This window comes from Micromonospora sp. LOL_023, from assembly GCF_048060115.1.
Classification (GTDB): Bacteria; Actinomycetota; Actinomycetes; order Mycobacteriales; family Micromonosporaceae; genus Micromonospora_E.
Genome location: NZ_JBHMIM010000035.1, coordinates 1 through 57,671, shown reverse-complemented (window position 1 = coordinate 57,671; position 57,671 = coordinate 1). Strand labels below are relative to the sequence as shown.

The following is a 57,671-nucleotide window of genomic DNA, read 5'->3' as shown; positions in this document are numbered from 1 at the left end:
GGCCGAACGGCTCGGGCTGCGCTGGCGCACCGACGTGGACAAGCGCAACGCCTCGCCGGAGCACGCCAGCAAGTGGGGCGCGTTCACCCTGGGCGTGTCCGACGTGACACCGCTGGAAATGGCGAACGCGTACGCCACCATCGCCGCCGACGGCAGCCACTGCGAGGACTCCCCGGTGGTGTCGGTGGAGAACCCGGACGGCACCCCGGTCACCTACCAGACGTTGACCGGGGTCGAGGTCGACGTGGCGACGCCGCGCTGCCACGCGGCGTTCTCGCCGGACGTGGCCCGGGCCGCCACTGACGCGGCCCGCTGCCCGGTCGGCGACCGCCCAGCCGCCGGAAGCTGCGGCGGCTGGTCCACCGCCGACAGCGTGGCCAAGGCGGTCGGGCGCCCGGTGGCCGGCAAGACCGGTACCACCGACAGCACCCGATCCGCCTGGTTCGCCGGCTACACCCCGGACCTCGCGGTGGCCAGCTTCATCGCCGATCCGGACAATCCGTTCAACGCCGTCGGCGACTGGCAGGCACAGAAGCCCGTCGACTCGGCGGCCGGCACGTTGAAGAACGCGCTCAAGGACCGGCCGGTACGCCAGTTCGCCCCGCCATCAGCCGAGATCGTCGGCTGAGTGCACCAGGAGCTGATCGGTGTCCTCCTCGGCCAACGGGGTAGCTCTGGGCATCGGCGGGTGCAGGGCGGGGTCGCCGGGGCCGGCACCGCCCCGCCCGTCCGGCACGGGACCACGGCCGTCCCCCGCCGGACCACGGCCGTCCCCGGCGGCCATCCGGCTGTCGACGCCAGCGGCGGCGGCCACCAACCGCCGGGCGATCTCCGGCGCCCCGGCCCAGTGCAGCGACAACTGGGAGGCGTGCACCCGACGCCAGACGAAGCCTTCCGGCACGCCGTTACCCCAGGTCCAGGCAGGGGTGTGACCGGCGCGCGGCGCGACGACCACCTGGTGCTGCTTGTACCCCATCACCCGGGCACCGAGCGGGGCGACCGGGGTGGCGGCCCGCGACGTCGCCTCCCGGTAGCCGACGATCATCCGGTCGGTGGTCATCGCGGCGGCGTCGAACACCTCGGCCATCGGCCGACCGTCACACTCACGAACCAACCAGAGCAGTCCGGCGCCCTCGGCCAGCACCGGCAGCCCGGCCCGGGCCAGGTCGGCCACCGCCATGGTCAGCACCCGGTTGGCCGACAGCTCCGGCAGGTAGGTCTCCGGCAGGCCACCGGGCAGCACCAGCGCGGCGGTCGCCTCCGGCAGCGACTCGTCGCGCAGCGGATCCACCGGCACCACCGCACCACCGGCAGCAGTGATCAACTCGACGGTCTCCGTGTAGCCGTAGACCAACTCGGCGGTGCCGGCCACCGCGATCACCGGACGCCGGGGCGGCGGAGGCGGCAACGGCGTACCGGCCGCTTCCGCCTCGGCCGCGAGGGCGTCTCCGGGCGACCATGCCGGCCCCGGCAGCGGTGGGGCCGACCGGGCCAGGGCCAGCACCCGGTCCAGATCCACCACCGCGTCCACCGCCTCGCCCAGCCGGCGGATCAGCCGAACCGTGTCGATGGTGTGCTGGGCCACCGGCACCACCCCGGCCGGGCGCGGAATCCCCGGGGACAGCTCACCCCGGTGCAGCGCACCGAACACCGGCACGCCGATCTCGTCGAGCGCGTCCCGCAGTACCTGCTCGTGCCGGGACGATCCGACCCGGTTGAGGATCACCCCACCGAGCCAGAGCATGTCGTCGTACGCCCGGAACCCGTGCACCAGGGCACCCACCGACTGGCCCATCGACTCGGCGTCGACGACCATCAGCACCGGCGCGCGCAGCACGGTGGCGACGGTCGCCGTCGACGCGCTGTCCGCCCGGGTGCCGAGGCTGTCGAACAACCCCATCGCCCCGGCCAGCACGGCGACGTCCGCCCCGGCCGCCCCGTGCGCCAGCAACGGACCGATCCGGCCGGTGCCCACCAGCATCGGATCCAGGTTGCGGCCCGGGCGCCCGGCCGCCGCCCCGAGGTACGCGGCGTCGGTGTGGTCCGGGCCGATCTTCAGCCCTGCGGTGCTCAGGCCGAGCCCACGCAGCGCGGCGGTCAGCCCGATCGCCACTGAGGTCTTGCCGTGTCCGGAGGCGGGGGCGCTCACCACCAGGCGGGGCACGGACGGCATCTGCGACTCCTCTGTCGTGAGGTGCGCCCGGCGGAGCCGGGCTGGAGCGGACCGTACCGCGCCGCCACGACCGACGGAGCGGTGGAACAACCGTTAGACGCTACCCGGTAGCCTCCGTGATGTGTACCGGTTCCTGCTGACCCCACGCTGGCTGGGCTACCTGGCGCTGACGCTCGTCGCCGCCGCGGTGATGGTCCAGCTCGGCAACTGGCAGCTGGACCGCTATCACCAGCGCAGCGCCGTCAACGACCGGATCGACGCTGCCGCGACGCAGACCCCGGTGGAGTTGTCGCAGCTGACCGAGGCGTTCGCGGCCGCCCCCGGTACCGCCGGCGAGCCGCCACCCGAGGCGACGACCTGGACCCGGGTCACCGCGACCGGCCGCTACGACACTGGCAACGACGTGCTGGTACGCGGCCGGACGGTGAACAGCCGGGTCGGCTTCGAGATCCTCACCCCGCTGGTGCTGGCCGACGGCTCGGCCGTACTGGTCGACCGGGGCTGGGTGCCGCCGGGCGACGGCGGGGCCGACGCCCAGCCGCAGGTGCCGGCCGCACCGACGGGTGCGGTGACCGTCACCGGGCTGCTGCGTCAGCCGGAGCGGAAGTCCGGCTCGGTCACCCGCCGCGACGGCAAGCTGGAGACCCGCCGGATCGCCCCCGCCGCCCTCGCCGCCGAGCTGCCATACCCGGTGCACGGCGGCTACCTGCTACTACAGGAGCAGGAGCCCGCCGCCGACACCGCGTTCGTCGCGATCCCGGTCCGGCACGAGAACAGCTGGCAGAACGGCGGGTACGTCGTCCAGTGGTGGATCTTCGCGGCTATGGCCCTGTTCGGCTTCGGTTGGGTGGCCCGCCGAGAGGCACATGGCCGTCGACCGGTGACCGCGGCGGACACCGCCGACCGCGTCGAGGCAGCCGACTCAGCCGACCGCGTCGAGGCAGCCGAGGGCGGCCGGGGCAACTCGACGTGAGCCACCCCGCCGAGTTGGCCCGGCGGCTCGGCACCGGCGACGCGGTGGTCGTCGGGCTCGGCGCGATGATCGGCGCCGGCGTGTTCGCCGCATTGGCACCCGCCTCGGCGGCGGCCGGTCAGTGGCTGCTCCCCGCTCTCGGGATCGCCGCCGTCGTCGCGTACTGCAACGCGATGTCGTCGGCCCGGCTGGCCGCACGCTATCCGGAGTCCGGCGGCACCTACGTGTACGGCCGGCGCCGGCTCGGCGACCTCTGGGGCCACCTGGCCGGCTGGGGCTTCGTGGTCGGCAAGACGGCCTCCTGCGCGGCGATGGCGCTCACCGTCGGCACCTACCTGGCGCCGGGGTACGCCCGACCGGTCGCGATCGCCGCGGTGCTGGCGCTCACCGCGCTGAACCTGTCCGGCGTGCACCGTTCGGTGGCGGCGACCCGGATCATCGTCGCGGTCGTGCTGGTGGTGCTGGCGGCGGTGGTCGTGACCGGCTTGCTGAGTGGCACCGCGACCGCCGGTGGCGCGACGGCGACCGGCGCGTCGGTCGACGGCTGGGGGGTGCTCCAGGGTGCCGGCCTGCTCTTCTTCGCCTTCGCCGGCTACGCCCGGATCGCCACCCTCGGCGAGGAGGTACGCGACGCGCGACGCACCATCCCCCGGGCCATTCCGGTCGCGCTTGGCATCACGCTGGCCGTCTACGCCCTGGTCGCCGGCGCGGCGCTGAACGTACTGGGATCCGCCGGGCTGGCCGACGCGACCGCACCGCTGGTCGCCGTGGTGACCGACGCCGGTGCCGGCTGGTTGGCGCCGGTGGTACGGGTCGGCGCGGCCGCCGCGGCCCTCGGTGCGCTGCTGGCGTTGATCCTCGGGGTGTCCCGGACCGTCTTCGCCATGTCCCGGGGCCGGCACCTGCCGGCCGGTCTGGACGCGGTGCATCCGCGCCGCCAGGTCCCGCACCGGGCGGAGATAGCCGTCGGGATCGCCGTCGTCGCCCTGGTCGCGGTGGCCGATCTACGGGACGCGATCGGCTTCTCCTCGTTCGGGGTGCTGATCTACTACGCGATCGCCAACGCCGCCGCCCTCACGCTGAGCCCGTCGGAAGGTGCGTTGCCGAAGGCCGTGCCGGTCGTCGGGATCGCCGGCTGTCTGCTGCTGGCCGCCACCCTGCCCGGCACGGCGGTGCTGACCGGGCTGGTGGTGTTCGCCGTCGGGGTCGTCGTCTGGTGGGCCGGTCGTGGCGTACGCGCCCGCCGACGAGCCATGTCCTAGGTCAAGGACAGATGCTGGGAGTCCTGGCTTGCCGCAGGACAACATCGAGTGGAGGGCTGGGGCACGTTATTTCCGCGAAATAGCGTGCCCCAGCCCTCCACTCGCGAGTTCGCAACGCTCGGCAGCGCGTCAGAAGCCCCTGGCCAACCGGTGGTACGCCTGGTTCCAGCGCAACTCGGCGGCGAACCGCCGGACCGTCGTATCGGCGTCGATGACCGCCAGCTCGGTGCCGGTCATTTCGGCCAGGTCAAACAACTCGTCGACCCCGACCGCCTGGGACAGCACGGTGTGGTGCGGGCCGCCGGCGGTCAGCCAGGCCTCCGCCGATGTCGGCAGGTCCGGCTCGGGGCGCCACACCGCCCGGGCCACCGGCAGCTTCGGCAACGGCTGTGCCGGCGGCACCACGTCTATCTCGTTGGCGACCAGGCGGAACCGCTCCCCCAGGTCGACCATGCCGAGCACCACCGCCCGACCCGGCTCGGCGTCGAAGACCAGCCGGACCGGATCCTCGCGGCCACCGATGCCCAGCGGGTGGATCTCGCACGACGGGGTGGCGGCGGCGATGCTCGGGCAGACCTCCAACATGTGCGCGCCGAGAATCAGCTCCTGGCCCGGGGTCAGGTCGTAGGTGTAGTCCTCCATGAACGACGTACCGCCGGTGGTGCCGGCCGACATCGCCTTCAGGGTGCGGACCAGCACCGAGGTCTTCCAGTCGCCTTCGCCGCCGAAGCCGTAGCCGTCGGCCATCAGCCGCTGCACCGCCAGACCGGGCAGTTGCCGCAGCCCGCCGAGGTCCTCGAAGTTGGTGGTGAACGCGTTGAAGCCGCCCTCGGTCAAAAAGCCGCGCAGGCCCAACTCGATACGGGCGGCGTAGCGCAGCGAGTCGTGCCGATCGCCACCGGCCCGCAGCGCGGCGTCGACCCGGTACCGCTGCTCGTACTCGTTGACCAGCACCTTGACGTCGGTGTCCGGCACCGCGTCGACCACCTCGACGAGTTCGTTCACCCCGTACGTGTTGACCGAGACGCCGAAGCGCAACTGCGCCTCCACCTTGTCACCTTCAGTGACAGCGACGTTGCGCATGTTGTCGCCGAACCGGGCGAGTTTCAGCGACCGCAGCTCGGTGTGACCGATCGCGGCCCGCGCCCAGCTGGCGATTCGACCGACGACGCGGGGGTCGCTGACGTGACCGGCGACGGTCTTGCGGGCCACCCCCAGCCGGGTCTGCACGTAGCCGAACTCGCGGTCGCCGTGCGCGGCCTGGTTGAGGTTCATGAAGTCCATGTCGATCTCGGCCCAGGGCAACGCGACGTTGGACTGGGTGTGCAGGTGCAGCAGCGGCTTGCGCAACGCGTCCAGGCCGGAGATCCACATCTTCGCCGGGGAGAAGGTGTGCATCCAGGCGACTACGCCGACCACGCCGGGCTCGGCGTTGGCCGCCAGGCAGACCCGCAGAATCTCCTCGGGGCTGGTCAGCACCGGCTGCCAGACGACCTGGACCGGCAACCCGTCGGCGGCGCCCAGCCGCCCGGCGATCTCCTGGGACTGTCCGGCCACCTGCTGCAACGTGTCCTCGCCGTACAGCCCCTGGCTGCCGGTGAGGAACCACACCTGTGCGGACCGCATCCCTGTCTCCATCACCACAGATCCCCCTTCAGTACAACAATCCGCCGGCCGCAGCTCACCGTTGGCCGTACACGTTCTGATAGCGCTCGTACAACGCGTCGACTGCGGCCTGTGGCAGCGGCTCGACCGGACCGAGCTGGCGGGCCAGGTGCATCGTGCGGGCGACGTCCTCACACATCACCGCCGCCTTGACGGCCGCCTTGGCGGTGGCGCCGATGGTGAACGGGCCGTGCTGACGCATCAGCACCGCCGGTGACCGGTGACCGGACAGCGTCTCGACGATGCCCCGGCCGATCGCGTCCGAGCCGATCAACGCGAACGGGCCGACCGGGATCTCGCCGCCGAACTCGTCGGCCATCGCGGTCACCGCGCACGGGATCGGCTCGCACCGGGCCGCCCAGGCGGTGGCGTACGGGCTGTGGGTGTGCACCACGCCGCCGACCTGCGGCATGTGCCGGTAGACGTAGGCGTGTGCCTCGGTGTCGCTCGACGGGGCGTAGTCGCCCTCGACCAGGTTGGCGGCCAGGTCGGTGACGACCATGTGCGCCGGGGTGAGCTCGTCGTAGCTGACCCCGGACGGCTTGATCACCAGCAGGTCGGCGCCGGGCACCCGGGCCGAGACGTTGCCGCTGGTCCAGGTGACCAGTCCCCATCGGGTCAGCTGCTCGTGCAGCCGGCACACCTCGTCGCGCAGCCGGCTGATCTCGGCGGTGATCTCAGCGGAGTAGGCGGTCGTGGTTGTCGTCATGACGCGCGAACCTCCCGGTCGGGTCGGTCGAGTGCGGCGTTGCGGATGTCCCGCAGCCGGTGCATCGCCCTGTCGGCGCCGGTGCCGAAGTGGTCGTGCAGCAACTGGTACTCGGCGTACAGCCGGTCGTAGCCGGCGGCCCGGTCGGCATCCGGCTGGTACACGGCGGTCTCCACCGCGCCCATCGACTCGGCGGCGGTGACCACGTCCGGGTACGCACCGGCGGCGACCGCCGCGTGGATCGCCGAGCCGAGCGCCGGAGCCTGCTCGGAGCTGGCCACGCTCACCGGCCGGCGCAGCACGTCGGCGTAGATCTGCATGATCAGCTTGTTGCGCTTGAGCCCGCCGGCGACGACGAACTCGGTGACCGGCAGGCCGGCGCGTTCGAACGTCTCCACGATGGTGCGGGTGCCGAACGCGGTGGCCTCGATCAGTGCCCGGTAGATCTCGTCCGGCCGGGTGGCCAGGGTCAGCCCGACGATCACCCCGGACAGGTGGTGGTCGACCAGGACGGACCGGTTGCCGCTGTGCCAGTCCAGGGCCACCAGGCCGTGCCCACCGACCGGCTGGTCGGCGGCCTGCCGGGTGAGCAGCTCGTGCACGTTCAGACCGAGGCGGGCCGCCTCGTCGTGCACCGCTGGCGGCACTCCGTTGTCGACCAGCCAGGCGAATATGTCACCGACGCCGGACTGGCCGGCCTCGTAGCCGTACGACCCGGCGGTGATGCCACCATCGACGACGCCGCAGATGCCGGGGACCTCGACCAGCTCGGTGCCGTTCATCACATGGCAGGTCGAGGTGCCCATCACGGCGAGCAGCTGGCCCGGGGCGACCGCCCGCGCGGCCGGTGGGGTGACGTGTGCGTCGACGTTGCCGGCGGCGACCGCGATGCCGACCGGCAGCCCGGTCCAGCCGGCGGCCTCGGCGGTGAGCCCGCCGGCCCGCGCGCCCAGCGGCAGGATCGGATGCGCCAGCCGGGTCTGCGCGAAGTCGGCGAAGTCCGGATGCAGCGCCGCGAGGTACGCCGGGTCGGGGTAGCCGCCGTCCTGGAAGATGCCCTTGTAGCCGGCGGTGCAGGCATTGCGGGTCTCGACGCCGCACAGCTGCCAGACGATCCAGTCGGCGGCCTCGATCCACCGCTCGGTGCGGGCGTAGACCTCCGGATCCTCCTCCAGCAACTGCAGCGCCTTGGCGAACTGCCACTCGGCGGAGATCCGGCCGCCGTAGCGGCCGATCCACGGCTCACCGCGCTCGTGTGCCAACGCGTTGATCCGGTCGGCCTGCGGCTGTGCCGAGTGGTGCTTCCACAGTTTCGGCCAGGCGTGCGGCCGGTCGGTCAGGTCCGGCAGTTGGCACAGCGGGGTGCCGTCGGCGCGGACCGGCAGCACCGTGCAGGCGGTGAAGTCGGTGGCGATCCCGATCACCCGCGCCGGGTCGACGCCGGCCTCGGCGAGCGCGGCCGGTACGGCGTACCGCAGCACGTCGCGGTAGTCCTGCGGATCCTGCAGCGCCCAGTCCGGCGGCAGCGGTCTGCCGCTCGACGGCAGCGTCCGGTCGATGACGGCGTTGCGGTACTCGTGGACCGCCGAGCCGAGTTCGGCGCCGTCGGCGACCCGGACCACGACGGCCCGCCCGGACAGCGTGCCGTAGTCGACGCCGATGGTGTACTGGTCGGTGTTCACCCGTTCTCCCTGCGGTGGAATCCTGTCAGACCACTGTGCCTGGTCATCCGCGCCGCCGGGTTACCAGACGTTGCAGGATGATGAAGGCGAACAGCAGCGCCCCGATGACGATCTTCGTCCACCAGGAACTCAACGTCCCCTGGAAGGCGATGATCGTCTGGATCAGACCGAGCACCCCGACACCGAGGACGGTGCCGAACAGGTACCCCGAACCGCCGGTCAGCAGCGTGCCGCCGATCACCACCGCGGCGATCGCGTCCAACTCCATGCCCTGGGCGTGCAGGCTGTAGCCGGAGAGCATGTAGAAGCTGAGCAGCACCCCGCCGAGCGCCGCGCAGAACCCGCTGATGGTGTAGACGGCGATCCGGGTACGCCCGACCGGCAGGCCCATCAGCAACGCCGACTGGCGGTTGCCGCCGATCGCGTACACCTTGCGCCCGAAGGGCGTGTAGGCCAGCACGTACGCCGCGATCAGCACCACGACGAGCGCGATGACCACGCTGACCGAGATGAAGTAGCCGTCGCCGAAGCGGATCCGGTGTTGCGCCGCCGTGGTCCAGAACGCGTCGGTGATCGGGATCGAGTCACTGGTGATCAGGTGGCAGAGCCCTCGGGCGAAGAACATCCCGGCCAGGGTCGCGATGAACGGCTGGATGTCGAAGAAGTGGATGATCAGGCCCATCAGCAGGCCGATCGTGGTGCCGATCAGCAGCACCAACGGCAGGACCACCTCGGCCGGCCAGCCCGCACGCAGTAGCACGGCGGCGCAGACCGTGGTCAACGCGACCACGGCACCGACCGACAGGTCGATCCCGCCGGTGAGGATGACGAAGGTCATACCGACGGCGACGACCAGCAGGAAGGCGTTGTCGACGAAGACGTTCAGCACGATCTGCGGCTGGGAGAACCCGGAGTAGTTCAGTGCGCCGAGCCCGTACATGGTGGCCAGCAGGGTGAGGGTGGCCGCGACCGGCAGGTGCCGTTGCTGCGGCCAGTAGCGCCGGAACCGGGCGGTGGCCATCGGCGCAGCCGCGGTCTGCTGCCGGGGGTCGCTGACGTCGATCATGCCTGTGCCTCCGCCGCTTTCCGTGCCGCCGGTTCGACCTGCTGTGGTTGACCGTCACCGGTCGAGTCGTCGGTGGATTCGCCACCGCGCTGCCCGGGTGGGGACCCGGGTGGCCGGGGCGGCCCGCCCCGGCCGGCACCGCCTCGACCGAGGCCGGAGATCCGGGCGCGGAAGGCCGGCGACTGGGCCAGGCAGAGCACGATCACCACGAGCGCCTTGAACAGCAGCGTCGCCTCGCTGGGGATGCCGATGGTGTAGATGGTGATGTCCAGCGACTTGATGATCACCGCTCCGAGGACGCTGCCGGCGAGGGAGAACCGGCCGCCGGTCAGCGCGGTGCCGCCGATGACGACGGCGAGGATCGCGTCGAGTTCGATCAGGTTGCCGGCGTTGTTGCCGTCGGCGCTGGAGACGTTGGAGCTGAAGATCAGGCCGGCGATGCCGGCGCAGAGCCCGGTGAAGACGTACGCCAGGATCACCAGCTGCCGGGCGCGGATGCCAGCCAGCCGGCTGGCGGTCGGATTCCCACCGACCGACTCGACCAGCATGCCCAACGCACTGCGCCGGATCAGCAACGCGGCGGCGGTGACGACCCCGGCCACGATGAGCACCGAGACCGGCAGGGTGAGCGCGTAGCCGGCCCCGATCACCTTGTACGGCGCGGAGTTGACGTTGATGATCTGCCCGTCGGTGATCAGCTGCGCCAGGCCACGGCCGGCGACCATCAGGATCAGCGTGGCGATGATCGGCTGGATGCCGATCAGCGAGACGAGTGCGCCGTTCCAGAGTCCGAGCAGCAGCGACAGCCCGAGCGCCATGGCAACCGCCAGCAGCATCCCGGCGACGCTGTTCTGGTCGGTCAGGCCGCTGATGTGCAGGCAGGCGATCGCACCGGAGATGGCCATGACCGAGCCGACCGACAGGTCGATCCCGCCGGTGGCAATGACCACGGTCATCCCGACCGCGACCAGGATCAGCGGGGTGCTGGCCCGCAGGATGTCGATCAACGAGCCGTACAGATGCCCGTTGCGCATTTCGATGGAGAAGAAGCCCGGGGTGAAGAACAGGTTGCTGAGCAGCAGCGCCGTCAGGATCAGCACCGGCCAGAACAGCCGCTGCCTGGTGAGCGCGGTCAGTTGTCGGCGGGCGTCACTCATGCTGCCACCTCCCCGGCGATGGTCCGCAGGATCCGGTCGGCGTCGACGTCCTCGCCGTTGGCGAGTTGGTCGATCATCCGCCGGTCCCGTAGCACAGCGATCTTGTGGCTGAGTCGCATGACCTCCTCCAACTCGGCGCTGATGAACAGCACGGCCATCCCGCCCCCGGCCAGCTCGACCACCAGGCGCTGGATCTCTGCCTTGGCGCCGACGTCGATGCCCCGGGTCGGCTCGTCGACGATCAGCAGCCGTGGTTCGGTGATCAGCCAGCGGGCCAGCAGGACCTTCTGCTGGTTGCCGCCGGACAGGTTGCGGATCGGCAGTTCCGGGTCGGCCGGGCGGATCTGCAGGGCGGCGATGTACTTGGCCACCAGCTCGTCCTGACGCCGGCGCGGGATGGGTCGGGCCCAGCCACGGGATGCCTGCAGCGCGAGGATCAGATTCTCCCGTACGGAGAGTTCCTCGATGACGCCTTCGGCCCGGCGGTTCTCGGAGCAGAACGCGATGCCGTTGGTCATGCCGACCCGGGGGCCGCGCATCGACACTGGTTTGCCGGCGACGGTGACCTGCCCGTGGTCGGCGCGGTCGGCGCCGAACAGCAGCCGGGCCGCCTCGGTGCGGCCCGAGCCGAGCAGGCCGGCGAAGCCGACCACCTCGCCGGCGTGGATGGTGAGGTTGAACGGGGCGATCGCCCCGGTACGACCGAGTCCGGCGGCTTCGAGCACCGGCTGTCCGCCTTCGAGGGCGTCCAGGTCCGGCTTGGACTGCCCGTCGAGCTGCTCGAGCACGCTGAGTTCCTTGCCGATCATCTTGGCCACCAGCTCGAGCTGGCTCAGCTCGGTGACCGGCCACTCGCCGATCAGTTGGCCGTTGCGCAGCACCGTCATCCGGTCGGCGATGTCGTAGACCTGGTCGAGAAAGTGCGACACGAACAGGATCGCCACCCCCGACTCCTTGAGCTGCCGGATGATCGCGAAGAGCTGGGCGACCTCCGAGGCGTCCAGGCTGGAGGTCGGCTCGTCGAGGATGAGCACCTTGGCGGAGATGTCGACCGCGCGGGCGATGGCGACCATCTGCTGTACGGCGAGCGAGTAGCTGGCCAGGGGTGCGGTGACGTCTATGTCGAGGTGCAACCGGCGCAGTAGGTCGGTGGAGTGCCGCCGCATCGTCGCCCACCGGATCGCGCCGAAGCGGCGGGGTTCGCGGCCGATGAAGATGTTCTCCGCCACCGAGAGATTGGGGCAGAGGTTGACTTCCTGGTAGACGGTGCTGACTCCGGCCTGCTGCGCCTGCAGGGGCCCGGTGAACCGGACCTGCTGCCCGGCGAGCCGGATCTCTCCCCGGTCGATCCCGTAGACCCCGGTGAGGACCTTGATCAGCGTCGACTTGCCGGCGCCGTTCTCGCCCATCAGGGCGTGCACCTCACCAGGGAACATCCGGAAATCGGCGTCGTCGAGCGCGACGACGCCGGGAAAGGTCTTGCCGATTCCCGTCATCTCCAGGATCGGCAGCGCGTCGGTCATCTGAACCTCTCACTGCTGTGGCTGCCGCCGGCCCGGCGCAGCTCGGGGGTGCCGGTGGGGACACGGACCCTGGGCCCTGCCCGGCGCGATGCCGGGCAGGGCCGGGTCGGGATCAGTACTCCCGGGTGGGCAGCGCTTCCTGCGCCTGTTCCTGGGTGAAGGTGGTTTCGTCGGTGACGACCCGCTTGGGCACCGTCTCCCCGGCGTGCACCTTCTCGACCAGATCCATCAGCTGTGGCCCGAGCAGCGGGCTGCACTCGGCGATGAAGTTGATCTTGCCGTCGGCAAGCGCCTGCATTCCGTCGCGAACGGCGTCGATGGTGATGATCGTGATGTCCTCGCCGGGCACCAGACCCGCTGCCTCGATCGCCTCGATGGCGCCGAGACCCATGTCGTCGTTGTGCGCGAAGAGCACGTCGATGTCCTGGTGCGCCTGCAGGAAGGCCTCCATGACCTCCTTGCCCTTGGCCCGGGTGAACTCGCCGGTCTGCGAGGCGATGATCTCGAACTTGGGGTCGGCCGCGATCACCTCGCCGAAGCCCTGCTTGCGGTCGTTGGCCGGCGCCGAACCGGTGGTGCCCTGCAACTCGACGATGCGGACCGGGCCCGGCTCGTCGGCGAACTCCTCGACCAGCCACTCGCCGGAGAGCTTGCCCTCCAGGACGAAGTCGGACCCGATGAAGGTCTCGTACAGGGTGTCGTCGGCCGAGTCGACGGCGCGGTCGGTCAGGATCACCGGGATCTCGGCGTCCTTGGCCTCCTTGAGCACCGTGTCCCAGCCGGACTCGACCACCGGCGAGAACGCGATCACGTCGACCCGCTGGGCGATGAAGTTGCGGATCGCCTTGATCTGGTTTTCCTGCTTCTGCTGCGCGTCGGCGAACTTCAGATCGAACCCGGCCTCCGCGGCGGACTCCTGGACCGACTTGGTGTTCGCCGTACGCCAGCCGCTCTCGGCGCCGACCTGGGAGAACCCGAGGACGATTTTGCCGCTGCCGCTCCCGCCGCCGTCGCTACCGGAGTCGCCGCACGCGGCGGTGGTCGCTACCATCATCGCCGCGAACATCACGGCGGAAATACGTCTGAGCACTGCATACCTCCCGCTGAGGTCGATGCCATCCGCCGGTTGGCCGGACGGCCGGGCGGTCGAAACGATCCCGGGGGATCGGGCGGACCGATTGTTAGCGTTCACTTTGGGGCTTACCGAAGACCTTGCTGTACTTCAGGACCTTCGGCCCTTCCAGCCCTCTCCAGGCAGCCAAGCTGGAGCGGAGCCCATCGGCAGCTGGGGCCAACCGCTGCCGTTTCAGGAGTGTTACCGTTCTCATCGGGCACGTCAAGGGGGTGCATCGCCGCCGTTACCGGTCTGTTGCGCGGGGCGCCTCCCCGAACCACGGAGGGCACCCGACTCGTCAGATGAGCGATAACATAGACAGTCATCTCCGGGCGCGAGATCCACTCGACCGCCCCGAGACGGACCTGGCTGCGGGCCTTCCTGGTCGCAGCGGAGGAGACCTTCCGGTTCACGGCAGATGCCCCGACTCGGTGTTTGGCGATAGCATCTCGCGGCAGGTGACCGCTAACCTCGCCGGTGACGGAGCTGTCGTACGGGTGACGCAACCGGTCCCGGCAGCATGGGCACCCAGGCCGCCGAACGGCCGGCCCGGCTCCGTCGACCCGGCACCCCCGCCAGGTCTGGAAGATCATCAGCAGTGCCGGCACGACCCGGCCGTACTTGAGGTGGGCACCCGTGAGTAGCAGAGTCGTCCGGGAACCTGCGATGACGGACGTGGCCCGACTTGCCGGGGTGAGCCACCAGACGGTCTCCCGGGTGCTCAACGGCCATCCGAACGTCCGGGAGCAGACCCGGCTGCGGGTCCGGGCCGCCATCGCCGAGCTGGGCTACCGCCCGAACCGGGCCGCCCGGGCGCTGGTCACCGGCAAGTCCCAGGTGATCGGGGTGGTGGCGCAGAACTCCACCCTCTACGGCCCCGCCTCGCTGCTGGCCGCCTTCGAACAGGCCGCCGGCGCCGCCGGCTTCGCAGTCAACGTCGGCAGCGTCCGCAGCCTGGACCGCCAGTCGATCGCCGGGGTGGTCGAGCGCCACCTCGACCAGCGGGTCGCCGGGTTGGTGGTGATCGCTCCGGTGGTCTCGGCTGGCGAGGCCGTGGAGCAGGTCCCGACCGGGGTCCCGCTGGTGACGATCGACGGCGACCCGCAACACAACACCGCCCTGGTGACCGTCGACCAGACCGCCGGCGCCCGGGCGGCCACCCGATGCCTGATCGACGCCGGCCACTCCACCGTCTGGCACGTGTCCGGCCCGGCGGACTGGTTCGACAGCGCCGGACGCATCGCCGGCTGGGAGGAAGCGCTACGCGACGCCGGCGCGGAGGTCCCACCGCTGGTCCCCGCCGACTGGAGCGCAGCTTCCGGCTACCGGGCGGGTCAGATGCTGGCCCGGATGCGTGATGTCACGGCAATCTTCGCCGCCAACGACCACCTTGCACTGGGCATCCTGCGGGCGTTGAACGAACGGGGCCGCCGGGTGCCGGACGAGGTGAGCATCGTCGGCTTCGACGACGTGCCGGAGGCGGCCTACTTCACTCCGCCACTGACCACCGTGCGACCCGACTTCGACGCGGTGGCCAAGGCCAGCCTGGCCCTGCTGCTGCGACAGATCGAATCCGGTTCGCGCAGCGACGAGCGGTACACAATCGAGCCGACCCTGGTCTCCCGGGACAGCGTCGCCGCCCCACACTGACCTGCGGTCGGCCCCCAGCACCGACCCCTGGCGGTCACCGCCGCCGCGCCCCGTACTTCATGACGGGCCTGTCGTCGCCCACCCACGCCGCTCGGCCCGCGGATCCGCCTACGTCGCTACCCCACACCCGACGCGACAGTCAAACAATGAGCGCTATGAATGTTTTGCAGAGATTTCGCCAATCTTGCGTAGGCTCTTGACACCGGTCTTGTTAGCGATAACACTGCTGTCCACATCGCCAACGACCAGGCAACACATCCCACGCGGTCGGTGATGCCGTCCGCGTGCCTGCCCCGTCCCGGGCCTCGACCGGCACCTCCGGCCGCGGCCTGCGAACCGGCACCTCCCGCCCGCGACGACCGCTCGCGGAGCATCCCACCTGAAGGGAGACGCTCGTGGAACTGCGTACCATCACCATGACCCGACGGCTGGCCGTGATCGGAGCGGCCACCGCGCTGACCGCCGCACTGGCCGCCTGCGGGTCCAGCGAGAAGACGGTCGACCAGCAGGGCACCAGCGGCGACAACGCGGGAGCCTTGGTCGGCGTCACCATGCCGACGCGCTCATCTGAGCGCTGGATCAGCGACGGCGACAACGTCAAGGCCGCCCTGGAGAGTCTCGGCTACCAGGTCGACCTCCAGTACGCCGAGAACGACATCCCGACCCAGGTCAACCAGATCGAAAACCAGATCACCCAGGGTGCCCGGCTGCTGATCGTCGCCTCGATCGACGGCACGGCACTCACCACCCAACTGCAGCAGGCGGCAGAACAGGACATCCCGGTCATCTCCTACGACCGACTGATCCGCAACAGCCCCAACGTGGACTACTACGCCACCTTCGACAACTTCAAGGTCGGCGTGCAGCAGGCCACCTCGCTGCTGGTCGGACTCGGCATGCTCAACGCGGACGGCTCCGCCGGCGAGGCGACCGGACCGTTCAACGTGGAGCTGTTCGCCGGGTCGCCCGACGACAACAACGCCACGTTCTTCTTCGACGGCGCCATGTCGGTGCTGCAGCCGCACATCGACTCGGGTGCCCTGGTCGTGCAGAGCGGACAGACCGACTTCAACACCGTCGCCATCCTGCGGTGGGACCCGGAAACCGCGCAGAAGCGGATGGAGAACGTGCTGACCCGGGCCTACCAGGGCGGCGTCACCGTCGACGGGGTGCTGTCACCGTACGACGGACTCTCCATCGGCATCCTGTCGGCGCTCAAGAGCAGCGGGTACGGCACCGCCGGCCAGCCCTACCCGGTGGTCACCGGCCAGGACGCCGAGCAGACCTCGGTCAAGTCGATCCTCGCCGACGAGCAGTACTCGACGATCTTCAAGGACACCCGGGAGTTGGCCGACAAGACCGTCCAGATGGCGCACGCGATCCTCAGCGGCGACGAGCCGGAGGTCAACAACACCACCGACTACGACAACGGGGAAAAGGTCGTCCCGTCCTACCTGCTCGAGCCGGTGATCATCGACAAGAGCAACTACGAGGTGCTGATCGACAGCGGCTACTACACGGCCGAGCAGCTGGGCTGAGCCGACGATGACCGCCGACGCCATCCTGCAGATGCGGGGAATCACCAAGACCTTCCCCGGCGTACGCGCTCTGCACGACGTGAACCTGAGCGTACGCCGGGGCGAGATCCATGCCATCTGCGGCGAGAACGGTGCCGGCAAGTCGACCCTGATGAAGGTGCTCTCCGGCGTCTACCCGCACGGGTCGTACGCCGGAGAGGTCACCTTCGACGGGCAGCCGTGCCACTTCGCCGGCATCCGCGACAGCGAGCACCGGGGCATCGTCATCATCCATCAGGAGTTGGCGCTCTGCCCCCAGCTGTCGATCGCCGAGAACATCTTCCTCGGCAACGAGCAGACCAAGCGCGGGCTGATCGACTGGAACCACACCAACTACCAGGCGGCCCGACTGCTGGCCCAGGTCGGCCTGGCGGAGAACCCGACCGTGCCGGTCGCCGGGATCGGCGTCGGCAAGCAGCAACTCGTGGAGATCGCGAAGGCGCTGTCCAAAGAGGTCAAGCTGCTGATCCTGGACGAGCCGACCGCGGCGCTCAACGACGACGACTCGGCGCACCTGCTGGACCTGCTGCGCGGACTGCGCGACACCGGCATCACCTGTGTGATCATCTCGCACAAGCTCAACGAGATCTTGGACATCGCCGACACGATCAGCATCCTGCGCGACGGCGAACTGATCGAGACCCTCGACGTGGCGCGCGACGAGATCGCCGAGGACCGGCTGATCTCGGGCATGGTCGGCCGGTCGATGGAGCACCGGTTCCCGCCCCATACACCGAAGATCGGGGCCGAGGCGCTGCGGATCGAGGACTGGACGGTGCGCTCCCCCGATCGGGACCGGGTGGTGGTCGACCGGGCGAACCTGACCCTGCATCGGGGCGAGATCGTCGGGCTGGCCGGGTTGATGGGTGCCGGGCGCACCGAGCTGGCGATGAGCGTCTTCGGCCGCGCGTACGGCCGCGACATCAGCGGGCGGATCTACGTCCGCGGCGAGCCCGTCACGCTGCGGTCGGTCCGCGACGCGATCGACCACGGACTGGCGTACGCCACCGAGGACCGCAAGCGGTACGGCCTGAACCTGATCGAGGACATCCAGCGCAACGTGTCGGCGGCCGCGCTGGGCCGACTGGCCCGGCGCGGCTGGGTCAACGAAGGCGCCGAGCACCGGGTGGCCCAGGAGTACCGCGCCAGCATGAACATCAAGGCACCCACGGTGGCGAGCATCGTCGGCAAGCTCAGCGGCGGTAACCAGCAGAAGGTCGTGCTCTCCAAGTGGATCTTCACCGAGCCGGACGTGCTGATCCTCGACGAGCCGACCCGCGGCATCGACGTCGGCGCCAAGTTCGAGATCTACTCGATCATCAACCGGATCGCCGACGCCGGTACGGCGGTCCTGGTCATCTCCTCGGAGCTGCCCGAGCTGATCGGGCTCTGCGACCGGATCTACACGTTGTCGGCCGGCCGGATCACCGGTGAGGTCGCGCGGGCCGACGCTACCCAGGAACGACTGATGCAGCACATGGTGCAGGGACAGGAGGCCGGCCGGTGAACGCCGCCCGAATCAACATCCGCGAGAGCGGCATCTACATCGCGTTCGGGCTGATCGTCGCGCTGTTCGCCGTGTTGACCGACGGCGCGTTGCTGCAGCCGCAGAACATCTCGAACATCATCGTGCAGAACTCCTACGTGCTGATCCTGGCGATCGGCATGATCCTGATCATCATCGCCGGACACATCGACCTGTCGGTCGGCTCCGTCGTCGGGGTGACCGGGGCGATCGCCGCCGTACTGATGGTCAAGCACGACGTGCCCTGGCCACTGGCACTGCTGATCACCGTCCTCGCCGGTGCCGCGATCGGGGCCTGGCAGGGCTTCTGGATCGCGTACTTCGGCATCCCGGCGTTCATCGTCACCCTCGCCGGGATGCTGCTGTTCCGGGCGCTGACCCTGACGGTGCTCGGCAACCAGGGCATCGGGCCGTTCCCGGACCCGGTCCGCACCCTGGCCAACGGATTCACCGAGGGTTACCTGGGCAACATCGGGCTTGGTCCACTCGGCGGCGCCGACCTGACCAGCCTGTTGATCGGCCTGTTCGCGGTCGGCGGGATCGCGGTCAGCCAGTGGCGGTCGCGGGTCGCCCGGCTCGACTACGACCAGGCCGTCGAACCGCTGCCACTGTTCGTGCTGAAGATCGTCGGCGCGTCGGCCGCGGTGCTGTTCGTCGTCGTGCAGTTGGCCCGGTTCAAGAACCTGCCCTGGGTGCTGGTGCTGCTGGCCGGTCTGGTGCTCGGCTATTCGCTGCTGACCAGCCGGGCCGTCTTCGGGCGGCAGATCTACGCCATCGGCGGCAACCTGCAGGCCGCGGTGCTCTCCGGAGTGAAGGCCCGCTCGGTCGTCTTCTGGATCTTCGTCAACATGGGCGTGCTTGCCTCGGTCGCCGGGATCATCTTCGCCGGCCGGCTCAACCTGGCCGGGCCGACCGCCGGCAACACGTTCGAGTTGGACGCGATCGCCGCCGCGTTCATCGGCGGGGCCGCCGTGCAGGGCGGCGTCGGCAAGGTCATCGGGGCGGTCACCGGCGGTCTGATCATGGGCGTGATCAACAACGGAATGTCGCTGATCGGCGCGCCCAGCGAGAACGTCATGCTGGTCAAGGGCGCGGTGCTGCTCGCCGCGGTCGCCTTCGACGTGTGGACCAAGCGTCGGGCCGGAGCCGCCGCCCGCTGAGCCACGGCCGGCCCGGCACTCACCGAGCCACGGCCTGTGCCGGGTAACTGCGACGTTTCGGCCCGGTTGCCGCCGACACCTTCCGACGGTACGCCGATGAGGCGCACGTTCACGCAGGTGGCGGAGTTGCGCCATGTCCGCCACCCGCCACCGTCGCGAGTACCGGCACGGGCCCGGGTCCACCGCAGAATCATCGGCGGCACGTCAACTCGACGGCGCCTGTCCGAGGAGGAACCCATGTCCAGATCGCGACGCTGGCTGGCCGGTACGGCGTTGGTGCTCAGCCTGCTGCTCGCCGCCCCGGCCACCGCCGCCAGCGCCCGGCCCGAGGCCACCGGACCCGGTGGCGAACCGGCTGCCGAGCCGCTGCGCAAAGTGGACCCGCTGGTGCTGCGCGCGGCAACCGGCGGCGCTGAGGTGTCGTTCTTCGTCGAACTGGCCGATCAGGGCAGATTGGACACCACCGAACTGGATCGCGTCGAGCGGCAGGCCCGTGAGCAGGCCGCCCGGCAGGCCGGTGGTCCCGACAGCGGCCGTGCCGGCCGAGTGGCCAGGACCACCCAGGTCCACGAGCAGAAGGTCGTTCACGCCGACCGCAGCCAGCAGGGCGTACGCGAGCTGCTGAGTCGCCGTGACGCAGACTTCACTGCGTACTGGATCGCGAACGTGGTCGAGGTGACCGCGGACCTGGCGCTGCTGACCGAGCTGGCCGCCCGCGCCGACGTGGCCCGGATCGCGCCGGTCGGCCGCAGCACCCTCGGCGACCCGATCGCCGCGGGTGGCCCGGCCGGCACCGACGGCGGTACGGCCGGTGAGACCGGCGTCGACGACACTGGCGCGAACACCGCCGGCAGCGTTCCGTGGAACCTCAGCCAGATCGGCGCCGACCGGGTCTGGGACAGCTACGGCGCCCGGGGTGCCGGCATCGTCGTCGGCAGCATCGACAGCGGCGTGCAGTTCGACCACCCGGCGCTGGCCCGCCAGTACCGGGGCACCGGCAGCGGCCGGGTCGTCGACCACGCGTACAACTGGTTCGACCCGACCGGGATCTGCCCGGCGGCGACGCCGTGCGACAACTACGGCCACGGCACGCACACCATCGGCAGCGTGCTCGGTGACGACGGCGACAGCACTGTGATCGGGGTGGCCCCGGACGCCAGCTGGATCGCCGCCAAAGGCTGCGAGTACAACTACTGCACCGACCCGTCGCTGCTGGCCGCCGGGCAGTGGATGGTCGCCCCGACCGATTCCGACGGGGCGAACCCGCGACCGGACCTGTCGCCGGACATCATCAACAACTCGTGGGGCACCGACGACCGCACCACCACCTACTACGACCAGGTCGTCGCCACCTGGCTGGCCGCCGGTATCTTCCCGGTCTTCTCGATCGGCAACAACGGGGAGAACGGCTGCGCCACCGCCGGATACCCGGGGCTGAGCGCGTCGGCGTACAGCGTCGGCGCGGTAGACCGCGACGGTGTCATCGGCTCCTTCTCCAGCCGTGGCCCCGGCCCGGACGGCGCCGTCCGACCGGACATCACCGCCCCCCGGCGTCGACGTGCTGTCCGCCTACCCGGGCGGGCAGTACCGCACCGGCAGCGGCACCTCGATGGCCGCCCCGCACGTCTCCGGCGCGATCGCGCTGGCCTGGTCGGCGGTGCCGAACCTGCGCCGCGACGTGGCCGGCACCCGCGAGCTGCTGGACCGTACCGCCCCGGACGTGGCCGACCTGACCTGCGGCGGGACGGCGGAGAAGAACAACCTGTACGGCGAGGGCCACCTCGACGCGTACGCGCTGGTCACCGCCGCCGCCAGCGGACCGCTCGGCGGGGTGGTGGTCGAGGCGACCCGGTCCGGGCATCCGCTGCCCGGTGCGGCGGTGACGTTGACCAGCGAGGTGATCACCCGCAGCGGCCGGACCGGTGCCGACGGCCGGATCGAGCTCGGCCGGGTGCCGGCCGGGGACTACACGCTGACCGTGGGCTTCTTCGCCCAGCAGACCCAACGGCGCACCGTCACCGTGCCGGCCAACGGGCAGGCGACGCAGACCGTCGACGTCTCCGAGCCGGCCCCGTGGCATCAGGTCTCCGGCCTGGTCGTCGACCCAGCCGGCGCGCCGGTCGCCGGTGCCCGGGTGACCCTGGCCGGTGAGCGCTTCCCCGGCTTCGTCACCGGCACCGACGGCCGCTACACCGGCATGTTGCCGGCCGCCGGCTACGACGTGGTCGTCGACGCCGGACGCTGGCTGGCGCCACGGACCGTGCCGCTGACCGTCGACGGCGACGAGGTGCTCGACGTCGTCCTGTCGGCCAAGACCGACCGGCACGGGTACGCCGCCGGCGAATCCGCCGCCGGCTGGCTGACCGGCGGTGCCATCCTGCCGCTGACCGGTGAGGACGCCAGCCGTACCGTCGAACTGCCCTGGCCGATGACCTTCTACGGTGACACCCAGCGCGAGGTGACCGTACACAGCGACGGCTACCTGAGGTTCGGCACCGACACCATCGGGGCGACCGGAACAAACCAGGCGTTGCCGGTACGCGGCGGGCCGGGCGCGATCTTCGCCTTCTGGGACGATCTGCTGCTGGACCACCGGTCGACGGTGCGTACGCTGCGCGCCGGCACCGCTCCGGACCGCAAGTTCGTGGTCAGCTGGCTGCGGGCGGCGGTGCGGGACTCGGCCGGCAACCGGGTCGACGTCCAGGTGGTGCTCGGCGAGGACGGCACGGTGACCGTGCAGTACCGCAACCTCGACACCGACGCACCGGCCGGGATCGGCGGCGGTGCCACCGTCGGCATCCAGGCCCCGGGTGGGCGCGACGGGCTGGCGTACGGCGTCGACGAGCCGGTGCTCGACGCGTCGACGGCGGTGACGTTCCGGCTGCCAGGCGCCGGGCTGCTGCGCGGCACCGTCCGCGACGCCAACGACCGGCAGCCGCTGGCCGGGGCGACCGTGACGGTCGTGCCGATGTCGGCGCTGCCGCCGGCGACCACGGTCACCGACGCCGTCGGCTTCTACCAGCTGGAGGTGCCGGCCGGCGATGTCGTGGTGGTGGCCAGCACCACCGGGTACGGCGGACCCAACCAGCAGGTCACAGTGGCCGCGTCCCGGATGCACCGGCACGACATCAAGCTGCTGGCACCGCTGCTGAGTGCCAACAAGGCGTCGGTGTCGGTGACCGCGCGCCCCGGTGGGGTTCGCACCCCGACGGTGACGCTGACCAACCACGGTGGCACGGCGGCGAACTGGAGCGTACGGGAGATCGATTCGCCGACCCCGCCGACGTCGGTACCGGGTCGGGTGTTGAGCTCGTTCCCGCTGACCGACATGAACCGGGCATACGGCATCGGCTACCGCGACGGGGAGCTGTTCGTCTCCAACAGCTACTTCTGGGGACAGCTGATGCGCTACGGCACCGACGGGCAGCTGCGCGGCGACGGCGTGGTGGAGCCGATGAACGGCTGGCCGTCGGACCTGACCTACCTGGCCGACCGGGACCTGATGTGCGGGCCGAGCCTGTCGATCGTCGGGGAGCTGCCGATCGTCTGCTTCGACCCGGACACGCTCGAGGTACGCCAGACACTGACCGGCGACTGGATGGGCCAGTACTACTACGGCCTGACGTACCGCAGCTCCGACGACACGTTCTACCTGGCCGGCGACGGCCGGATCCGACAGATCGCCGGGTTCGGTCACGACGAGCCCGGCGTGGTGCTCGGCGAGTGCCTGCCGGCGGTGCCGTGGATCGGCGGCCTGGCGCTCAACGAGGAGCACAACGTGCTCTGGGGGATCAACAACGACCACACCGGTGAGGCGATCTGGGCGATGGACCCGGACAGTTGCGCGATCCTGGGGTCGATCCCGGACCCGGATCCGGATCCGATCAGCGGAGCCGGGTTGAGCCTGGACGACAACGGCGACCTGTGGGTGCTGGGTCAGGCACCTACCCAGTTCAACCGCGCAACGGCGTACCACGTGGACGGCGGGCTGCCGGCGTACGGCGACGTGCCGTGGCTGTCGGTGACGACGCCGACCGGAACGGTCGAACCGGGAGCGAAAGGTGCGGTGCAGCTCACCATCGACGCCACCGGTCTGGCACCAGGGGAGCACGTCGCTACCCTCCTGATGCTCAGTGACAGTCCGAAGATGCCGGCAATCCCGGTGACGGTGACCGTGACGGTCACCTGAGGATGTCGCTTCGTGAACCGTAGGTAACCATGCCTACCGCGACCTGCCCTGCCCCCACACGACGGGGGCGGGGCAGGTCACTTTCCGGGCCGCTGACGGGTCAGGTCGGTCGCGGGGTCAGAGCCAGTCGTTGCGGGCGGCGTACCAGCCGAGCTGCATCCGGGTCGCGCTGCCGGTGACGTCCATCAGTTGCCGCAGCCGGCGCTGCACGGTACGCAGCGACATGCCGAGTTGGTTGGCGACCGCCTTGTCCGGCAGGCCGGACATCAGCAGGGAGAGGATCCGTCGGTCGACGGCGGTCGGCACGGTCCACCGGTCGACGGCGTCGACGGCGGCGGGTGCCAGTCGTAGCGGGGTGGCCCGGTCCCATACCTCACTGAAGAGTGCGACCAGTACGTCGACCCAGGTGGCGCCCTGCACCATCAGCGCCCAGGGTTCGGCCGTCTCGTCGCGGCCGGGGAAGGACAGCAGCGCCCGCCGGCGGTCGGCGACGGCGAGTTTGCCGGGCACCCCGGCGGCGATCCGCGCCTGCTCCCCGGCGGCGACGAACCGGCCGATCTGGTCGACCGCGTGCGGGCGTTCCAGCACCCGCCGGTCGTAGACGACCCGGAACTTCACGCCGCGACAGAGCAGGTCCAGCTCGGTCGGATTGTCGTAGTAGTCGCTGGCGTACGGCGGTCGGTCGAACCCGAGCACCTCGTCCCGGGCGCCGCGCAGGAACTGATCGAAGGTCTGGGTGATGGCGGCCGCGCCGACCACCATCGCGACGCCCTGGTCGGCCGGCCCGGCGGCCCGCTGGCGCAGCCACTCCCCCAGGCTGATCCGGGCTTCCTGCAGTTGGCGCACACGTTGCATGAGCAGCGCGTCGATGGCCAACTCCGGTGGCGCGGCGTCGACCAGCCCGTCGGCCACCCGCACCAGTCCGGCCTGGGTCAGCTCGGTGACCGCGGCGGCGACGTCCGCCGGCTCGACGGTCAGGGCGTCGGCGAGGTCCGTCACTGTGCCGGGTGCCGCGCCGACCAGGTTCAGGTACACCCGCCCGGCCGTCTCGGACAGCCCGAACGCGCTCAGCAACCCCGGCTCCTTCCCCTGTCCGACGACGCAGATAGTGGAGCGCTCCCACCACTGCCGTCAAGCCGGGCGGCAGGCAGCTCGGAAGCCGCCGCCCGCGGACCGCGCAATCTCGAAGATTGCTTCTGCCGACACGGCGGTCATCCTAGGTCCGGGCCGACAAATCCAGCTGACAGAGCCCGATCTGGTTGAGGCTGGCGACGGCGGTGTCGGCCCGGTCCGGCACCCGCAGCGTCCGCGGCAGGTGCAGCACCCGGTGCGGGGCGTCGATCGCCGCCCGGTGCGGCCGATGGCCAGCTGACCCAGGTCAGTGGGGCGCTCGTCGGCCGGCCGACGGCCGCCGGGGCCGCCAGGGCCACGGGACATCCCGGTACGCGGCATCGATGAGCAGTGCCTCCAGATCCCGCAGGTACGGCTCGATGGTGGTTGGCGGTCGGAACCGGGTGTCGGTGCTCAACGTGACGCCGACGGCGTCCGGGGCGTCCACGACGTGGATCAGCTGATGCCAGGAAGCGACGTCGAGTCCGTCGGTCCAGGAGAATTCGCTGCGCTCGGCGACGGCACGCAGGACGCCCTCGGCGACCGGCTCCACATCATCGACCGCGTTGCCGACAGGCAGTCGGACGTCGTTGAAATAGTAGTACGGCAGGAATGCCGTGGTGTAGTCGTACCCAAGGTCTTCGAAACTCCTACGCATCGCGGCCGCGTCATAGTAGGCGTGCGAATATCCGTCCAGCGCGACCCGGTAAATTCGTGGTAGCAGCTCGAAGAAGCCCGGCCTATCGGCGATGTCCAGCACGCAGAATCCGATCTGGCCGAGGTTCGCGACCGCATTGCGGTACTCGGGGCGGAAGCGGTTGTGCGCCATGTTGAACAATCCGCAGGCCTGGCGCCCGCCGGCGCCCGCACTGAGCGCGGTGGTGGCAGCGAGCAGGACGGCGGAGAGGCTGACCCGGTGCCGGGCGGCGATCATCCGGGCGGCGGTGGCGATCGCCGGGGAGACCAGGGTGCCCCGGTGCAGCCGCGGGGTGAGCTCCGGTGCCACCTGGTCGAACACGATGCCGGCCACTCGACCGTACTGCCGGGCCCAGTACGCCACGGCACGGCCCGACCGCGCCTGGTCCGGCCCGTACTGGCAACGGGCGACGTCCACCGACTGCAGACCAGCCGGAGTGGACAACTTGCCGCGCAGCAACAGCACCCGCAGGTCACGCAGGATCACGTCGACCGCGTACGCGTCGGCCGTGGAGTGACTGAAGATCAGCACCACCTGGCGTACCCGGTCGTCGACCAGCACCACGGCGAACCGCACCGGCCACTCCCGACCATGGTCGAAGGCCACGTCGCCGAGCCGGCGGGTTAGACCGGCGGCGGTCGGCGCGCCGTCGCCGTCGTCGCCGTCGCCGTCGCCGTCGCCGTCGACCACCAGGATCGGCACCGAACCGGACGCGGCGGTCTCCTGCCGGAGGATGCCGTCTGCGGCCGGGCGGACCCGGGTACGCAGCCCGCCGTGCCGGGCGACCAGCTGCCCGATCGCGCGGGTGACGCTCGGCAGGTCGCCAGGAGCCCGCCTCGGTACCGCAAGCACCCGACGCAGGTTGAGGAACAGGTGCTGGGTCTTCGACAACGTGGCCGCCCGCCACATCACCTGCTGAGCCCAGGTCATCGGACCCGTCTCGGTCCGGCCGTCACCGAACTCCGCGTACGCCAACTCCTCGCTGGCCCACTCGTCCGGCACCACGGCATCCGCGAATCGCATTCCTGACGGTACGACGGGATGACTTGCGTCGAATCGATCGTTCGTCTGTACCACGATGCCCCAAAAGTTGATTCCCATACGTCGATCGCGAGAGTCACTCTGATGGCTCGTGCAGACAGATTGAAGGCAATCCAGGGTGACGAATCTCGACTTACCAGCGCAGGACGTCCCGATTCAAACGCATGGGATTCAGCACAGAAAAGGGAAAAGTCCGGAATTATCGTTCGGTCAGGAGCGCATCTGGTTCACCGAGCAGCTGACCCCGGGCACCGCCGCGTACGTCGTACACAGCACCATTCGGCTACGCGGGCCCGTCGACGCCGACCTGCTGCGCGCGGCGCTGGACACCGCCGCCGCCCGGCACGACAGCCTACGAATGCGGTTCACCGAGAGCCGTGACGGTGCACCCCAGGTCGAGGTCGCGCAGCAGGTGACGGTGCCGTTCACGATGGTCGACGCCGTCGACGAGGCGGCTGCGCGCCAGCTGGTCGACGCCGCCGTGCGGACGCCCTTCGACCTGGCGACCGCGCCGCTGCTACGCGCGCTGCTGGTCCGCCTGGGCCCCACCGACCAGGTGCTGCATGTCGGGATGCATCACATCGTCAGCGACGGCTGGTCGCTGAACCTGCTGCTCGCCGAGGTCGCCAGCCTGTACGGCGCGCTCACCGACGGCCGCCCGGTGCCCGCGCCGCCCGCTATCGACTACACCGACTACGCCGCCTGGCAGCGGGAACGCAGCGACGGCCCGGCCGCGCGCCGCGAGCTCGACTACTGGTCAGAAGCGCTCGCCGAGGTGCCACCGCTGGAGTTGGCGACCGACCGGCCCCGGCCGGCCGTCGCGTCGTACGCCGGGGACGTGCACCGCTTCGCCTTCGACACCGACCTCACCGCCGGTATACGCCGGCTGGGCCGGACCTGTCGCGGCACCCTCTACATGACCCTGCTCTCCGGCTGGCTGGCGGTGCTGTCCCGACACAGCGGGCAGCGGGACTTCGCCGTCGGCTCCCCGGTCGCCGGTCGGGTGGTGCCGGAGGTGGAGAGCCTGGTCGGGCTGTTCGTCAACACCGTGGCCATCCGGGCCGACCTGTCCGCCACCGCTGGCAGCGGCACCGACGGTGAGCCGAGCTTCCGCGAGCTGCTACGCCGTACCCGCAGCCGGGTGCTGCGCGCGTTGAGCCATCAGGAGATCCCGTTCGAACGGCTGGTCAAGGAGCTGAACGTCACCCGCGACGTCGGCCGGGCCCCGGTGTTCCAGGTGCTGTTCACCCTGCAGAACTACTCCCGGGCGGTGAGCGACTGGCCGGCCGGGGTCAGCACCGCGCCGTTCGGCAGCGACGCCGCCGCCGCCCGGTTCGACCTGTCGCTGTACGTCAGCGAGACCGACGACGGGCTGCGGGCGATGCTGGTCTACAACACCGACCTGTTCGACCGGGCGACCGTTGCGCGGCTCGCCGACCGCTTCCAGGCGCTGCTGCGCGCCGCGGTCGCCGAGCCCGACCGGCCGGTCGTCGACCTGCCGCTGCTCGACGACGGGCAGCGGCGACAGCTGCTCGACTTCGGCACCGGGCCGGTCCCGGTGGCCGGCCGGCCCCGGCCGGCCACCGCCGGGGTGGCCACCCTCGGTGACCTGATCACCCGGCACGCCACCGCGACGCCACACTCACTGGCCGTGGTCTGCGGCGACGCCCGCAGCGACTACGCCGACCTGGACCGCCGCGCCAACCAGCTGGCCCACCAGCTGCGGCAGCAGGGCGTCGGACCCGGCCAGCTGGTCGGAGTCTGCCTGGAGCAGTCGGTGGAGTTGGCGGTGGCGCTGCTCGGGGTGTTGCGGGCCGGTGGCGCCTACCTGCCGCTCGACCCGGAGCAGCCGCCCGCCCGGCTGGCGCTGATGCTCGCCGACGCCGCCCCGACGGTGGTACTGACCGACTCCGCGACCCGCGCCGCACTCGATGGCGACGCTAGCCGCACCGGACCCGATGGCGACACAACCCGCCGTGGAACCGATGGCGACGGCCCGGCGAATCCGCTGGCCGACGCGACCTGCCTGGACCGGATCGCTTCGGTGGTGGCCGGGCAGCCGACGCATCCGCCGGCCGGCGGCGCGAGCGGCGACGATCTGGCGTACGTCATCTACACCTCGGGTTCGACTGGTGTCCCCAAGGGCGTCGCGGTCGCGCACCGCCAGGTGCTGAACTACCTCGACGGGGTCGCCGAACGGTTCGACATCGTACCGGCCGGCCGGTACGCGCTGCTGCAGTCGCTGTCGTTCGACTTCAGCGTCTCGGTCTTCTACCTCGCGTTGGCAACCGGGGGCTGCGTGCACCTGGTGCCGAGGCGGTGCACCGGCGAGGAGCTCGCCGACGCGCTACATGCCGGCCGGATCGACTACCTGAAGATGACGCCGTCGCACCTTCGGGCACTGGCCGCCGAGGTCGACACCGCCCGGCTGCTGCCCCGCCGGGCGCTGGTCCTCGGCGGTGAGGCGGCCGATCTGGACTGGGCCGCCGAGCTGGCCGGCCACGGCGTACCGGTTTTCAACCACTATGGACCTACCGAGGCGACCGTCGGGGTCACCACGTACCGGGTCTCGGCCGACGAACGCGGGCCGGGCAGCGTGCCGATCGGCCGCCCGTTGCCGTACGCGCGGGTGTACGTGCTCGACGCCCGGATGTGCCCGGTGCCGGTAGGGGTACCCGGCGAGGTGTACCTCGGCGGCGACCGGCTGGCACAGGGCTACCTGCGCCGGCCCGAGTTGACCGGGCAGCGGTTCGTGCCGGACCCGTTCGGACCGCCCGGCTCCCGGCTCTACCGCACCGGGGATCTCGGCCGCTGGCGGGCCGACGGGCAGCTGGTCTTCCTCGGCCGCACCGACCACCAGGTCAAGATCCGTGGCTACCGGGTGGAGCTGGGCGAGATCGAGGCGGCCCTGCGGGAGCTGCCCGGGGTGCGGCAGGCCGCCGTCGTACTGCGCGACGACCGGCTGGTCGGCTACCTGGAACCGTCCGCCCCGGGGTCGGAGCTGCCGCCGGCCGAAATGCGCCGGGCGCTCGCCGACCGGCTGCCGGAACACATGGTCCCCGGTCGGTACCGCTGGCTGGACCGGCTGCCACTGCAGGACCACGGCAAGATCGACCGCAAGGCGCTGCCGGACCCGGTCGACGAGCAACCCACCGGCGCGTACATCGAGCCGACCGGGCCGGTGCAGACACTGATCGCCGACATCTGGCGGGCCCTCCTGCAGGTACCCCGGGTCGGGGCCACCGACGACTTCTTCGACCTGGGCGGGCATTCGCTGCTGGCCACCCAGGTGGTCGCCCGGTTGCGCCGGGAGCTACCGGGCGTGCACACCGGTGACGGCGGGCCGCCGACGGTCAGCGTGATGGACCTGTTCCGGCACCGGACCGTACGCGAACTCGCCGACCTGCTCACCGACGACGCCGCCGACCGGAACGCACTGCTGCACGAACTGACCACCCCGGTACCGGCCGGCGCGGTGGCCGCCACCCTGGTCTGCGTCCCGTACGGGGGCGGCAGCGCGGTGGTGTACCAACCGCTCGCCGACGCGCTGCCAGCCGGCTACCGGCTGCTGTCGGTGGCGGTGCCCGGCCACGACATCGGCCTGGCCGACGAACCCGCGCCCATCGAACAGGTCGCCGGGGGCGTGGTCGCCGAGATCCTGGCCCGTGTCGAGGGACCCCTGATCCTGTACGGGCACTGCGGTCCAGGCGGCGCGCTCGCCGTCGAGGTGGCCCGCCGGTTGGAGGCCGCCGGCCGGGAACTCGACGCGGTGTACCTCGGGGCGGTCTTCCCGTTCGGCCGGCCGACCGGCGGGATCTTCGGCCCGCTGCTGCGGCTGCGGCTGGTGGAGCGGATTCGCTCGGACCGGATCTACCGCACCTGGCTGCAGGCGCAGGGCACCTCGATCGGCTCACTCGACCCGGACGAGGTCGCTTTCCTGATCCGGGCGATGCGCCACGACGCCCGCGTCTCCGAGGACTACTTCACCGCGCTGCTGCGTGACCAGGTCACCAAGCTCCAGGCGCCGGTGATCTCGGTGGTCGGCGAACGGGACCGGGGCACCGACTTCCATGAGGAACGCTTCCAGGAGTGGCACTTCCTGTCCGACCGCACCGCGCTCGCGGTGGTCGACGAGGCGGGCCACTACTTCCTCAAGTACCGGGCCGACGAGCTGGCGGAGATCGTCACCGGCACCCATCTGCGGCTCGCCGAGCCGCCACCACCCGCCGACGACACCATGGACGGCACCGGTTCCGACTCGGTCGACGACTCGGCGTGGCGACTGCAGGCGGTGTCCGACCGCAGTCCGGGCGGCGGCGATGGACCCGACCCGCCCCGAGCCGGGTCGACGACCCGAACGTCGGCGGCGCCACAGCCGAGCCTGGGCCGGTTCGGGCTGATCGCGGTCGGGCAGATCATCACCACCACCGGCACCGCGTTGACCAACTTCGCCGTACCGCTGTGGATCTATCTGGAGACCGGGTCGCTGGCCCGGTTCGCGCTCTTCTCGATCGTCAGCCTGCTACCCGGGTTGTTGATCGCGCCGCTGGCCGGGGCGGTGATCGATCGGACGAGCCGGCGGCGGGTCCTGCTGGTGGCGAGCGTCGCCGCTGGTGGCGCCAAGGCGGTGATGGCTGGGCTGCTGCTCACCGACCGGGCCGAGATCTGGCACTTCTACCTGCTCGTCGGCTGGCTGTCGGTGGTGCTGGCCTTCCAGCGGCTGGCATTCGTGTCGGCGGTGCCGCAGCTGGTGCCCAAACGCTTCCTCGGGCACGCCAACGGGCTGACCCAGACCGCCGTCGGACTGACCCAGTTCATGGTCCCGTTGCTGGCAGTGGCGTTGCTGGAGGCGGTCGGACTGCCCGGCATCATGGTCATCGACGTGGTGGCATACGGGTTCGCCGCCGTGGTGCTGATCGTCATCCGCTTTCCGCGCACGCTCGCGTTGCAGCGACGCGAGAGCCTCTGGCAGGAGATCGTCGGCGGGTTGCGCTACTCGCTGAGCCGTCGCGAGTTCCGCGGCATGCTCACCTTCTTCGCCGCGCTCAACCTGTTCCTGTTCCCGGTGCTGTTCCTGGTCTCCCCGCTGGTGCTCGGCTTCGCCGAGCTGACGCAGGTCGCCCGGATCGCGCTGATCGGCGGGATCGGGGCGGCCGTCGGCGGCCTGGTGATGCTGGTCTGGGGTGGTCCACGCCGCTACCGGATGCGGGTGGTGCTGGTCGGGACGCTGGGCATCGCGATGGCCTGCATGCTGACCGGGCTACGGCCGAACCTGCTGGTCATCGGAGCCGGAGTGTTCGGCATGTACTGCGCGTTGGGCCTGGTCAACGGGGTCTACAACACCATTGTCCAGATCAAGGTGCCGCCCCGGTTCCACGGTCGGGTGTTCGCCCTGAACCAGATGGTGGCCTGGTCGACCATGCCACTGGGTTGGGGGGTGATCGCGCCGCTCGCCACCAGTGCGATGGAGCCGTTGCTGATGCCGGACGGCGCGCTGGCCTCCTCGGTCGGCGTGGTGATCGGGGTGGGACCCGGTCGCGGCATCGCGCTGCTCTATCTCACATTCGGACTGTGTATCGCGCTGACCGCGATCGTCTCGCTGCGGACCAGGGTGTTGTCGCGGTTCGATGACGAGGTTCCGGACGCGCCGCCGGACGACCTGGTCGGGCTCGAGGTGCGGCAGGCACGGTTGGCGCGGCAGGAGCGGCAGCTGGTCCGGAGCAGCCGGTGAGCGCCGTCGCCGGTACGCCACGCCGCAACCAGCCCACGGCTGCGGCTGCGGCTGCGGTTGCGGCCCGGACCGTGCCGGAGTTGCTCGACTGGCGTTGTGCGCTGCACCCCGAGCGGGTGGCGATCGAGGTGCACGGCGTCGACCAGCTCACGTTCGCCGCCTGGCAGGCCGGTGCCCGGGCGGTCGCCGCCACGTTGCACGCCGACGGCATCGCCGCCGGGGACCGGGTCGGCCTGGTCTTCGGCGCCCGCGACTGGACCGGGTACGCGGTCGCGTACTGCGGGGTGCTGCTCGCCGGGGCGGTGGCGGTGCCACTGTCCGACCGGCTCGCGCCGTCCCAACTGGCATACGCCCTGCGGCACTGCGACGCCCGGTTGGTGATCCACGGTCCGTTGGCAGCCGGTGTCACCGCGGCCGGCCCGCCGACGCCGCCCGGGGTGGCCGTCCGGACCGTCGCCGATCTGGTCGCCGATGGCAGCAGCAGCGTCGGTAGCGGCAGCGTCGGTAGCGGATCGGCAGCCGAGGTGCGACCGGACGACCTGGCGCAGATCCTCTACACCTCGGGTACAACCGGGCAACCGAAGGGCGTCGGTGCCAGCCATGCCAACCTGGTCGCCGGGGCACCGACCCAGGCACGCCGGCTGGCGCTGGCCCACTCGCAGCGGTTCCTGCACGCCTTCCCGATCGGCACCAACGCCGGGCAGACGATGCTGTTCAACGCGTTGACCGCGAAGGCGACCGCGTCGACCATGGCCCGGTTCACCCCCGCCCGGTTCGCACGGTTGGTCGCCGCACCCGGCACCGGGACCGTCTTCCTGGTGCCATCGATGGCGATCGAGCTGCTCGACTCGGGCGCACTGCGCGGGCGGGACACCTCGGGGGTGGTGCTGATCGGATCCACTGCGGCGGCGCTGCCACCGGCGGTGGCCGCCCGGCTCGCGGCGACGTTTCCCGCCGCCACGATCGTCAACTACTACTCGTCGACCGAGGCCGCCCCGGCGCAGACCGTGATGATCTACGACCCGGGGCGCCGGGCCGCGGTCGGCCGCGCCGTCGACGGGCAGTTACGGATCGCCGACGAGCAGGGCAGTCCGCTGCCGCCTGGGTCCGTCGGGCAGGTGTGGCTGCGGTGCGCACACCCGCGCGCCTACTACCGCGACGAGGGTGCCAACCGGGCCACCTTCCAGGACGGCTGGGTCCGGATGGGCGACCTCGGTCGGCTCGACGCCGACGGTTACCTCTACCTCGCCGACCGGCACCAGGACATGATCAAGTCCGGCGCGTTCAAGATCTCCACCTTGGAGGTGGAGGCCGCCCTGCACGAACATCCAGCCGTCGCCGAGGCCGCCGTGCTCGCCGTACCGCACCCGGTCCTCGGCGCGGCGGTCGCCGCCGTGGTGGTGCCCCGACCCGACCTCACCGGCACCGACCTCACCCTCGCCTCGGTACGCGCGTTCCTCGCCGACCGGCTCGCCGACCACCAACTGCCGGCCCGGCTGGTGCTCACCGAGGCGTTGCCCCGCAACGAGGCCGGCAAGGTCCTCAAACGACAACTGACGACGCTGTTCGGCGAACACCGACCCGTCGACGACCACGACAGCATCTGGAGGGTCCCGTGAGCACCGCCGAAGCGACGTACGCGCAGCATGCCGTCTGGTTCACCGAACAGGCCGGGGTCGCCGGCACGGCGTACCACATGGCTCTTGGGATGTGGTTCGCCGCCGATCTGGACCGGGCCGCGCTCGCCACGGCGTGCGACGCGGTGCTCACCCGGCACCCGGCGCTGGCTGCCCGGGTCGACGACACCAACGGCGTACCCCGGCTGGTGCCGACCACACCGGGCCCGGCGCTGCACGAGGTCGAGCTCGCCGCCGGATCGTTCGACGACGCGGTCACCGCCGAGATCGCCCGCCGGTACGACCTACGGACCGGGCCACTGGCCCGGTTCCTGCTGTTGACCGGCGCGGACGGCCGCCGGCTGCTCCTGGTCACCGCCCATCACCTGGTCTTCGACGGGATGTCCAAGGACGTGCTGGTCCGGGACCTCGCGAGGGCGTACAACGCGGTCGGGTCGGGTCGGCCGGCCGGCCTGCCGGCGGCGGCGGCGGCCGCGGCCGGGTACGCCGACCGCGCGGCGGTCGAACGTGACCGGGTGGCCGCCGAGTCGGCGGCGGCCCGGAAACACTGGGCCACCCACTGGTCGGGGCCCGGTGGGGTGGTGCTGCCCGGGTCGACCCGCACACCGACCGCAGCCGAACCGGGCAACGCGGTGCGGCTCATCCTCGCGCCCGACCTGTTGTCCGGGCTCGACCAGGCCCGCCGCAAACTCGGCGTGACCCGGTTCGAGCTGCTGCTGACGGTGCTGAACGCCGTCCTCGCCCGGTACGGCAACGATCAGGTGCCGATCGGAGTCGGCCTGTCGACCCGGACCGCCGGGACCGCCGACGAGATCGGGCTGTTCGTCAACGAACTGCCGGTCCGGGTCGCGATCACCGACGGCAGCTTCCGCGATCACGCGATGGCCGTCCGCGAGCAGGTACGCGCGTTGAACGCCTTCCGGTCCGTTCCGCTGGCGCAGGTGGTCACCGGACTGCGGCCGGCCGCGTCGGTGGCGCCGGTCTCCTTCGGCTACCGCCGGCGCGGGCCGGATCCCGTTTTCGACGGGGTCGCGACCACCGTGGAGTGGACGCTGTTCAGCGGCGCCGCCCGCAACGCGCTGCACGTCCAGGCGGTCGACGGGCCACACCCGGACGGTACGGACACCGTCGAGTTGAGTCTGCAGCACAGTCCGGCGGTGCTGCCGGTGGATGCGGTGGCCCGGATCGGCACCCACCTGCGGACCATGCTCGCCGCGGTCGCCGCCGACCCGGAGCAGCCGGTCGTCGACCTGCCGTTGCTGCCCGCCGAGGAGCTCGAACTGGTCTGCCACGCCTGGAACATCACCGACAGGGCGGTCGCACCGGACGTCACCGTACTTACGCTCTTCGCCGACCAGGTGCGGCGCGACCCGGCTGCGGTCGCGGTGGTCGACGGCGAGCGCAACCTCAGTTACGCCGAGCTCGACCAGGTCAGTGCCCGGCTCGCCGGGCTACTGCGTGGGCACGGCGTCGAACCGGGATCGCTGGTCGCGGTGGTGCTGGACCGGTCCTGGCAGGCGATCGCCGCGCTTCTCGCGGTGCTGCGCTGCCGCGCCGGCTACGTGCCGGTCGACCCGACCTATCCACCCGCCCGCCAGGAGATGATCATGGCTGACGCGAATCCGGTGCTGGTGCTGACCACCGCCACCGGTGCCGCCCAGTTGCCGGCCGGCACGCCGGCGCTCGCGCTCGACCAGGTCGACCTGACCGCAGCCGCCGCCGACACACCCCAGTCGGCGCAGCGGCGGCCCGAAGCCACCGACCTGGCGTACGTGCTCTACACGTCCGGCTCGACCGGTCGGCCAAAGGGCGTCGCGGTGCCGCAGGACGCGCTGGCCAACCTGGTCCTGGCGATGCGGGAACAGTTCGGTGGCGGGCCGCAGCACCGGTGGCTGCACCTGACGTCGCTGGCGTTCGACATCTCAGCGGTGGAGATCTACCTGCCGCTGACCACCGGTGGCCGGGTGGTGGTCGCCGCCGGAGTGAGCGCGCTGGACGGCGCCGGCGTGCTGCGGCTGGCCCGCCAGGCCGGCGTCACCCACCTGCAGGCCACCCCGTCCGGCTGGCGGGTGCTGCTGGAGGCCGGCCTGGACGACCGGGTGGTGGCGGTGACCGGCGGCGAGGCGCTACCGGTGCCGCTGGCCCGACAGTTGCGGGCCCGGGTGGACCGGCTCGTCAACGGGTACGGCCCGACCGAGGCGACGATCTACGCGACGATGGCGGAGATCGAGCCGGATCCGACCGAGGTGACCATCGGGCGGCCGGTCGCCAACACCACCACGTACCTGCTCGACGAGCACCGGCGGCCGGTGCCGATCGGGGTCGCGGGCGAGTTGTATCTCGGCGGCCGGGGTGTCGCCACCGGCTACCTGCACCGGCCGGAGCTGACCGCCGAACGGTTCGTCACCGACCCGTTCGGCGGGGCCGACGGTACGGTGGACGGCTCAGCCGGGCGGCTCTACCGGACCGGGGACGTCTGCCGCTGGCTGCCGGACGGGCGGATCGAGTTTCTCGGCCGCGCCGACGACCAGGTGAAGATCCGCGGCCACCGGGTCGAGCTGGGGGAGATCACCGCCCGGCTGGTGGAGCATCCTTCGGTGGCCCAGGCGGTGGTCCTGCTGGCCGCTGGAAACGAGGCCGGCGACGACGCGGAGCGGCTGGTGGCGTACCTGGTGCCGCGGGGTGCCGCGCCGACCGTCGCACAGCTACGCCAGCACCTGACGCTGACGCTGCCCACCGCGATGGTGCCGGCCGCCTGGGTGCTGCTGGACCAGTTGCCGACCAGTCCGAACGGCAAGCTCGACCGGGCGGCGCTGCCGGCACCGGATCAGCCGACGCAGGACATCGGTGCCGGTGACGCCGCCGACCCTGGCGCGGATCCGATCGTCGAGGAGATCCGCCTCATCTGGCAGGACGTGCTGCAGATCGCGGACATCGGGGTGGACGAGGACCTGTTCGACCTGGGCGGGCACTCGCTGACGGTCACCCGGATCAGCAGCCGGATTCACCGGCGGCTCGGCGTCGAGGTGCCGTTGGAGACCTTCTTCGACGCACCAACGATCGCCGAAATCGCCGAAATCGTCCGGGAGACGGTCACCGGGCACTGACCGGGCACCCTTGGCAGGACACGACGAACAGGATGTGGAGCGGCAATGATGGATGAGGCGAAGCTACGCCAGCGGGTGGCGGAGTTGGTCAGCGCCGCGACCGGCGGCGACGTACCCGTCGGACAGGTGCTGGGCGGCGGATCGCTGGTCGCCATGGGGGTCGACTCACTCGGCCTGCTACGGCTGGTCGACGCCATCGAGTCGGAGCTCGGCGTGGAGGTCGAGTTCGACGCGCCCGGACGAAAACTCGACACAGTAGACAATCTGGTTCTGGCGGTCGGCGACGCCCAGCGGGCCGAGCCGGCCACGGGGGTCACCGCGATCGGATGACCGCTGCACTAGGCTGCGGTCGTGCAGGTCGAGGGTGGGAACGCGGGCGAGCGCCTCAAGCGCATCGAGGCGGTCACCGACCCCGCGCTGTCGCGGCTCAGCTTCGATTCGTTGCTGGTCGAGGCGACGGCCCGGACCGGCCAGTTGCTCGATGTCGACACGGTCGCCGTGTGCCTGCTCGACGCGCACTCCCAGCAGTTCGTCACCGCCGCCGCCTGGGGCATCGAGGCCCATCACGACCACCCGGCCCGGCTCGCGCTGCACCGCGGCTACGCCGGGGAGGTGCTGTCCAGCGGTGTGCCGGTGCGCCTGACCGACCCGGGCGAAGGCGAACTGGCCCACCCCGGGCTGCGGGGTCAGGGCATCCGCTCGCTGCTGGCGGTGCCGATCATCGTCGGCGGTACGATCGCGGGAGTACTGCACGTGGCCTCCCGGCGGGTGCGGGACCATCTGACCGACGACGAACAACTGCTGTCGCTGGTCGCCGACCGGATCGCCCTGGCCAGCGAGGCCCGGGAGCGACGCGTCGACCGCGCCACCACTCTCGCGCTACAGCACGACCTGCTGCCGACCCGGTTGCCGGCCGTGCCAGGGCTCGAGTTCTCGGCCCGCTACGTCGCCGGGCACGACGCCGGCGTCGGCGGTGACTGGTACGACGTACTCCCGTTGCCCGACGGCTGGGTGGGGGTGGCGATCGGCGACGTCACCGGACGCGGCCTGCACGCCGCGACCGTGATGGGCCGGCTACGCAGCTCGCTGCGGGCGTACGCGCTGGAATCGACCGACCCGGCCGACGTGCTGGCCCGCCTCGACCGCAAGATGCAGCACTTCGAGCCGGGCATGATGGCGACGGTGTGTTACGCGACCATCAGGCCCGACCGTACGGCGATGTCGCTGTCCACCGCCGGGCATCCGCCGCCGGTGACGATCGCCGGTACCGATTCCTACTGCCTACCGGTGCCGGCCGACCTCCCGCTGGGCACCCGGATCCAACGCCGTCGCCGCAACAGTAGCGTCGAGCTGGATCCGGGCGCACTGCTGTTCTTCTTCACCGACGGGCTGGTGGAGCGGTGCGGGCCGACCATCGACACCGGGCTCCAACAGCTCTGTCGGGCGCTCACCGGGTCCAGCGCCGAGGCAGCCTGCTCGGCGGTGATGGCCGCCTTGGTGGACGGCCGTCCACTGGTCGACGACATCGCGATGCTCGCACTGCACCGCAGCTGAACCACCGGTCAGATCAGGGCCGAGCCACCGACGGCACCCCGGCGGCGTCGTGCGGGGTCCGGGCTCGAGGATCGTCGGCGCTGCGGGCAGTCGCCGCGACGCCGGCCCAGTCCTGCCGCCCGCCCATTGCGTCCATTGTGGGCGCATCGGCGCCCCGGGGCTGCGCGTCCGGGCTGGTCTTGCGCCCATTGGCGAGTGTAACCCGGTCGAAACGCACCTCGACCGGGCCGGCGTACCGTTTGCCGTTGACCGGGTCGTGGCGCATGAACCGCGCGGGGGCGATCCGCACCGTGACGTCGTACGGCCCCGGGCCGGGCACGCTGGCGTTGCCGCCGTAGTGGTACAGGAACGGGTGCCAGCGGAACGGCAGCCCGGCCGAGACGACCGGTCGCCCGTCCCGGGTGACGTCGATCTCGACGGAGAGGTCGGGAACGAACCGGCCGTCGGCGGCGTCGGCCACCGCCACCTCGAGATGCACGTTCGCCTCTTCGGCCGCCTCCCGCCACACCAGTTGCCCGTCGGCGAGTTCGTACATGCCCTCGGCCCGCTCGTTGACGAACGACACCACGTAGTCGCCGGCCCGGCGGCTCAACGCACCGTCCTCGGCAGCCATGGCCCGCAGCGCGTTCGCGTACGCGTGACCCTGCTGGCGGGCCACGGCCAGCTGTGCCTCGGTCGCTTCGTTGCTTTCCCGCATCGGCGGGCGCTCGGCTGGTGTGGTCATGATCGTCCTCCGGCTCCGGTTTGGTCCCGTGCGTATCTGCCGGCTACCCCGCCGCGGACGCACTATTACCGCGATCCGCCGATCCTCCGGTCGAGCAATGACACGCAGATGACCCGACCGTCGCGGCACCGCCCGCCGGTGCCGGGCCGAGACCCTAGCCGACCTGCACCTTCCGGCGGCCGAACGCCGGGCCTGGGCCGACGTTGCGCGCTGCCGGCCGACCACTGAGGTACCGTGTGCCGAGGGTGAGCGACGTGACACAGGTCCAGCTGTCCGACGTGTTCGTGGAGATGGCCGACACACTCGTCGACGACTTCGACGTACTCGATCTCCTACATGTGCTCGCCGACCGGTGTGTGCAGCTGCTGGGCGTGTCGGCTGCCGGGCTGTTGGTGACCGATCAACGGGACACCCTCCAGGTGGTGGCCGCCTCGTCCGAACGCACCCGGCTGCTGGAACTGTTCCAACTTCAGACCGACCAGGGGCCGGCCGTGGACTGTTTCCACACCGGCCAACCGGTGTCGGTCGTCGACCTACGGGCCGCCGGTCAGCGCTGGCCAGGATTCGCCGCCGCCGCTGCCGGAGTCGGCTTCACCGCCGTTCACGCCCTGCCGATGCGGCTGCGCACCGAGATCATCGGAACGCTGAGCCTGTTCGACACCGGGCCGGACGTCCTCGACGAGGGCAGGATCCGGATCGGGCAGGCGCTGGCCGACGTGGCGACCATCGGACTGCTCCAGCAACGCGCCATCCACCACCGAGGCCTGCTCACCGAGCAGCTACAGGCCGCGCTGCACAGCCGGGTCCTGATCGAGCAGGCCAAGGGCGTACTCGCCGAACGGTTTCAGATCGACGTCGGTGAGGCCTTCACCATGCTCCGCGGCAACGCCCGCCGCCAGCACCGTCGGCTGTCCGACCTGGCCCAGGCGATCGTCGACGGATCCGAGCAGCTGTCACCCGAACGAAGCCGCTACGACCTGTCCGCCGGAGCGAACGGCCCGACCAGGGAGTAGGCTGAGGATGTCGTCCTGGACCCCGACGGCTGCGGTTCGCGTCTTCGCGCACCACCGTCGAAACAGAGGCCCAGATGACCAGTCCTGCCAACGCCACCACTGAGCAGTCCCGGCCCAAGGTCCACGACCGGCCACGCCCCGTGGCACGTACCCGCGCGGCCGGTGGCCGGCGTACTACCGGTGAGCGTGCACGCCAGCGTCCGACGCATCGTCAGGCGGCGGCTGGCCAACCGCCGACGTAGTTCCCCGAGCGCCCCCGGAATCACCGGCCAGGTCTCCCCCCAGCACGACCTCTTCAGGGAGTAACCGTTGAAAATCGCCAGGCACAAGATCGTCAGTATTCTCCGCGACCGTGGCCAGCAGCTCCGGGCCGACTGGGTCGAGCGTGAGCTGCCCGAGTGGGTCGACCCCGGAGAGCACCACGGGGTACTCGCCACCCTACGGCTCGAGCCGGCCGACCTGGCGGACGCGCCCGCCCGGTGAAGGTCGCTCTGCTCGGTCCGGTGGCCTGGCGGACACCGCCATACCACTACGGCCCCTGGGAACAGGTGACCGGTCTGCTGGCCGAAGGGCTGGTCCGCCGGGGCGTGGACGTGACGCTGTTCGCGACGCTGGACTCGGTCACCTCCGCCGCCCTCGACGGCGTCTGCCCCCCGGGGGTACGCCGACGACCCGGACCTGGACGGCCGGGTGTGGGAGGCGATGCACGTCTCCCACGCATTCGCGCAGTCGTCGCGGTTCGACCTGGTGCACAGCCACCTCGACTGGCTGCCGCTGGCGTTCGCCGAGCACTGCCGCGCCCCGCTGCTCACCACCGTGCACGGCTTCTCCGGAGCGGGGATCCTCCCCGCGTACGCCCGGGCCCGATCCTGCTACGTGTCCATCTCCGACGCTGATCGCAGCGCCGAGCTCGACTACCTCGCCACGGTGCACCACGGCGTCGACCTCGCCGGCCTGCCCTTCACCCACGAGGCCGGCGACGGCCTGGCCGTCTTCGGCCGCATCCACCCCGACAAGGGAACCCACACCGCCATCGAGATCGCCCGGCTCGCCGGTCGGCCGCTGACCATCTGCGGCATCGTGCAGGACGAGCGGTACTTCGCCGAACAGGTGGCCCCGCACATCGACGGGGACCAGGTCGTCTTCCTCGGTTCGGTCGGCCCGCGCCGACGTGCGGAGGTACTTGGCGCAAGCGCCGCGCTGCTGCATCCGATCGCCTTCAACGAACCGTTCGGGTTGTCGGTGGTCGAGTCGATGGTCTGCGGCACCCCGGTCATCGCCTACGCCCGGGGATCGATGCCGGAAGTCGTCGACGAAGGGGTGACCGGATACCTGGTGCACCCCGACGACAAGGCCCCGGCGAAGGCCATCGGTACGGCCGTCGACGCCGTCTGCGCAGCGGCCGGGCTCGATCGGGCCGCCTGCCGGGAACGGGCCCGGCAACGCTTCGGCGCGGACCGGATGGTCACCGACTATCTGGCCGTGTACGACCACCTCACCCGCTGACCGCCCCCCGTACGGCGGCGACGACCGACACCCGGAAGGCCACTACCGTGCCCAGCTACGGTTTCCTCAGCAGCCACCCACCGACCAAGTGTGGACTGGCCACGTTCAACTCGGCCCTCGCAGCCAGCTTGACCGCCGACGGCACCCGGGGCGGCATCGTGCGGGTCACCGACCCCAGCGACGACCTGCGGCCCGAGACCGGCGTGGTGCACACCTGGTCGACCGGCGGCCCGGCCGGCTGGCGGGACGCCGCCGCGGCCCTGAACACCTTCGACGTGGCGATCGTTCAACATGAGTACGGCATCTATCCCGGCGCCGACGGCGAGGACATCCTGCCGTTGCTGCGCCGGCTCACCGGCCCGAGCATCGTGGTCCTGCACACCGTGCTGCGCCGGCCGTCCCCCCGGCAGAAGTCGCTGCTGGAGCAGATCGTCGCCGCCGCCGGGGCGATCGTCACCATGACCAACACGGCCCGCGACCGGCTGATCGTCGGCTACGCGGTGCCACCGGGCAAGGTCACGGTGATCCCGCACGGCGTCGGCGAACATGTCGGCGTACCGGTCGAGCGCCGGGCCCGCCCCCACCTGCTGACCTGGGGGCTGATCGGTCCAGGCAAAGGCCTCGAGTGGTCGTTGCGGGCGCTGGCCCGACTGCGGCACCTCGATCCGTCACCCACGTACACCATCGCCGGCCGGACCCACCCGAAGGTGCTCGAGCACCACGGGGAGGCGTACCGATCGGGGTTGCACCAGCTCGGCGCCCAACTGGGTGTCGCACATGCCGTCGACTACCAGGACGTCTATCACGATCTGCCGACCCTCAGCCGGCTGATCCGCTCCGCCGACGTGGTCGTGCTGCCCTACGACTCCCAGGAACAGGTCACTTCCGGGGTGCTCATCGAGGCGGTGGCCGCCGGCGTGCCGGTCGTGGCCACGGCGTTCCCGCACGCCGTCGAGTTGCTCACCGGTGGCCCCGGCCTGGTCGTGCCCCACCGGGATCCGGCGGCGTTGGCGACGGCAATCGGCCGGATCCTGACCGAACCAGGTCTTGCCGCACGCCTGGCCGGCCGCGCCTGGCCGCTGGCGGCGCAGCCACGGTGGCCGGCGGTGGCGGCGCGCTACACGGCCCTCGCCGAGCGACTCGTCGCCGCCCACCCACCGATCGTCACCCCGGCGGCCGTCGGTGTCGCCGCCACCGATATCGCCACCCTCGGTGTCGCCACCCTCGGTGTCGCCACCCTCGGTGTCGCCGCCGTCGGTGCGGCCCCGGCGTGACCGCGACCACCGGCCACCCCGGCACGGCGGACACCTGGCGCGGGTACCGCATCCCGGCGCCGAGCTTCGCGCACCTGAGTCGGTTGAGCGACGACACCGGCCTGTTCGAACACGCGCGACACGCCACCGTCCGCCGCGAGCACGGCTACTGCACCGACGACGTCGCCCGCGGCCTGGTCGTCACCAGCCGCCAGCCGCAACCGACCAGCGAGGTCCTGCGGCTCACGGAGCGCTATCTCGCCTTCCTGACCCACGCGCAGGACGCCGACGGCGCCTTCCGTAACCGGCTCGGTCACGACCGGCGTTGGAGCGACGAACCCGGGCTCGGCGACTGGTGGGGGCGGGCGCTGTGGGGGTTGGGCACCGCAGCCGCCCGCAGCCCCGCCGAATGGATCCGGAAGGAGGCGCTGGTCGCCTTCGACCGGGGGGCGACGAGGCGCTCCCCGGCCCCACACGCGATGGCCTTCGCCGGACTCGGCGCCGCCGAGGTACTGCGCCGCCACCCGGCCCACATCGCGGCGGCCGCGCTGCTGGCCGACGCCGCCGCCACCATCGGCGCCCCCGGTACCGACCCGCAGTGGCCCTGGCCCCAGCCACGGCTGACGTACACGAACGCCGCTCTCGCCGAGGTCGTCATCGCCGCCAGCCAACTACCTCACGGCGGGCCGCCGCTCGACGACGGTCTCCGGATGCTGACCTGGCTACACGACGTGCAGCTCCTCGCCGGGCACCTGTCGGTCGTACCCGCCGGCGGGTGGGGACCCGGTGCCGAACGGCAGCGCCACGACCAGCAGTCGATCGAGGTCGCCGCCTTCGCCGACGCCTGCGCCACCGCCGCCAGGGTCACCGGCGACCCTGCCTGGCAGACCGGGGTACGCCAGGCGATCGGCTGGTTCCTCGGCGACAACGACCTCGGTACACCGATGTGGAGCCCGGCGACCGGCGGCGGCTACGACGGACTGACTCCCCAGGGGCCCAACCTCAACCAGGGTGCCGAATCCACCCTGGCGCTCATCGCCACCCTGCAACACGCCCGGCGGCTGCCTTGACCGGCGTCACAGCCGTCCGGCAGGACGTCACCATCGCCCCGGACCCGCGTCGGGTCATCATCAAGCTCTTCGTCCCCGGCGAGGACGACGCCGTGGTACGTGCCCGCACCCATGGGCTCGTCGATCGCGTCGCACGGCTCGACGAGAAGGAGACCGGCCGGCTGCTGCGGGAGACCATCGACCGCTTCGACGCTAGACATCACGCGCTCGAAGACACGTTCCGCCATCACTACGACCTGGTCGGGCACCGGATCGACCGGGCCCGGGACCTGTCCCCCAGCGCCCGGCTGCTAGTCGGCGCCTACTTCAGCCACGAGTACGCGGTCGAGGCGGCGGCGTTGTGCAACCCGTCGATGGTCGCCCACCCCGACCAGACCGGGCTGCGCGCCGGGCAGTTGCGGGTCGCGGTCAGCCTGCGCCAGATCGGCGAGGGCCACCTGTCGTCCGTCGGGTTCGCCACCGCCGTCCTCGGGCCGGACCGGCGGATCACCGTCGCCGACCGCGGCGGCCCGCTGGTAGCCGGCAGGCGGGTGGGTGTCCGGCACCACCGGAACCTGCTCACCGCCGGGCTGGCCGAGCAAGACTGCGACAACGAGATCACCGCGACCGTGCTGGACGCCCTTCCGGAGCAGTACGACGAGGCCACCTTCGAGCGGGTGCTCGCCGCACTGCCGCCGGACCTGCTGTCACGCAGCACCGGTCCGGGCACCCTCGAAGACCTTCGCCGCACCGACGCGGCCAGCTACGCGACGACCTTTCCCGCCGGGACCGCACTGCACCAACGGGTGCTCTGGCCGGCCACCCCGGCGGAGAGCAACGGTCTGGAGGATGTGCGACTCGTCAGGTTCACCGACGAGGGCGGACCGACGTACCGGGGCACCTACACCGCCTACGACGGACGGCGCATCGCCACCCGCGCGCTGGCCAGCAGGGACCTACGCCGCTTCGAGATCACCCCGATGCGTGGGCCCGGTGCCCGCAACAAGGGCGTCGCGTTGTTTCCGCGTACGGTCGACGGCCGGCACCTCGCGCTGTGCCGCACCGACGGCGAGTCCATCGGTCTGACCCAGCTGGACGCCGAGAGCCGGTGGCAGGAGCAGATCCCGTTGCACACCCCACGGGACAGCTGGGAACTCATCCAGGTCGGAAACTGCGGTTCCCCGATCGAGACCGACGACGGCTGGCTCGTCCTCACCCACGGCGTCGGTCCGATGCGCCGGTACGCCATTGGCGCACTCCTGCTCGACCTGCGTCGACCGGAACGGGTCGTCGCACGACTGCCGGGGACGCTGCTGGCACCCGACGACGGCGACCGGGACGGGTACGTCCCCAACGTCGTCTACTCCTGCGGTGGGCTGATCCACGACGGTGAGCTGTGGCTGCCGTACGGTGCCAGCGACGCCCGGGTCGGCTTCGCCACCGTAGCCGTCCCCACGCTGCTCGCCGCGATGGTGGAGACCCGGCCACCGGGCGACCGGACCGGTTGAACGCCATCCTCGGAGCACGTTGTCCACGCCACCCAGAATGCGGGCGACGGCGAGAGTGGCGCCGGCCGGCAACGGTGGCCGGAGGGCCACCGTTGCCGGCCGGCTGGTCGGTCAGAGGACCGCGCAGGCGGTGCCGTTGAGGGTGAAGGAGGACGGTCGCCCGGCGTTGCCGGTGTGGGTGGCCTGGAAGCCGAAGTCGACTGAGGAGTTCGGGGCTATCGTGCCGTTGTAGGAGACGTTGCTGGCCTTGACCAGCCCGCTCATCGGGGAGTAGGTGGCGTTCCAGCCATTGGTGATGGTCTGCCCGCTGGGCAGCGTGAACGCCAGCGTCCATCCGTTGACCGTCGTGGTGCTGGTGTTGGTCACGCTGATGGCCGTGGTGAGCCCGGTGTTCCATGCGTTGACGGTGTACGTGACCCGGCATCCCGTCGTGGGTGGCGCGGTGGTCGGTGGCGCCGTGGTCGGCGGTGCGGTGGTCGGTGGTGCCGTGGTCGGCGGTGCAGTGGTCGGCGGCGGGCCGCCGTTGCCCCTCACCAGCACGCCCACACTCACTGGTCCGAAGCCCAATCCGTTGGCCGGATCAGTCGCCGTATAGGTGAAGTTCGCCAAACCGCTGTAGTTGGCCGCCGGGGTGAACCGGGCGGTACGGCCGTCGCCCAGCAGGGTGACCGTGCCATTGCTGCCCGAGGCGACGGTGAAGTTCAGGGCCAAGCCACCGTTGAGGGCACGCAGGTCCACGTCCACCGAATCGTTGCGATTGACCGTCGCATGGCCGTCGGACAACCAGTTCAGGTACTTCTCCAGCATCGTGTAACCGGCCGCGTCGGTGTTGTTCCGGTCCGCAGCGTTGGTCGGGTTGAGCCCGAGGGCCTGCTCCCAGTAGTCCGGCATGCCGTCACTGTCGGTGTCGGTGGGTGCCGGCTCCGAGACGAGGGTGGGCCAGCCGCCGACGTCGGAGACGTTGTTGATGATCCTCCCGTTCTGCTGACGGACGGAGTCGACAATTCGCTTGTCCACCGCGTCACGACGCCACGGCATCGCGCCGCCCTGAGCTAGCACCCGCGCGTACGCGGTGCCTGCGGAATCGGTCGTCACCGGCGGGACGGGCCACTGGCTGCTCTGTCTGGTGTAGTTTCCACAGAACATCCCCCACCCGGTGTCGCTACCGTCGACCCGGCCGTTCTTGTTCAAGTCGATCATGTTGCCCGACTGATAGTTCCGGAGACTGCCGCCACTGTCCATGGCGCACGTCGCGGTCGAGTTCGGCCCAGCCACCAGGTAGTTGTTGATGTAGTTCAGCTCGATCGGACCGTCGTCGCTGCCGCTGTAACCGGCGGCGTAGCCCCAGTTGGAGAAGACGTTGTTGCGCAGGTCCAGTCGGAAGCCCGGGTCCGGGGCGTCGGTGCCCGGACGCGGGTTGCGGCTGACGTTGTTCGCCCACAGGTTGTGGTGCCAGGAGTACGTGGTGTCGTGCGCGGAGGCGATGATGCTGCCGAACGCGTGGTTGTCACGGTTCAACGCCTCGGAGATGATCGTGTTCTGCACCGTCAGGTTCTGAACGTCGCGGCTTGCCGAGATCACTTCGTCCGATCCCCACGAACCCGACACGTGGTCGATGATGATGTCGCGGCCGGACGAGATCCACATACTGTCGCGCGAGTCATTCGCCCCGGTCCGCAGCCGGATGTGGCGGATCACCACATCGTGTGCCCCGTTACCGATGCCGATCGTGTAGTTACGGATCGCGATCCCGTCGCCGGGCGCGCTCTGGCCGGCAATCGTGATGTTCGACCTGTTGATCCCGAGATTGGAGTTCAGCGCGATCGTGCCCGAGACCTTGAACAGAATCGTTCTACCGCCGGCCGGCGCGCTGTCGATACCGGCTCGCAGGGACCCTGCCCCGCCGTCGGCGAGCGTCGTCACGTAGTAGACGTCACCGCCACGGCCGCCCTTGGCGTTGGCTCCCGCTCCCTCCGCACCGGGGAACGCGGGTGGGACCGCCGCCGCGGCGGGCCCCGAGTCAGCCGCTGCCTCAGCGCGTGACACGAGGGTGGATTCGGCACCCAGTGTCGGACCGACAGCTACCACCATCGCCGCCACTGTGAAGACCGTCCACCACCGGCCACGCCGGCCGAGCGGCAGGGACTCACCTGCTTTCATTCTTGCCTCCCTCTGACGTGTGCAACAGGAGATCGGGATGCATCGAGGCGTCCTGAGGCTAGCTCCGGTGGCCCCGGTGTATGGCCGTGCTCGACCAACGCCCCGTCGTGAGTGGCCGCCCGGTGGCAGTCTCGGCCAGCCGTCACCGCCACCATGAAGATTTTTACATCCATGGTCATCGATGCATTCGTGCTCAAGTTAGCGTCTGCCAGGAGGGATGTCAAGATGCCGACAATCCAGCAAGATGTCCGCAAGGTGTCGACGGCATCTCCAGTCTGGCGGCGACCGCGACCACGGCGGCCCACCCAGGCGATCGGTCAGGCGTTGCCAGCAAGAGCCGGCGGCCCCGGCGCGCAGCGTCTCCACGCTCAGACCACCCAGGTGGCGAGCATCGTCGCCGCGCCGGTCAGGAGACCTGTCAGCAGCGCCAGCCTCGGCCACGGTGAGGCGGTGATCCGCGCCACCGGGACATCGCCACGGGCGGGGTCTCGCTCGTCACCGGCCCGGTCTCGTCGGGATCACCGGCGGAGACCCTGGACCGGGTGCAGGGCGCGTCGCAGGCCGCACAGGATGCCGACAGCGCGGGAGAGCAGCGGCCCAGCAAGGTCCGCCCGAACCTGGGCCAGGCTGGCGTTCCATGGCCCGTCGGCGTACGTGGGATAGGCGTGCACGGTGCCGGCGACGTCGCGTACCTTCGCTCCCCGGCGGATCGCGGCCGCCAACTCGGCGATCGACTCCCCGGCCCGGGGCGACACCACGGTGGCGCCCAGCAGCCGGCCGGCCGGGCCGATCACCAGCAGGGTGAACCCGTCCGGGCGTCCGTCGGCGATCGCCCGGTCGACGTGCTCGTGCGTCAACCGTCGACAGTGGACCCGGTCGCCGTGGCGGCGCCGGGCCTGGGCGAGGGTCGCCCCGACGTGTGCCACCTCCGGGTCGGTGAACGTCACCCACGGGACCGCCGCGTAGTCGACGCGGCGGCGCAGCCCGAGCAACGCGTTCGTCGCGGCGTAGCCGCCCTGCACCCCCGCGACATGGGTGAACGGCAGCACACCGGTAACGTCACCGGCGGCGAAGATCCGCCGGTTGCTGGTCCGCAGCAGCCCGTCCACGACGACCCGGCCCCGCTCGTCGCAGCGCACCCCGGCGGCGGCCAGTCCCAGCCCGCCGGTACGGGGTCGCCGGCCGGTGGCGACCAGGATCCGGTCGACCACGACCGGATCCGCGCCGGTCAGACTCACCGTGCCGCCGTCGACGCGTTCGACGTTCGCCCCGGTCAGCACGGTCACCCCCTCGGCGCGCAGCCGTTCGGCGAGCAGGGCGCCCACCTCCGGCTCCTCCTTGGCCAGCAGCCGGTCGGCCCGCTGCACGATGGTGACCCGTACCCCGAGTCTCGCGAGGGCCTGGCCCAGCTCACAGCCGACCGGGCCGCCACCGAGCACCGCCACCCGTTGCGGCAACGCGTCGAGATTCCACAGCGTCTCGGTGGTCAGCGGGTCCGCCTCGGCCAGACCGGGCAGATCCGGTACGACCGGGACGGAGCCGGTGGCGAGCACCGCCCAGCGGAACCGCACCGCCCGCGCGCCGTCGGCCCCGGTCACCCGCAGAGTCCCCGGTCCGGTGAACTCCGCCCGGCCGGTCACGACCTGCGCCCCGTCCGCGCTGATCGCCGCCGGAGAGTCGACCGGCTCGATCCGGGCGATGGCGGCCCGCACGTACGCCAGCACCGCGGCGTCGTCCACCTTCGGCCGGCCGGCGTGCACCCCGAACCGGGCGGCGGTACGAACGGTGTACGCGGCATGCGCAGCGGCGATCAACGATTTGCTCGGTACACAACCGGTCCACAGGCAGTCACCCCCGGTCCGGTCGGACTCGACCAGCAACACCCGGGCGCCGAACCGACCGGCGGTCTTGGCCGCCACGATGCCGGCCGTGCCGCCACCGACGATCGCCAGATCCCACTCGTCCATACCTGTCCCACTCTCGCTGTCGGCACCGCCCGCACAGGGCGACCCCTCCAGGTTGCCCTACCGAGCTGTCCGCGGCTGTGATCTACCTTCCGGAACTCTCCCTTGGCTTCCGAAACTCTCCCGACGACGACAGCCTGACCGACCCACGCCCGGTTAGAGCTGCGGTGAACGGGTATGCCGGCAGATGTGACAGCTACGGAGGGAGCGGGCGGATGACCGGACGGCTGGCGGGCAGGACCGCCATCATCACCGGCTCGGACTCGGGCATCGGGCAGGCCACCGCGATCGAGTTCGGCCGGGAAGGCGCCGACGTCGTGGTGCACTACCTGCACGACCACGCCGGGGCGAACCACACGAAGGCCGAGATTGAGAAGGCTGGCCGGCGGGCCGTGGTGGTCCAGGGCGACATCAGCGTCGAGCATCAGGTCGAGGCGATGTTCGACGAGGCACTCGCCGAGTTCAGCACCCTGGACGTGTTGATGAACGACGCGGGGGTGGACGCCGCCGGAACCCCGGTGGCGGATCTGGACACCGAGACCTGGGATCGCGCCATCCGCACCAACCTGTACGGCATGTTCTTCTGCTGCCGGCGCTTCGTGCGGCACCGCCGCAACCAGGGCGGCCACGGGAAGATCATCAATATCACCTCCATCCACCAGGAGGTCGCCCGGGCCGGCGGTGCGGACTACGACGCCAGCAAGGGCGGCATGCTCGAGTTGGCCAAGAGTCTCGCGCTGGAGGTCGCCCCGATGCACATCAACGTCAACAACATCGGGCCCGGGATGGTGCTCACCCCATTCAACCAGCAGGCGATCGACGACCCGAAGTTCCTGCAGGAGCAGGTCCAGTCGATCCCGTGGAAGCGGGCCGCCCAGCCGGAGGAGATTGCCAGACTCGCTGTCTTCCTGGCCAGCGACGACGCGGACTACGTCACCGGGTCCACGTACTTCATGGACGGTGGCCTCATGCAGAACCAGGGACAGGGCGCGTAAGCCCCCGCGCGACCGCGTCCAGTCCGAGGTGTACGTGTACCGCCGGGGTCTGGTGGCCTGACCGCCGGCGGGCCGCGACGGGCCGCCGCCGGTCCCTGCCATCCCGGGTCGACCACCGGTCGCTAGACTGGGCCGTCGCGCCCTCGTAGCTCAGGGGATAGAGCATCGGTTTCCTAAACCGTGTGTCGCAGGTTCGAATCCTGCCGGGGGCACCCCAAAGATCAGCGAAAACGCCAGCTGACCAGCGCGTACGCAGATCCGTCGATGATCCACAACATGCAGCCGGATGCCACCGGAAGCCGCCGTTTGTCGCCAGCCACGGACTATTCACGGATTGATCTTGAAGGCGTTTCCCCAGGTCACACCCGGTCCCCGGAGCAAGATCCGGACTGGTGGCCGACACCGCGAGCCTACCCACCAAAGCCCTGCAACGCGTCGCCGATCCGCTGGTTGACCGTCGCCTCCTGACCGTCGATTCCCGTCGTTGACCGACGGAACGCGCAGATCGAGCAGAGTTTGCGCCGTGAGCGCCTTCCGCGCGTCAGCGGACAGGTATGCCGTCACGACTGCCCGCCGTCGGCGGCGAACATCAACGCCCGCACGAGGACCAGGACGCGATCCCCGGACCAGCCGTCGTGCATCATCTTGACGCCTTCCTGCCAGATCCACTCCCCGGTGCCCAGCTCACGCGGCCGACCTCCCCGAGCCGGCGCAGTCCACACACGACCGACGCACCCACGCACCCCCGCGACCCGTACCCCCGGCGACCGCCTGTAGGTCGGCCCGCTGGGTGACGTACTTCCACCCCGCCCCTGCGCAGGAGTCACAGGTAGGCGAGTGCTGAACGGCCGCGCAATCCGTCGCCGTCCAGTGCGCCGGCCACGGCCTGCGACGCTACGAGCGTCAGGTGATCCGGCCGGCTTGGTGGAACATATGCTGCGCCGAGCATGAAACTCCCCAGCCGTCGCAGCATTAGGAATAGTTCTATGAGACCCTACGTCTCACCCATACGTCAATAGAACTAGCTCTAATAACTATATATCGCACGTTCTGAGTAGATAAAGTAATTCTGTCCCGTTGGCGAGGAGGATGCATGAGGATGGGCTACCGCGAACTGGCGGACCTCCTACGCGACGCCATCCGACGGGGCGACTATCCCGAAGGTGGGACGCTGCCCAAGCAGAACGAGATCGCAGCTGCGCATGGGGTAAACATCAACACCGTGCGACAAGCCGTCCGCGTTCTGGAAGCCGAAGGACTCGTCACACCCGTCCGCCGACGCGGCACGATCATCCGTCCGCAGCTGCCGATGAAGCGACTCGGAGCCGAGCGATACGCCAAGAGCAAGTGGAAGACCGGCGACCTGGTCGCGTTCGCCGCCGACAGGGAAGCGACCGGACGACCCTGGACGCCCGGCGACCAGACCAACAGCATCCGACTCACCGAAGCCGACCGAGACACGGCCGACGCGCTCCACCTACCGCCCGGCGCATCCGTCTACGAACGCGCCCGCCTGGTCAAGGAGGCCGGCGTCCCGACTCACACCCTCACCAGCTACTACCGGCCCGAGGACGTCGAAGGATCACCACTGGTCGACGCCACCGCCGGCCCAGCCGGACGCGGAGGCGGATTCGCCGTCCTCACCTCTCGCGGACTCGAGCCCGACCAGATCACCGAAACCCTGCATGCCCGCATGCCCACACCCGACGAGGCCAAGGAACTACAGCTTCCTGCCGGTGAGCCCGTCGTCATCCTGCACCGCACCACCGTCATCAGCGACGGCCGACCAGTCGAGTTCGCCCGCGGAGTGCACGCAGCGTCCCGCTTCACCTGGTCCTACAGCTTCCCCATCCCGGACTAGGGAGGCGGGCCGCGATGAACCGCATCACCATCCCAGCCGAGCACCGCCGCGACGTCGAGTGTCTGTGGAGCTACCACCAGATGGGCCACGACCTGCACCCCGTCGACGTCGGTATCGGCCTCGGCAGCCATGACCTCGGCGTCGCCAAGGTCGCCACCGACCTCTACCACCGAGGCATGTATCCCCTTCTCGTGTTCACCGGCGCCAACGCGCCCACCACCATCGACCGGTTCCCCCGAGGCGAAGCCGTCCACTACCGCGAACACGCCCTGACCAACGGCGTACCCGACGACGCCATCCTCATCGAGACCGAGGCGACCAACACGGGCGAGAACATCACCAACACCCGCCGCATCCTCGCTGAGCACGACATCCACCCCCGATCCGTCATCCTGATGTCCCGGCCGTACCAGCAACGACGCGCCTACGCCACAGCCGGGAAGCTCTGGCCAGAGGTCGACGTCATCTGCGCGTCCCACCCGCTGACGCTCGACGACTACGTCAGCAGCATCGGCGACGCCGACAAAGTGATCAACATGCTCGTCGGCGACACCCAGCGCATCGACAAGTACGCCGAACTCGGCTACGCCATCCCCCAGGAGCTACCAGAAGCCGTCACCGCCGCGAACGCTCGCCTCATCAACGCTGGCTACGCCAAAAGACTCGTCAAGTGACAGAGCTGAGCCAATCGCCGACGAGTACGACGCCCAAGACTGATTCGCCACCGACGCCCGCGACCTGGTCGACGGCATCGAGCACTTCACCCACACCCCCGCCAACGCCCTGCCCCGGTAAGGCACCATCAGCGGCATGGACCCGATCCACCTCTCCGGCCGACTCCTCGACCTGCGCGACTTCCGCACCAGCGACATCCCCGACGCCGCAGGGATCGTCGGAGACGAGCGCGTCACCCGCTGGCTGTCCTTCGACGCCCGCGACCAGCGCCAGGCCGCCGCGATGATCGAAGGCGCCATCACCCGCGCCCAACACCAGCCCCGCACCGAGTACTACCTAGCCATCGTCGACAAACACGACCGGATGATCGGGTTCGGCCGCCTCGGACTCAGCGGCGTACAGGCCGCCGAACTCGGCTACGCCATCCACGCCGACCACTGGGGCCACGGCTACGCCACCGACGCCGCCCACACCCTCATCACCCACGGCTTCCAAACACTCGGACTACACCGCATCACCGCCGCCATCGGACCCGACAACGCCGCATCCGTCGCCGTCGTCAAGCGGCTCGGCATGACCTACGAAGGCCGCCTACGCGACCACGTCCACACCAACGGCGCATGGCGAGACTCCCTGCTCTACTCCATCCTCGCCCCAGAGTGAATACCGCAGGCAGAACAGCTCCAGGTACCCAGCAGGTTCGGCGGACGTACACACACAGCATATCGGAGATGCAGCACGCAACTCGAGACCGTAAAGACCACGGACCCACCCTTCACGCAGCAAAATCATCGCCCCATTGGAAGCCATAACGCCGCACTTTCATAGCTACATCTTCATGGCCATGCTTTAGCAATGCATTCCATAGGGAGTGCACCTCACTTCCGTCCGTTCCAGAAAAAGCCGACCTCCTGTACATGATCACCGCCTCATCAATTCGACCACTGCGAATAAGCGCATCTCCCAGGTCATCGGAAGATACGAAGCGGCCGATCATCGCAAGCTCCTTGAGAGTCTCGACAGCGAGATCTAGACGGTCGCGCTTGGCGAGATGACCAAGGAGACCCTCAACACCCCAGGGGAAGTCTGGATTCTTTGCCATCTTGGATCGAAGCAAATACGCCTCTTCGAATCTACCCTGGCCTTCTAGCATCTCGGCCGCATAAATGGATCCAAAAATGTCGCCAGCTTCATCTGCTTTCAGATACATCTCGAGAGCTTCGGTCGATTGCCCCAACCGCTTGAGAGCGGTTGCGATGTCGAGCTCAACGCCACCCAGGGAACCGACTAGTTTCTGCGCCTCATCAAATCGCTCGTTTTCCACAAGTATACGACGCCACCAACTCGTAGCGACGTCATGATTCCCCTGCGCCGACGCCTCGTGATAGAAAGCCTCCGCTTCAGCAAAAGACCCTTTTTGCACGAGCCGGCTAGCCAGAAATAGATATTGAAGATAACTGCCAGCACGTGCAGCAAGCAGAGCTTGAGCATCAGCCTCGTCTAGTCGGCCAGCTCTCCGCAGAAAATTGGCGTATGAATCGTGTGCGCCATTTCGTCCCTCCAGCAATGCCTGCTTAAGTTGAGCCTCGGCAGATTCCAGATCTCCAATTTCGGAAAACATCGAGGCCAAACGCGATCTTGCGTCAATGTCGGGAAGAACAATGCCAGAATCAACCGCCTTCCGCATCTCCCGGAACGCTTCCTCTGTCCCAAGCCCTTGCAGATGATCGAGAAAAACCTCCACTGATCTCGCGTCACCGGTAGCCGCTGCCGACCTCGCCACCACGATAGCGTCTTCGGATCGACCTTGATCCTCGAGCAACCTCACCAAGAGGTTGCCTGCGTCAGAATTTCCCCCGGCCATCGACCGGCGAAGTGCAGATTCCGCGTATCCGTAAAGCCCGCGCAGCTCAGCCGCGTCACCCAAGGACTTCAAATCTGTTGGATCATGCACCTGTTCCGCCACGATTCTCCAGAGCGCGTTCGGGATGAATTGAGACGACATGGCCTTCCCGCCGTACTGTATCAAATAATCCGCTAGGCGGTAACCTTCGGTAATCCCAGCGATGCCAGCAACTGGAATTAGAGCCGAAACAGCACCTTTAAGTGGCTTGATAGCATAAGAGATTGCTGAATCGTACCAGTCCACAGGGGCTCGCGCCAGGGTCTCACTATCCATGTAGACCTGAGCGGCAGTCTTCAGTAGCAAGTCCGATAGCGGCCCACCTATACCCATTCGCCCGATGTCGATTGCCGCAGTGATAACCGACTTTTCTTGCCGGTTCGCGTAGATCCATCTATCGACCAGGTCAGGTGCCCCAGCGAGCACCTGAGTAACGCCGTAGTTCTTGTCATCAAGAGCGATCTTGATTCTTGGGTCCTTCTCCGCCAAGACCTTCGCTGTCGACATCTCGGTCGGCGCTAAATGCTCCTGGACATACAGGAGTTGCGCCATATTGATGACCTGCCTTGCCCGATCCGACTTTTCACTCATCCTGTCGCCGCGACTAGGCTCAAGAAAAGCCTGATAGTGATCCGGCCACATGGTCCCTATGACGACCACCGGCTTTCTCAGCGACCACAGCGCCAACAAATGACCTTTGTCGAAATGATCTGGTTGATCAATCAAGAACCTCTGCAGCTCATCCAACCAAACTACTAGAGGCTTTCGCAATTTGCGATCTAGCATCCAGAGAATATCGCGATTATCTGACGGTACGAGTACCTGATATTCTGGCAGACAGGCTCGTATCCCTTCATACGCCGCCCTCGTCTTACCCACTGACGAGCCGCCAAGCAACAGCACGAACTTCATCGACTCAGGCGCCAATAGCAGCGCCCGCAGCTTGACGTCGACCTCTCGAGGAATGTGCGCAGGTAACGTCTGCATGTCGGACTGACCCGAGATCTCGATTGATGGATGAATTCCTGCCAGTTGAGGTTCAAATGACCGCACGCCAACCAAGATAGGAGTCCGTCCAGCCGAAGGAAACGGCAGATCGCGAGTTGACCGACGTAGGGCTAATAGCGCGAGGAAACACGCGATGGGAGTACCAACGATGGTCGCCACCCAGCTACCCGGTTCGAGCCAGTCCCACGCCAGTCCGGCTAGCCGTAGAAGCCACACCAGCGCTGCCGCACAGGCAAGGGATGCTCCTCCTGCGATAGCCAACATCGATGAGCTATATCTCTTGGCCACAATGGTCGCCCCTATGGCAGCATCTAGATGACTAGGTTGTCGTGCTGGCCGCCGGGTGCTCAGGCTTCCTGAACGATAGGTGCAACCGTTGCAACCGGCTCTTGCCAGCCTCGGCGGACCTCCCGATCGTAGATGAACGCGAACGCCGCGATCCAGCCACGTCTCATCCCCCTGCAGGCGATGGTCCCGGCAGGGCTGCCCTGACTGCCGAGTTGTTCTCTTCTGGATCAAGGCGGCCCGCAAGCGGGCCGCGCCGGCCTGGCCTCGGCCTGCTGGCGACCTCCGGCCGGCATCGGCCGGGCCGGCCGGCCACGCTGAGGGACGACCAAACCTTGAAGACCTCGGGGCTCCGCCCCGAACCTCTACCCTCCTGAAAGATCCGCTAGCTTCCGCCGAGCGGCGTACCTGATACTCATGACGTGATCAGCAAAGACTCTCACGCCCCCTGGCTGCCTCGCGTGCCTCACCCAGCCGACAGCTCAACTCTGCCCATCTACATGGTCCTCTTCTTCGTCTTGGGCCTCGCTGGCTTCGCCACACACGGGCTGGCCGACGGCGGGGAAGCACTCGTTATCGCGAGCATCGTCTCAGGAGTGTTCTTCACGTGCTTCCTGATCCTGTTCGCGATCTACTGGACCGGATATCTGCTGAAGGGACACGCCATCTGGCAAGCCGAGCGCCAGCCTGAGTCCGACGGGCCATCCACGGGCCAGTAGCCAGAGGGCTGAGCGGTCACGAGGGGGCACGAGACGCACCCCAGGGAACCGCCGGCCGTAGGCGTTTCGGGCATCACGGTCGGTTGAGCACGCTCTTCCAAACTGAGGCTCCACGCACCAACTTCGCTCCGGCCCCAGAGCAGGGACAGCAGCGTTGGGGATCGGCGCCTATCCTCCGGGCCATGGGAGCTCTCAAGCCGTGGCACATGTTCGTCCTGATGTTCTGCTGCCTCTTGCCGACTGCTGCGGCGATCGTTGGCGGGGTCTGGGCGGTCCGCCGATCTCGTAGCCAGCGCTGAGGCCCTTCCGATAAGGCAGCTGATCGTCTGTCCAGCGAGTTCACCAGGGCGGTCCGCAGCCCAACCCCCTGGACGCCGTGGCGATCGCCAGGGTGGCTGTCCACCGTCGAGGGCGGGGCGATCGGCTGCCGCGCCGCTTCGCGGCTTGCCCCCGATGAACGTGGTCCGGTCGCGGTGAGCCAGCGCCACGGGGAACCGCCCCGGCCTGAGGGCCGGGGCGGCAATCCGTACGGCGCCGGCCGGCCGCACCAACCAGCTTCGGAGGCGGGACCGCCACGGACTATGCGCGGACTGATCATGACGACACCTCGGCCGGTAGCAAGCGCCGCCGCAGCTCAGAGGCCGGTAGGCGACCTGAGCCGTACTCCATTCCTAACCTCGGTCTTGCATTAAGTGTTGATCATGGATGCCTGACGGCTTGTTGATCTTGATTCGTCGGTCGATCGG

At 69.9% G+C, this 57,671-nt stretch carries 38 protein-coding genes, 1 tRNA gene and 2 pseudogenes (1 of these 41 running past the window's edge); 26 read left to right on the top strand and 15 right to left on the bottom strand.

Going from position 1 to position 57,671, the window contains the following annotated elements:
• Positions 1–628 carry the 3' end of a transglycosylase domain-containing protein gene (locus ACFHVL_RS19295; RefSeq protein WP_416629585.1) on the top strand. 1,436 nt of this gene lie to the left of the window's left edge, so the window shows 628 of its 2,064 coding nt (coding positions 1,437–2,064); the start codon falls outside the window, past its left edge; it ends in the stop codon at positions 626–628.
• On the opposite strand, the gene ACFHVL_RS19290 is transcribed toward ACFHVL_RS19295, so the two are convergent.
• A complete protein-coding gene (locus ACFHVL_RS19290; protein ID WP_416629560.1) occupies positions 608–2,173 on the bottom strand; it encodes a cobyrinate a,c-diamide synthase in 1,566 nt (521 codons plus the stop codon). The genes ACFHVL_RS19295 and ACFHVL_RS19290 overlap by 21 nt on opposite strands.
• Before the next feature lie 121 nt (positions 2,174–2,294).
• Between ACFHVL_RS19290 and ACFHVL_RS19285 the strand changes: the two genes are divergently transcribed.
• Together ACFHVL_RS19285 and ACFHVL_RS19280 are read left to right on the top strand one after the other, a co-directional pair.
• Positions 2,295–3,146, top strand: a complete 852-nt coding sequence (locus tag ACFHVL_RS19285; protein ID WP_416629559.1) for an SURF1 family protein — start codon at positions 2,295–2,297, stop codon at positions 3,144–3,146.
• Positions 3,143–4,408 (top strand): APC family permease, encoded by a 1,266-nt coding sequence (locus tag ACFHVL_RS19280; protein ID WP_416629557.1) that lies wholly within the window; start codon positions 3,143–3,145, stop codon positions 4,406–4,408. The genes ACFHVL_RS19285 and ACFHVL_RS19280 overlap by 4 nt, the downstream gene beginning before the upstream one ends.
• A gap of 129 nt (positions 4,409–4,537) precedes the next feature.
• Here ACFHVL_RS19280 and araA read toward each other — a convergent pair whose 3' ends face one another.
• The 7 genes from araA to ACFHVL_RS19245 all read right to left on the bottom strand — a co-directional run bounded on the left by araA (position 4,538) and on the right by ACFHVL_RS19245 (position 13,276).
• Positions 4,538–6,034 (bottom strand): L-arabinose isomerase, encoded by a 1,497-nt coding sequence (araA, locus tag ACFHVL_RS19275; protein WP_416629556.1) that lies wholly within the window; start codon positions 6,032–6,034, stop codon positions 4,538–4,540.
• A 55-nt stretch (positions 6,035–6,089) separates the two neighbouring features.
• Positions 6,090–6,782, bottom strand: coding sequence for an L-ribulose-5-phosphate 4-epimerase (locus ACFHVL_RS19270; protein WP_416629554.1), 693 nt, complete (start codon positions 6,780–6,782; stop codon positions 6,090–6,092).
• A complete protein-coding gene (gene araB, locus ACFHVL_RS19265) occupies positions 6,779–8,464 on the bottom strand; it encodes a ribulokinase (RefSeq protein WP_416629552.1) in 1,686 nt (561 codons plus the stop codon). Before araB ends, ACFHVL_RS19270 begins: the two co-directional genes overlap by 4 nt.
• 43 nt (positions 8,465–8,507) lie before the next feature.
• Positions 8,508–9,485 (bottom strand): galactofuranose ABC transporter, permease protein YjfF, encoded by a 978-nt coding sequence (yjfF, locus tag ACFHVL_RS19260; protein WP_416629584.1) that lies wholly within the window; start codon positions 9,483–9,485, stop codon positions 8,508–8,510.
• Between the two features lie 41 nt (positions 9,486–9,526).
• Complete coding sequence (locus tag ACFHVL_RS19255; RefSeq protein WP_416629551.1) at positions 9,527–10,687, bottom strand: ABC transporter permease; 1,161 nt, start codon at positions 10,685–10,687, stop codon at positions 9,527–9,529.
• Complete coding sequence (locus ACFHVL_RS19250; RefSeq protein ID WP_416629550.1) at positions 10,684–12,210, bottom strand: sugar ABC transporter ATP-binding protein; 1,527 nt, start codon at positions 12,208–12,210, stop codon at positions 10,684–10,686. The genes ACFHVL_RS19255 and ACFHVL_RS19250 overlap by 4 nt, the downstream gene beginning before the upstream one ends.
• Before the next feature lie 112 nt (positions 12,211–12,322).
• Complete coding sequence (locus tag ACFHVL_RS19245; protein WP_416629583.1) at positions 12,323–13,276, bottom strand: ABC transporter substrate-binding protein; 954 nt, start codon at positions 13,274–13,276, stop codon at positions 12,323–12,325.
• Positions 13,277–13,990: 714 nt separating this feature from the next.
• Here ACFHVL_RS19245 and ACFHVL_RS19240 point away from each other — a divergent pair.
• The 6 genes and pseudogenes from ACFHVL_RS19240 to ACFHVL_RS19215 all read left to right on the top strand — a co-directional run bounded on the left by ACFHVL_RS19240 (position 13,991) and on the right by ACFHVL_RS19215 (position 23,425).
• Positions 13,991–14,974, top strand: a complete 984-nt coding sequence (locus ACFHVL_RS19240) for a LacI family DNA-binding transcriptional regulator (protein WP_416629581.1) — start codon at positions 13,991–13,993, stop codon at positions 14,972–14,974.
• Between the two features lie 416 nt (positions 14,975–15,390).
• A complete protein-coding gene (gene chvE, locus ACFHVL_RS19235; RefSeq protein WP_416629579.1) occupies positions 15,391–16,512 on the top strand; it encodes a multiple monosaccharide ABC transporter substrate-binding protein in 1,122 nt (373 codons plus the stop codon).
• A gap of 7 nt (positions 16,513–16,519) precedes the next feature.
• Positions 16,520–18,058, top strand: coding sequence for a multiple monosaccharide ABC transporter ATP-binding protein (gene mmsA, locus ACFHVL_RS19230; RefSeq protein WP_416629549.1), 1,539 nt, complete (start codon positions 16,520–16,522; stop codon positions 18,056–18,058).
• A complete protein-coding gene (mmsB, locus tag ACFHVL_RS19225) occupies positions 18,055–19,236 on the top strand; it encodes a multiple monosaccharide ABC transporter permease (protein WP_416629548.1) in 1,182 nt (393 codons plus the stop codon). Before mmsA ends, mmsB begins: the two co-directional genes overlap by 4 nt.
• 96 nt (positions 19,237–19,332) lie before the next feature.
• A pseudogene (locus tag ACFHVL_RS19220) lies at positions 19,333–20,772 on the top strand (S8 family serine peptidase); the annotation flags it as partial.
• 73 nt (positions 20,773–20,845) lie between these two features.
• On the top strand, positions 20,846–23,425 hold the full coding sequence (locus ACFHVL_RS19215; RefSeq protein WP_416629546.1) for a carboxypeptidase regulatory-like domain-containing protein: 2,580 nt from the start codon (positions 20,846–20,848) through the stop codon (positions 23,423–23,425).
• Between the two features lie 117 nt (positions 23,426–23,542).
• Here the strand turns inward: ACFHVL_RS19215 and ACFHVL_RS19210 are convergent, their stop codons facing one another.
• Together ACFHVL_RS19210 and ACFHVL_RS19205 are read right to left on the bottom strand one after the other, a co-directional pair.
• Complete coding sequence (locus ACFHVL_RS19210; RefSeq protein ID WP_416629545.1) at positions 23,543–24,499, bottom strand: helix-turn-helix domain-containing protein; 957 nt, start codon at positions 24,497–24,499, stop codon at positions 23,543–23,545.
• Between the two features lie 304 nt (positions 24,500–24,803).
• Positions 24,804–26,255 carry a hypothetical protein gene (locus ACFHVL_RS19205; RefSeq protein WP_416629543.1) on the bottom strand — a complete coding sequence of 484 codons (1,452 nt, stop codon included), beginning with the start codon at positions 26,253–26,255 and terminating at the stop codon, positions 24,804–24,806.
• A gap of 136 nt (positions 26,256–26,391) precedes the next feature.
• Here ACFHVL_RS19205 and ACFHVL_RS19200 point away from each other — a divergent pair, with 136 nt between their 5' ends.
• Genes ACFHVL_RS19200 through ACFHVL_RS19180 form a run of 5 tightly spaced genes read left to right on the top strand, consistent with a single transcriptional unit; the run spans position 26,392 to position 38,302 of the window.
• Entirely contained in the window at positions 26,392–32,004 is a 5,613-nt protein-coding gene (locus tag ACFHVL_RS19200; RefSeq protein WP_416629542.1) for an amino acid adenylation domain-containing protein, read from the top strand.
• A complete protein-coding gene (locus ACFHVL_RS19195) occupies positions 32,001–33,623 on the top strand; it encodes a class I adenylate-forming enzyme family protein (RefSeq protein WP_416629541.1) in 1,623 nt (540 codons plus the stop codon). Before ACFHVL_RS19200 ends, ACFHVL_RS19195 begins: the two co-directional genes overlap by 4 nt.
• A complete protein-coding gene (locus ACFHVL_RS19190) occupies positions 33,620–36,748 on the top strand; it encodes a non-ribosomal peptide synthetase (protein ID WP_416629539.1) in 3,129 nt (1,042 codons plus the stop codon). Before ACFHVL_RS19195 ends, ACFHVL_RS19190 begins: the two co-directional genes overlap by 4 nt.
• Before the next feature lie 48 nt (positions 36,749–36,796).
• Entirely contained in the window at positions 36,797–37,078 is a 282-nt protein-coding gene (locus ACFHVL_RS19185; protein ID WP_416629538.1) for an acyl carrier protein, read from the top strand.
• Between the two features lie 21 nt (positions 37,079–37,099).
• Positions 37,100–38,302: a PP2C family protein-serine/threonine phosphatase gene (locus ACFHVL_RS19180; protein ID WP_416629536.1), complete on the top strand. Its 1,203-nt coding sequence runs from the start codon at positions 37,100–37,102 to the stop codon at positions 38,300–38,302.
• Positions 38,303–38,315: 13 nt separating this feature from the next.
• On the opposite strand, the gene ACFHVL_RS19175 is transcribed toward ACFHVL_RS19180, so the two are convergent.
• Complete coding sequence (locus ACFHVL_RS19175; RefSeq protein WP_416629535.1) at positions 38,316–39,026, bottom strand: iron transporter; 711 nt, start codon at positions 39,024–39,026, stop codon at positions 38,316–38,318.
• Positions 39,027–39,271: 245 nt separating this feature from the next.
• Between ACFHVL_RS19175 and ACFHVL_RS19170 the strand changes: the two genes are divergently transcribed.
• The 6 genes and pseudogenes from ACFHVL_RS19170 (at position 39,272) to ACFHVL_RS19145 (ending at position 45,355) form a co-directional block, all read left to right on the top strand.
• Positions 39,272–40,039, top strand: coding sequence for a GAF and ANTAR domain-containing protein (locus ACFHVL_RS19170; protein WP_416629534.1), 768 nt, complete (start codon positions 39,272–39,274; stop codon positions 40,037–40,039).
• Between the two features lie 309 nt (positions 40,040–40,348).
• Positions 40,349–40,522: a hypothetical protein gene (locus tag ACFHVL_RS19165; protein ID WP_416629532.1), complete on the top strand. Its 174-nt coding sequence runs from the start codon at positions 40,349–40,351 to the stop codon at positions 40,520–40,522.
• Positions 40,519–41,545 (top strand): annotated as a pseudogene (locus tag ACFHVL_RS19160) (glycosyltransferase family 4 protein). Before ACFHVL_RS19165 ends, ACFHVL_RS19160 begins: the two are co-directional and overlap by 4 nt.
• 47 nt (positions 41,546–41,592) lie before the next feature.
• Positions 41,593–42,819, top strand: a complete 1,227-nt coding sequence (locus tag ACFHVL_RS19155; protein WP_416629531.1) for a glycosyltransferase — start codon at positions 41,593–41,595, stop codon at positions 42,817–42,819.
• Positions 42,816–43,868 (top strand): glycosyltransferase, encoded by a 1,053-nt coding sequence (locus tag ACFHVL_RS19150; RefSeq protein ID WP_416629530.1) that lies wholly within the window; start codon positions 42,816–42,818, stop codon positions 43,866–43,868. Before ACFHVL_RS19155 ends, ACFHVL_RS19150 begins: the two co-directional genes overlap by 4 nt.
• Positions 43,865–45,355, top strand: a complete 1,491-nt coding sequence (locus ACFHVL_RS19145; protein WP_416629528.1) for a glycoside hydrolase family 130 protein — start codon at positions 43,865–43,867, stop codon at positions 45,353–45,355. Before ACFHVL_RS19150 ends, ACFHVL_RS19145 begins: the two co-directional genes overlap by 4 nt.
• 111 nt (positions 45,356–45,466) lie before the next feature.
• On the opposite strand, the gene ACFHVL_RS19140 is transcribed toward ACFHVL_RS19145, so the two are convergent.
• Together ACFHVL_RS19140 and ACFHVL_RS19135 are read right to left on the bottom strand one after the other, a co-directional pair.
• The gene (locus ACFHVL_RS19140; protein ID WP_416629577.1) at positions 45,467–46,162 is read right to left on the bottom strand and encodes a cellulose binding domain-containing protein; all 696 of its coding nucleotides are present in this window, start codon (positions 46,160–46,162) and stop codon (positions 45,467–45,469) included.
• A 1,871-nt stretch (positions 46,163–48,033) separates the two neighbouring features.
• The gene (locus ACFHVL_RS19135) at positions 48,034–49,482 is read right to left on the bottom strand and encodes a dihydrolipoyl dehydrogenase family protein (protein WP_416629527.1); all 1,449 of its coding nucleotides are present in this window, start codon (positions 49,480–49,482) and stop codon (positions 48,034–48,036) included.
• Positions 49,483–49,694: 212 nt separating this feature from the next.
• Between ACFHVL_RS19135 and ACFHVL_RS19130 the strand changes: the two genes are divergently transcribed.
• Together ACFHVL_RS19130 and ACFHVL_RS19125 are read left to right on the top strand one after the other, a co-directional pair.
• A complete protein-coding gene (locus tag ACFHVL_RS19130) occupies positions 49,695–50,474 on the top strand; it encodes a glucose 1-dehydrogenase (protein WP_416629525.1) in 780 nt (259 codons plus the stop codon).
• 139 nt (positions 50,475–50,613) lie between these two features.
• Positions 50,614–50,686: transfer RNA gene (locus tag ACFHVL_RS19125), tRNA-Arg, on the top strand.
• Positions 50,687–51,034: 348 nt separating this feature from the next.
• Here the strand turns inward: ACFHVL_RS19125 and ACFHVL_RS19120 are convergent.
• Complete coding sequence (locus tag ACFHVL_RS19120) at positions 51,035–51,196, bottom strand: hypothetical protein (RefSeq protein WP_416629523.1); 162 nt, start codon at positions 51,194–51,196, stop codon at positions 51,035–51,037.
• Between the two features lie 371 nt (positions 51,197–51,567).
• On the opposite strand from ACFHVL_RS19120, the gene ACFHVL_RS19115 reads away from it, so the two are divergent.
• From ACFHVL_RS19115 to ACFHVL_RS19105, 3 genes are all read left to right on the top strand, one after another.
• The gene (locus ACFHVL_RS19115) at positions 51,568–52,335 is read left to right on the top strand and encodes a GntR family transcriptional regulator (RefSeq protein ID WP_416629522.1); all 768 of its coding nucleotides are present in this window, start codon (positions 51,568–51,570) and stop codon (positions 52,333–52,335) included.
• Between the two features lie 14 nt (positions 52,336–52,349).
• A complete protein-coding gene (locus tag ACFHVL_RS19110; protein ID WP_416629520.1) occupies positions 52,350–53,009 on the top strand; it encodes a YdcF family protein in 660 nt (219 codons plus the stop codon).
• A 136-nt stretch (positions 53,010–53,145) separates the two neighbouring features.
• Positions 53,146–53,673, top strand: coding sequence for a GNAT family N-acetyltransferase (locus ACFHVL_RS19105; RefSeq protein WP_416629519.1), 528 nt, complete (start codon positions 53,146–53,148; stop codon positions 53,671–53,673).
• Positions 53,674–53,785: 112 nt separating this feature from the next.
• Here ACFHVL_RS19105 and ACFHVL_RS19100 read toward each other — a convergent pair whose 3' ends face one another.
• The gene (locus ACFHVL_RS19100; RefSeq protein WP_416629517.1) at positions 53,786–55,966 is read right to left on the bottom strand and encodes a hypothetical protein; all 2,181 of its coding nucleotides are present in this window, start codon (positions 55,964–55,966) and stop codon (positions 53,786–53,788) included.
• A gap of 662 nt (positions 55,967–56,628) precedes the next feature.
• Between ACFHVL_RS19100 and ACFHVL_RS19095 the strand changes: the two genes are divergently transcribed.
• On the top strand, positions 56,629–56,925 hold the full coding sequence (locus ACFHVL_RS19095; protein WP_416629516.1) for a hypothetical protein: 297 nt from the start codon (positions 56,629–56,631) through the stop codon (positions 56,923–56,925).
• The last annotated feature ends 746 nt before the right edge of the window (positions 56,926–57,671 follow it).

Bases quoted from the DNA above. Each gene is read 5' to 3' on its own strand.
- ACFHVL_RS19185 (WP_416629538.1), top strand. From the start codon at position 36,797: ATGGATGAGGCGAAGCTACGCCAGCGGGTGGCGGAGTTGGTCAGCGCC.
- ACFHVL_RS19140 (WP_416629577.1), bottom strand. From the start codon at position 46,162: ATGCTGGAGAAGTACCTGAACTGGTTGTCCGACGGCCATGCGACGGTC.
- ACFHVL_RS19245 (WP_416629583.1), bottom strand. From the start codon at position 13,276: ATGTTCGCGGCGATGATGGTAGCGACCACCGCCGCGTGCGGCGACTCC.
- ACFHVL_RS19175 (WP_416629535.1), bottom strand. From the start codon at position 39,026: ATGACCACACCAGCCGAGCGCCCGCCGATGCGGGAAAGCAACGAAGCG.
- ACFHVL_RS19130 (WP_416629525.1), top strand. From the start codon at position 49,695: ATGACCGGACGGCTGGCGGGCAGGACCGCCATCATCACCGGCTCGGAC.
- ACFHVL_RS19215 (WP_416629546.1), top strand. From the start codon at position 20,846: ATGGCCGCCCCGCACGTCTCCGGCGCGATCGCGCTGGCCTGGTCGGCG.
- ACFHVL_RS19105 (WP_416629519.1), top strand. From the start codon at position 53,146: ATGGACCCGATCCACCTCTCCGGCCGACTCCTCGACCTGCGCGACTTC.
- ACFHVL_RS19135 (WP_416629527.1), bottom strand. From the start codon at position 49,482: ATGGACGAGTGGGATCTGGCGATCGTCGGTGGCGGCACGGCCGGCATC.
- ACFHVL_RS19250 (WP_416629550.1), bottom strand. From the start codon at position 12,210: ATGACCGACGCGCTGCCGATCCTGGAGATGACGGGAATCGGCAAGACC.
- ACFHVL_RS19110 (WP_416629520.1), top strand. From the start codon at position 52,350: ATGAACCGCATCACCATCCCAGCCGAGCACCGCCGCGACGTCGAGTGT.
- ACFHVL_RS19115 (WP_416629522.1), top strand. From the start codon at position 51,568: ATGAGGATGGGCTACCGCGAACTGGCGGACCTCCTACGCGACGCCATC.
- chvE (WP_416629579.1), top strand. From the start codon at position 15,391: ATGACCCGACGGCTGGCCGTGATCGGAGCGGCCACCGCGCTGACCGCC.
- yjfF (WP_416629584.1), bottom strand. From the start codon at position 9,485: ATGGCCACCGCCCGGTTCCGGCGCTACTGGCCGCAGCAACGGCACCTG.
- ACFHVL_RS19205 (WP_416629543.1), bottom strand. From the start codon at position 26,255: ATGCGATTCGCGGATGCCGTGGTGCCGGACGAGTGGGCCAGCGAGGAG.
- ACFHVL_RS19270 (WP_416629554.1), bottom strand. From the start codon at position 6,782: ATGACGACAACCACGACCGCCTACTCCGCTGAGATCACCGCCGAGATC.
- mmsA (WP_416629549.1), top strand. From the start codon at position 16,520: ATGACCGCCGACGCCATCCTGCAGATGCGGGGAATCACCAAGACCTTC.
- ACFHVL_RS19240 (WP_416629581.1), top strand. From the start codon at position 13,991: ATGACGGACGTGGCCCGACTTGCCGGGGTGAGCCACCAGACGGTCTCC.
- araA (WP_416629556.1), bottom strand. From the start codon at position 6,034: ATGCGGTCCGCACAGGTGTGGTTCCTCACCGGCAGCCAGGGGCTGTAC.
- ACFHVL_RS19255 (WP_416629551.1), bottom strand. From the start codon at position 10,687: ATGAGTGACGCCCGCCGACAACTGACCGCGCTCACCAGGCAGCGGCTG.
- ACFHVL_RS19290 (WP_416629560.1), bottom strand. From the start codon at position 2,173: ATGCCGTCCGTGCCCCGCCTGGTGGTGAGCGCCCCCGCCTCCGGACAC.